Source organism: Sporosarcina sp. E16_3 (genome assembly GCF_017347125.1).
Classification (GTDB): domain Bacteria; phylum Bacillota; class Bacilli; order Bacillales_A; family Planococcaceae; genus Sporosarcina.
Genome location: NZ_JADPRX010000016.1, coordinates 1 through 57671 on the forward strand (window position 1 = coordinate 1; position 57671 = coordinate 57671).

58 protein-coding genes and 1 riboswitch (1 of these 59 running past the window's edge) are annotated in these 57671 nt (G+C 41.8%); of the genes, 19 read left to right on the plus strand and 39 right to left on the minus strand.

The features are described from left to right. Positions 1–419: 419 nt before the first annotated feature. Entirely contained in the window at positions 420–1322 is a 903-nt protein-coding gene (locus I2483_RS10775; RefSeq protein WP_207175803.1) for a DMT family transporter, read from the minus strand. 114 nt (positions 1323–1436) lie between these two features. Between I2483_RS10775 and I2483_RS10780 the strand changes: the two genes are divergently transcribed. Both I2483_RS10780 and I2483_RS10785 read left to right on the plus strand, forming a co-directional pair. Continuing rightward, positions 1437–2159: an MgtC/SapB family protein gene (locus tag I2483_RS10780; protein ID WP_207175805.1), complete on the plus strand. Its 723-nt coding sequence runs from the start codon at positions 1437–1439 to the stop codon at positions 2157–2159. Positions 2160–2171: 12 nt separating this feature from the next. Then, a complete protein-coding gene (locus tag I2483_RS10785) occupies positions 2172–3182 on the plus strand; it encodes a cation diffusion facilitator family transporter (RefSeq protein WP_207175806.1) in 1011 nt (336 codons plus the stop codon). A gap of 51 nt (positions 3183–3233) precedes the next feature. Here the strand turns inward: I2483_RS10785 and I2483_RS10790 are convergent, their stop codons facing one another. Beyond that, positions 3234–4397 carry an iron-containing alcohol dehydrogenase gene (locus I2483_RS10790; RefSeq protein ID WP_207175808.1) on the minus strand — a complete coding sequence of 388 codons (1164 nt, stop codon included), beginning with the start codon at positions 4395–4397 and terminating at the stop codon, positions 3234–3236. A 119-nt stretch (positions 4398–4516) separates the two neighbouring features. On the opposite strand from I2483_RS10790, the gene I2483_RS10795 reads away from it, so the two are divergent. Continuing rightward, a complete protein-coding gene (locus I2483_RS10795; protein WP_186672587.1) occupies positions 4517–4753 on the plus strand; it encodes a DUF378 domain-containing protein in 237 nt (78 codons plus the stop codon). Positions 4754–5078: 325 nt separating this feature from the next. On the opposite strand, the gene I2483_RS10800 is transcribed toward I2483_RS10795, so the two are convergent. From I2483_RS10800 to pruA, 3 genes are all read right to left on the minus strand, one after another. After that, positions 5079–6323 carry a Glu/Leu/Phe/Val family dehydrogenase gene (locus I2483_RS10800; RefSeq protein ID WP_186672589.1) on the minus strand — a complete coding sequence of 415 codons (1245 nt, stop codon included), beginning with the start codon at positions 6321–6323 and terminating at the stop codon, positions 5079–5081. A gap of 79 nt (positions 6324–6402) precedes the next feature. Then, positions 6403–7596 carry an ornithine--oxo-acid transaminase gene (locus I2483_RS10805; RefSeq protein ID WP_186672591.1) on the minus strand — a complete coding sequence of 398 codons (1194 nt, stop codon included), beginning with the start codon at positions 7594–7596 and terminating at the stop codon, positions 6403–6405. 100 nt (positions 7597–7696) lie between these two features. Then, positions 7697–9241 carry an L-glutamate gamma-semialdehyde dehydrogenase gene (gene pruA, locus I2483_RS10810; RefSeq protein ID WP_186672594.1) on the minus strand — a complete coding sequence of 515 codons (1545 nt, stop codon included), beginning with the start codon at positions 9239–9241 and terminating at the stop codon, positions 7697–7699. 133 nt (positions 9242–9374) lie between these two features. Between pruA and I2483_RS10815 the strand changes: the two genes are divergently transcribed. Next, positions 9375–10691: an AAA-type ATPase lid domain-containing protein gene (locus tag I2483_RS10815; RefSeq protein ID WP_481886334.1), complete on the plus strand. Its 1317-nt coding sequence runs from the start codon at positions 9375–9377 to the stop codon at positions 10689–10691. 33 nt (positions 10692–10724) lie between these two features. On the opposite strand, the gene yugI is transcribed toward I2483_RS10815, so the two are convergent. Beyond that, on the minus strand, positions 10725–11099 hold the full coding sequence (gene yugI / locus I2483_RS10820) for a S1 domain-containing post-transcriptional regulator GSP13 (RefSeq protein ID WP_186672599.1): 375 nt from the start codon (positions 11097–11099) through the stop codon (positions 10725–10727). A gap of 142 nt (positions 11100–11241) precedes the next feature. Beyond that, positions 11242–13401 (minus strand): RNA polymerase sigma factor, encoded by a 2160-nt coding sequence (locus tag I2483_RS10825; protein ID WP_207175814.1) that lies wholly within the window; start codon positions 13399–13401, stop codon positions 11242–11244. Between the two features lie 152 nt (positions 13402–13553). Between I2483_RS10825 and I2483_RS10830 the strand changes: the two genes are divergently transcribed. After that, entirely contained in the window at positions 13554–14888 is a 1335-nt protein-coding gene (locus tag I2483_RS10830; protein ID WP_207175816.1) for a sodium-dependent transporter, read from the plus strand. A 93-nt stretch (positions 14889–14981) separates the two neighbouring features. Here I2483_RS10830 and I2483_RS10835 read toward each other — a convergent pair whose 3' ends face one another. After that, positions 14982–15227 (minus strand): DUF1871 family protein, encoded by a 246-nt coding sequence (locus I2483_RS10835; RefSeq protein WP_218624935.1) that lies wholly within the window; start codon positions 15225–15227, stop codon positions 14982–14984. A gap of 90 nt (positions 15228–15317) precedes the next feature. Here I2483_RS10835 and I2483_RS10840 point away from each other — a divergent pair, with 90 nt between their 5' ends. Then, positions 15318–16493: a MalY/PatB family protein gene (locus I2483_RS10840; RefSeq protein WP_207175818.1), complete on the plus strand. Its 1176-nt coding sequence runs from the start codon at positions 15318–15320 to the stop codon at positions 16491–16493. Positions 16494–16518: 25 nt separating this feature from the next. Here the strand turns inward: I2483_RS10840 and I2483_RS10845 are convergent, their stop codons facing one another. Next, positions 16519–16737, minus strand: coding sequence for a hypothetical protein (locus tag I2483_RS10845; protein WP_346267721.1), 219 nt, complete (start codon positions 16735–16737; stop codon positions 16519–16521). 43 nt (positions 16738–16780) lie between these two features. After that, positions 16781–17530, minus strand: coding sequence for a peptidylprolyl isomerase (locus tag I2483_RS10850; RefSeq protein ID WP_275956076.1), 750 nt, complete (start codon positions 17528–17530; stop codon positions 16781–16783). A gap of 128 nt (positions 17531–17658) precedes the next feature. Here I2483_RS10850 and I2483_RS10855 point away from each other — a divergent pair, with 128 nt between their 5' ends. Beyond that, entirely contained in the window at positions 17659–18891 is a 1233-nt protein-coding gene (locus I2483_RS10855; RefSeq protein ID WP_207175820.1) for an MFS transporter, read from the plus strand. Positions 18892–19099: 208 nt separating this feature from the next. Continuing rightward, entirely contained in the window at positions 19100–20953 is a 1854-nt protein-coding gene (locus I2483_RS10860) for a transglycosylase domain-containing protein (RefSeq protein WP_207175822.1), read from the plus strand. Between the two features lie 16 nt (positions 20954–20969). Here the strand turns inward: I2483_RS10860 and I2483_RS10865 are convergent, their stop codons facing one another. After that, on the minus strand, positions 20970–21545 hold the full coding sequence (locus I2483_RS10865) for a YufK family protein (protein ID WP_207175824.1): 576 nt from the start codon (positions 21543–21545) through the stop codon (positions 20970–20972). Positions 21546–21680: 135 nt separating this feature from the next. Between I2483_RS10865 and I2483_RS10870 the strand changes: the two genes are divergently transcribed. The 7 genes from I2483_RS10870 to mnhG are packed head-to-tail and all read left to right on the plus strand — an operon-like array spanning position 21681 to position 27483. Continuing rightward, complete coding sequence (locus tag I2483_RS10870; protein ID WP_481886335.1) at positions 21681–24122, plus strand: Na+/H+ antiporter subunit A; 2442 nt, start codon at positions 21681–21683, stop codon at positions 24120–24122. Next, entirely contained in the window at positions 24109–24531 is a 423-nt protein-coding gene (locus I2483_RS10875) for a Na(+)/H(+) antiporter subunit B (protein WP_186672617.1), read from the plus strand. The genes I2483_RS10870 and I2483_RS10875 overlap by 14 nt, the downstream gene beginning before the upstream one ends. Continuing rightward, positions 24531–24872: a Na(+)/H(+) antiporter subunit C gene (locus I2483_RS10880; protein ID WP_207175828.1), complete on the plus strand. Its 342-nt coding sequence runs from the start codon at positions 24531–24533 to the stop codon at positions 24870–24872. Before I2483_RS10875 ends, I2483_RS10880 begins: the two co-directional genes overlap by 1 nt. Beyond that, the gene (locus I2483_RS10885) at positions 24865–26352 is read left to right on the plus strand and encodes a Na+/H+ antiporter subunit D (protein ID WP_207175830.1); all 1488 of its coding nucleotides are present in this window, start codon (positions 24865–24867) and stop codon (positions 26350–26352) included. Before I2483_RS10880 ends, I2483_RS10885 begins: the two co-directional genes overlap by 8 nt. Before the next feature lie 6 nt (positions 26353–26358). Then, a complete protein-coding gene (locus I2483_RS10890) occupies positions 26359–26838 on the plus strand; it encodes a Na+/H+ antiporter subunit E (protein WP_186672623.1) in 480 nt (159 codons plus the stop codon). Next, the gene (locus I2483_RS10895) at positions 26835–27116 is read left to right on the plus strand and encodes a Na(+)/H(+) antiporter subunit F1 (RefSeq protein ID WP_207175832.1); all 282 of its coding nucleotides are present in this window, start codon (positions 26835–26837) and stop codon (positions 27114–27116) included. The genes I2483_RS10890 and I2483_RS10895 overlap by 4 nt, the downstream gene beginning before the upstream one ends. Next, on the plus strand, positions 27100–27483 hold the full coding sequence (gene mnhG / locus I2483_RS10900; protein WP_207151963.1) for a monovalent cation/H(+) antiporter subunit G: 384 nt from the start codon (positions 27100–27102) through the stop codon (positions 27481–27483). The genes I2483_RS10895 and mnhG overlap by 17 nt, the downstream gene beginning before the upstream one ends. Positions 27484–27600: 117 nt before the next feature. Here mnhG and I2483_RS10905 read toward each other — a convergent pair whose 3' ends face one another. The 3 genes from I2483_RS10905 to I2483_RS10915 form a co-directional block, all read right to left on the minus strand. Next, positions 27601–27960 carry a hypothetical protein gene (locus I2483_RS10905; protein WP_207175834.1) on the minus strand — a complete coding sequence of 120 codons (360 nt, stop codon included), beginning with the start codon at positions 27958–27960 and terminating at the stop codon, positions 27601–27603. Between the two features lie 239 nt (positions 27961–28199). After that, a complete protein-coding gene (locus I2483_RS10910; RefSeq protein WP_207175836.1) occupies positions 28200–28487 on the minus strand; it encodes a hypothetical protein in 288 nt (95 codons plus the stop codon). 60 nt (positions 28488–28547) lie between these two features. Further along, positions 28548–30062, minus strand: a complete 1515-nt coding sequence (locus I2483_RS10915; RefSeq protein ID WP_207175838.1) for a leucyl aminopeptidase — start codon at positions 30060–30062, stop codon at positions 28548–28550. A 158-nt stretch (positions 30063–30220) separates the two neighbouring features. On the opposite strand from I2483_RS10915, the gene I2483_RS10920 reads away from it, so the two are divergent. Next, complete coding sequence (locus I2483_RS10920; RefSeq protein ID WP_207175840.1) at positions 30221–30697, plus strand: divergent PAP2 family protein; 477 nt, start codon at positions 30221–30223, stop codon at positions 30695–30697. Positions 30698–30746: 49 nt separating this feature from the next. Here I2483_RS10920 and I2483_RS10925 read toward each other — a convergent pair whose 3' ends face one another. The 4 genes from I2483_RS10925 to I2483_RS10940 all read right to left on the minus strand — a co-directional run bounded on the left by I2483_RS10925 (position 30747) and on the right by I2483_RS10940 (position 33572). Next, entirely contained in the window at positions 30747–31073 is a 327-nt protein-coding gene (locus tag I2483_RS10925; protein ID WP_255485839.1) for a YuiB family protein, read from the minus strand. A gap of 107 nt (positions 31074–31180) precedes the next feature. Then, a complete protein-coding gene (locus I2483_RS10930; RefSeq protein ID WP_207175842.1) occupies positions 31181–31678 on the minus strand; it encodes an NUDIX domain-containing protein in 498 nt (165 codons plus the stop codon). A 64-nt stretch (positions 31679–31742) separates the two neighbouring features. After that, positions 31743–32960 carry an FAD-dependent oxidoreductase gene (locus I2483_RS10935; protein WP_207175843.1) on the minus strand — a complete coding sequence of 406 codons (1218 nt, stop codon included), beginning with the start codon at positions 32958–32960 and terminating at the stop codon, positions 31743–31745. Positions 32961–33209: 249 nt separating this feature from the next. After that, positions 33210–33572 (minus strand): HesB/IscA family protein, encoded by a 363-nt coding sequence (locus I2483_RS10940; protein WP_186672641.1) that lies wholly within the window; start codon positions 33570–33572, stop codon positions 33210–33212. Between the two features lie 130 nt (positions 33573–33702). On the opposite strand from I2483_RS10940, the gene I2483_RS10945 reads away from it, so the two are divergent. Then, entirely contained in the window at positions 33703–34380 is a 678-nt protein-coding gene (locus I2483_RS10945; RefSeq protein WP_207175844.1) for a DUF2225 domain-containing protein, read from the plus strand. A gap of 37 nt (positions 34381–34417) precedes the next feature. On the opposite strand, the gene I2483_RS10950 is transcribed toward I2483_RS10945, so the two are convergent. Further along, positions 34418–34654 (minus strand): NifU family protein, encoded by a 237-nt coding sequence (locus tag I2483_RS10950; protein ID WP_186672644.1) that lies wholly within the window; start codon positions 34652–34654, stop codon positions 34418–34420. Positions 34655–34738: 84 nt separating this feature from the next. On the opposite strand from I2483_RS10950, the gene I2483_RS10955 reads away from it, so the two are divergent. Beyond that, positions 34739–35068 carry a YuzD family protein gene (locus I2483_RS10955; RefSeq protein WP_207175845.1) on the plus strand — a complete coding sequence of 110 codons (330 nt, stop codon included), beginning with the start codon at positions 34739–34741 and terminating at the stop codon, positions 35066–35068. Between the two features lie 170 nt (positions 35069–35238). Here the strand turns inward: I2483_RS10955 and I2483_RS10960 are convergent, their stop codons facing one another. After that, positions 35239–36306: an NAD(P)/FAD-dependent oxidoreductase gene (locus tag I2483_RS10960; RefSeq protein ID WP_186672649.1), complete on the minus strand. Its 1068-nt coding sequence runs from the start codon at positions 36304–36306 to the stop codon at positions 35239–35241. Positions 36307–37374: 1068 nt separating this feature from the next. Between I2483_RS10960 and I2483_RS10965 the strand changes: the two genes are divergently transcribed. Further along, positions 37375–37611: a YuzB family protein gene (locus I2483_RS10965; RefSeq protein WP_207175847.1), complete on the plus strand. Its 237-nt coding sequence runs from the start codon at positions 37375–37377 to the stop codon at positions 37609–37611. 39 nt (positions 37612–37650) lie between these two features. Here the strand turns inward: I2483_RS10965 and I2483_RS10970 are convergent, their stop codons facing one another. The 19 genes from I2483_RS10970 to sufC all read right to left on the minus strand — a co-directional run. Continuing rightward, a complete protein-coding gene (locus I2483_RS10970) occupies positions 37651–38415 on the minus strand; it encodes a TIGR01457 family HAD-type hydrolase (RefSeq protein WP_207175849.1) in 765 nt (254 codons plus the stop codon). Between the two features lie 5 nt (positions 38416–38420). Then, complete coding sequence (locus I2483_RS10975) at positions 38421–38867, minus strand: DUF86 domain-containing protein (RefSeq protein ID WP_186672657.1); 447 nt, start codon at positions 38865–38867, stop codon at positions 38421–38423. An 828-nt stretch (positions 38868–39695) separates the two neighbouring features. Next, positions 39696–40043, minus strand: coding sequence for a YutD family protein (locus I2483_RS10980; protein ID WP_207175850.1), 348 nt, complete (start codon positions 40041–40043; stop codon positions 39696–39698). Between the two features lie 18 nt (positions 40044–40061). After that, on the minus strand, positions 40062–41021 hold the full coding sequence (gene lipA, locus I2483_RS10985; RefSeq protein WP_207175852.1) for a lipoyl synthase: 960 nt from the start codon (positions 41019–41021) through the stop codon (positions 40062–40064). Positions 41022–41164: 143 nt separating this feature from the next. Continuing rightward, the gene (locus tag I2483_RS10990; protein ID WP_186672718.1) at positions 41165–41872 is read right to left on the minus strand and encodes an ABC transporter ATP-binding protein; all 708 of its coding nucleotides are present in this window, start codon (positions 41870–41872) and stop codon (positions 41165–41167) included. 2 nt (positions 41873–41874) lie between these two features. Then, complete coding sequence (locus tag I2483_RS10995) at positions 41875–42654, minus strand: ABC transporter ATP-binding protein (protein WP_207175854.1); 780 nt, start codon at positions 42652–42654, stop codon at positions 41875–41877. Next, entirely contained in the window at positions 42644–43594 is a 951-nt protein-coding gene (locus I2483_RS11000; protein WP_207175856.1) for a branched-chain amino acid ABC transporter permease, read from the minus strand. The genes I2483_RS10995 and I2483_RS11000 overlap by 11 nt, the downstream gene beginning before the upstream one ends. Before the next feature lie 13 nt (positions 43595–43607). Then, positions 43608–44483 carry a branched-chain amino acid ABC transporter permease gene (locus tag I2483_RS11005; protein ID WP_186672663.1) on the minus strand — a complete coding sequence of 292 codons (876 nt, stop codon included), beginning with the start codon at positions 44481–44483 and terminating at the stop codon, positions 43608–43610. An 86-nt stretch (positions 44484–44569) separates the two neighbouring features. Beyond that, entirely contained in the window at positions 44570–45763 is a 1194-nt protein-coding gene (locus tag I2483_RS11010) for an ABC transporter substrate-binding protein (protein WP_207175857.1), read from the minus strand. A 400-nt stretch (positions 45764–46163) separates the two neighbouring features. Beyond that, positions 46164–47735, minus strand: a complete 1572-nt coding sequence (locus I2483_RS11015; protein WP_207175858.1) for a Na+/H+ antiporter NhaC family protein — start codon at positions 47733–47735, stop codon at positions 46164–46166. 143 nt (positions 47736–47878) lie between these two features. After that, positions 47879–48060, minus strand: a riboswitch (Lysine riboswitch). A gap of 55 nt (positions 48061–48115) precedes the next feature. Next, positions 48116–48877 (minus strand): sporulation protein YunB, encoded by a 762-nt coding sequence (gene yunB / locus I2483_RS11020; RefSeq protein WP_207175860.1) that lies wholly within the window; start codon positions 48875–48877, stop codon positions 48116–48118. Between the two features lie 42 nt (positions 48878–48919). Beyond that, entirely contained in the window at positions 48920–50296 is a 1377-nt protein-coding gene (locus tag I2483_RS11025) for a bifunctional metallophosphatase/5'-nucleotidase (protein WP_207175862.1), read from the minus strand. Between the two features lie 3 nt (positions 50297–50299). After that, on the minus strand, positions 50300–51124 hold the full coding sequence (locus I2483_RS11030; RefSeq protein ID WP_207175864.1) for a sulfite exporter TauE/SafE family protein: 825 nt from the start codon (positions 51122–51124) through the stop codon (positions 50300–50302). Continuing rightward, a complete protein-coding gene (locus I2483_RS11035) occupies positions 51124–51987 on the minus strand; it encodes a DUF72 domain-containing protein (RefSeq protein ID WP_207175866.1) in 864 nt (287 codons plus the stop codon). Before I2483_RS11035 ends, I2483_RS11030 begins: the two co-directional genes overlap by 1 nt. 911 nt (positions 51988–52898) lie before the next feature. Continuing rightward, a complete protein-coding gene (gene sufB, locus I2483_RS11040; RefSeq protein WP_186672676.1) occupies positions 52899–54296 on the minus strand; it encodes a Fe-S cluster assembly protein SufB in 1398 nt (465 codons plus the stop codon). A 22-nt stretch (positions 54297–54318) separates the two neighbouring features. Beyond that, a complete protein-coding gene (gene sufU / locus I2483_RS11045) occupies positions 54319–54759 on the minus strand; it encodes a Fe-S cluster assembly sulfur transfer protein SufU (RefSeq protein WP_186672677.1) in 441 nt (146 codons plus the stop codon). Next, positions 54749–55978, minus strand: coding sequence for a cysteine desulfurase (locus I2483_RS11050; protein ID WP_186672678.1), 1230 nt, complete (start codon positions 55976–55978; stop codon positions 54749–54751). The genes sufU and I2483_RS11050 overlap by 11 nt, the downstream gene beginning before the upstream one ends. Further along, entirely contained in the window at positions 55978–57285 is a 1308-nt protein-coding gene (gene sufD, locus I2483_RS11055) for a Fe-S cluster assembly protein SufD (RefSeq protein WP_207175868.1), read from the minus strand. Before sufD ends, I2483_RS11050 begins: the two co-directional genes overlap by 1 nt. A gap of 19 nt (positions 57286–57304) precedes the next feature. Further along, positions 57305–57671 carry the end of a Fe-S cluster assembly ATPase SufC gene (gene sufC / locus I2483_RS11060; protein WP_186672680.1) on the minus strand. The gene runs 413 nt beyond the window's last position, so 367 of the gene's 780 nt are visible here — the last part of the coding sequence; its start codon lies off the right edge, out of view; the stop codon is at positions 57305–57307.

A 57671-nucleotide genomic window follows, 5' to 3' on the forward strand; every position in this document is an offset into this window, starting at 1 on the left:
AGCCAGGATCAAACTCTCCATAATAGAAGAAAATGAATAGCTCATTTCTTGCTGACTCGAATCCGAAGATTCTTGTGTGTGTTTCTTTTCAACCAACCGAAGTTAGTTTAGTTAGAAACGTTTTGCTCAAGTGCGTTAGCACTCTCGCTGTATTTCATTGATGTTTTGCTGTTCAGTTTTCAAGGTTCATTTGGTCGCTGTTGTTTCAGCAGCAACTCTTATATCATATCAAGTTACACTCTCCATGTCAACAACTAATTTCAATTTCTTTTTTGTCGTTTTAACAACGTTTGAAGTGCAACGTTATCTAATATAACACATCTCCCAGAACGAGTCAACATTTTATTTCAACTTCTTTTTGCTGTTGTTTCTCGCTCCCTGAGGACATGTATTAATATACTACAGAACGTTATAAGAAATCAAGCCTTTTTTGAAAAGAATTTTCTCCGCACCTTTTTAACATCAATTACAAAGAGCAAAATCCCCGCTATCACAACCATTCCACCGACTATCTGGGATATGGTTAAGGTTTCATTAAAGACATAGAACGCCAAGATTGCTGCTCCGACCGGCTCAAATAGTATACCGATGGATATGACATTCGTACTTACCCACTTAATAGCCCAGTTGAAAAGTGTATGCCCTAACAGATTCGGAATCAGTGCGAGCATTATAAACCAGAACCAATCAGACCCTGGATAAGGGCCAAATGACTCCCCTTTGATGAGAACATAAAAGAACAATGTGATTGTGCTTATCGAATAAACAACAAACGTGTATGTAATTAGTGAAAGACGTTTACGCACATCTTGTCCAAATAGAAGATAGGTTGTTATAAGTGCGCAAGCGATCAACGCAAGCATATCTCCATAAAAAGCAGTACCACTCAGCTTGAAGTCTCCCCAGCTAATGATTACACTCCCCGTTACAGCAATCAGAGCGGATAAAATTGTTTTAAACGATAACTTCTCTTTAAAGAAGAAGTATGTTCCTACAAAAGCAAATATGGGTTGTAAGGTAACAAGCACCGTTGAACTGGCAACCGATGTGTAATTTAACGACTCAAACCATAGAATGAAGTGAAAGGCTAAAAATACTCCCGCAATGGCTGAAAAGATCCAGTCTTTTTTACTGAGCGTCAATACTTCCTTCCTATACTTCATAAGGAAGAGCGGTAACATGATCAAAACAGAGAAGAGCATTCTATAAAACGCAATTACTCCAGCGTCCGCTGTGGCGAGTTTCACAAAAATCGCCGAAAGTGCAACAGATATTACTCCTATTATAATTGGTATATACGGATGAATTCGTGGCTTTTCCATTACTAACACATCTCTTTCAAATAGAATCAGGTTACATCATCACCTGAGCAGGCAATAGACAATTGTAAGTATAACATGGCTATTAAGAGAGAACATTACAAGGGGGAAACAATAATGACTTGGATTGCAAATGAAGCTATGTATCCCGAAGTATTAATTAAAATCACTCTCGCCTTAGTTTTAAGTTTAGTTATTGGTGTAGAGAGGGAAATAAAGAAGAAACCGATTGGATTAAAGACGAGTGCAGTTATTGCCACTTTCAGTTGTCTCCTAACTGTCGTCTCTATAGAAGCAGCTTATCTCGTTCCTGCACGTGATGACATTAACGTTACGATGGATCCGCTTCGCCTTGCCGCCCAAATTGTCAGTGGCATCGGTTTCCTCGGAGCAGGGGCCATACTACGACGTGATAATAATAACATTTCAGGATTAACAACAGCAGCGATGATTTGGGGAGCTGCAAGTATTGGGATCGCCGTTGGAGCCGGCTTTTATATTGAGGCAACGTTTGCTGTATTACTCGTAATGTTTGTTATTGAAGTCATCGCGCCCACGCTCGGTAAATTTGGTCCCAAAAGATTGCGGACAAAGGAAGTTTCTTTCATTGCTGTTTTGTCCAACAAATCAAAGATTGAGGATTTGCTTGCTTATCTAAAGGCAGAGAACATGGAAATCAAAAACTTGCGGATACGGCAAATTGATTCATTTAATCATCAAGTGCTTCATCAGCTCAACTTTCGCCTTTCGACGCTCCCCGATAAACCTTTGTCTAGTTTGTATATCGAGTTAACGACGCTACCCTATATAGTATCAGTTGAAATCGAAATATTTCAATAATGGAGGAAAATTGTGAGAGACATACTAAAACTTTTAAAAGAAGGCAACAAGCCCTCACTACTTGCAGCAATTGTAAACACAGTCATTGCTTGCTTAAAAGCCATCGCATTCTTCTTCACCGGAAATGTAGCTATGTTTGCAGAAATGATGCACTCATTTGGTGATGCAGCGAACCAGTTTTTTGTTTTCGTTGGTTCTGCTCTTTCGAAAAAAGCACCTACTCCTAAATATCCTAATGGATTCGGCCGTGTCGTTAACTTAGTTTGTCTGGGCGCTGTCATTATTGTTGGAATCATGTCTTATGAGGCTATCATAGGCGGGTGGCATCATATCCTGAATCCATCTGAGTCAGGCGGAATGAGAAATTTAATTATCAACCTCTCTGTTCTCGGTATAGGTATTATTCTTGAATGCATTGTACTTTATAAGGCGGGTAAAGAGATACTTCATGAAGCAGGTATTGATAAAGGCGGGATAGCCCCCATTACATTAGGTTTTCAAAACCTAAAACGCGCTAAACCGGCGACAAAACTCGTGTTCATGGAGGATTTCGTCGCAACTCTAGGCGGTCTCCTCGCATTTGTCGCAGTCCTGCTGGCTCATTTCCTTGGGTTACTTGTAGCGGAAGGCATTGCGTCCATTATGATTGGTATGATGATGTTCTATGTGGTTGGTAAAGTATTTCTCGAAAACGCACGTGGTGCTATCGGGGAAACCGATGAGGAAATGCTCAATCACATTTCCCATATCGTTGCAGCGGATTCCGACGTTATAGATATTCAACGGATTGAAGTTATTAAAGAAGGTGAATTCTTACACGTCGAGATTGTCGCAGAAGTCGATCCTTCTCATACACTCGCTTATTTAGATGACGTGCGGGACCGTCTCATGGACATTATTTTAAATCAAAAAGGAGTACAAGACGTTCTTATTTCTTTTGATGAAGATGACGGTGTATCGACATGGAAAAGGTCCAATTCCTTTGATGCCACTAAGCAATTCAATTCAAAGTTACCTGAATAACAAAAAACGTCACGCATGGAGATGACTCCCGCGTGACGTTTTTCAGTTCTCTTATAATGAAGCTTGTAAAATCGACAGTACGTCCTCTTTATTCAAATTACTGAAGTTCCCAAGTGGTCCGTTAACTGTTGCTTTTTCTGCCATCAATTCAAGTTTCGAATCGTCTATGTCATAATAGGCAAGCGTTTCGGGCGCTCCAATAGATGTCCAAAATGCTCTTAGAGACGCAATTCCTTCCACCGCAATCTCATCTGGCGTCTTACCTTCTGGTGCCACACCAAATACGTTGACAGCGAGCTTGGCAAATCGTGCAGGATTGACGTTAACATTATGATTCATCCAGTGTGGGAAAAGAATCGCAAGTCCTCCCGCGTGCGGGATATCATAAACTGCAGACACTGCATGTTCAATATCATGTGATGCCCAGTCCCCTTGATAGCCCATTTGAAGGAAGCCATTCAACCCTATAGTACCTGCGAATAAAATCGTCTCACGTAAATCATAATTCCCCAAGTCTTCGACGAGTTTTGGTGCACTATCCATTATCGCACGTAGCACCCCTTCACACATCTCATCTTGGACAGGCGTATTCTTTGCATTATTAAAGTATTGTTCAAAAATATGGGACATCATATCAACAATTCCATAAATCGTCTGGTCTTTAGGAACAGATAATGTATAGGTTGGGTCAAGAATAGAGAATTTCGGATAATTGAATGGACCGCCCCATCCATACTTCTCTGCCGTTTCTTCATTAGTAATAACAGATCCAGCATTCATTTCCGAACCTGTTGCTGCAAGCGTCAAAACTGTACCGAATGGAAGTGCATCTTTTGCAAATGCTTTCCTTGTTACTAGATCCCACGCGTCGCCGTCATATTTCGCAGCCGATGCAATGAGTTTTACACAGTCGATAACTGATCCTCCACCAACTGCTAAGATAACGTCGATGTCTTTTTCCTTACAGATCTCCGCACCTTTTCGCGCAGTTGATACACGAGGATTGGGCTCAACGCCTGAAAGTTCATGCACTTCCATATCATTCTCTTTTAAAATTGTCATTACTTCATCGTATAGGCCATTTCTCTTGATACTGCCGCCCCCATAAACAACAAGCACTTTTTTACCGTAACTCGTTAGCTCTTGTGATAATTTCTGAAGTTGACCTTTTCCAAAAATAAGCTTTACTGGATTGTGGAATACAAATTCATTCATTCTATATTGCCTCCCTTTATTCTTTTCATTATCCGAAACAATAAGCCATTTTGCAAAAATAAAGGTGCGCGTATGAAAATTAGCCTTCTGGGCATAGTAATTTAAGGAGGTGTTGCTAAATGGGTAAAGTTCATAAATTAGCTCTAGCACTCACAATTATCGGTGCTCTCAATTGGGGAGTGGCAGGAATATTCCGTTTCGATGTAGTGGCACAATTCGCCGGTGGCTCCGCGGAACCGCTCGCACGATTTATTTATCTAATTATAGGAGTTTCGGGTCTATTCAATCTTGGCTTGTTATTCGACCATATTCGAGACCGTGACCAGGTAATTGTTACTGTTCCTGAAAAAGTGTAAAAGGCATCTCCCGTTTAAACCGGGAGATGCCTTTTACTGTTTTAATTTATAAGGAAATATACGTTTCCACTTTAAATAGTGCCTAGGCTTCAGGTGCCAGACGCTCGGGTCATAAGTCAGCCCAGCTGCATGGCAAAGATCGCCACTTGGGCCTGCAGGATGCAGGTCATGCAGTCGTTGCGACACGAAGTCGCGAACTTAGACTGCCTTCCTTTATCCGTCTTATACCTGTCGCGGGCCTACAGGATGTAGGTCATGCAGCTGTTGCCACAGGAAGTGGCGTACTTAAGCTGCGTTCCTTATTAGGCATCTTCCGCTCGTCTTATTATGCCCAACCACGGAAACGTGATGCTTCCGCCGTTTTACGTACACCAATCATATATGCTGCTAGACGCATGTCGATATTACGAGTTTCTGCAGTTGTATAGACGTTCTCAAATGCATCAACCATTTTTTTCGTCATTTTTTCACGTACTTCTTCTTCAGTCCAGTAGTAGCCCATATTGTTTTGGACCCACTCGAAGTAAGAAACCGTTACGCCGCCTGCACTTGCAAGAACATCGGGAACAAGAAGAATTCCACGTTCTTTAAGGATTCTAGTTCCTTCAGTTGTTGTCGGCCCATTAGCTGCTTCAACAACAATTGTTGCTTTGATATTATGTGCATTTTTTTCAGTAATCTGATTAGAGATTGCTGCTGGCACAAGAATATCGCAATCGAGTTCAAGTAACTCTTGGTTCGAAATCGTGTTATCGAAAAGTGTTGTTACTGTTCCGAAGCTATCGCGACGGTCTAGTAAGTAATCGATATCAAGACCTTCTGGATCATGAAGTGCACCGTATGCATCGGAAATTCCGATTACTTTCGCACCAGCATCATGAAGGAACTTAGATAAGAAGCTACCCGCGTTTCCGAAACCTTGAATTACAATACGTGCACCTTTCATATCAATTCCACGACGTTTAGCCGCTTCTTCGATGATGATTGTTACACCTTCAGCAGTTGCACGGTCACGACCTTGCGATCCACCAAGAACAATTGGTTTACCCGTAATGAAACCAGGTGAGTTGAATTCATCAATACGGCTATATTCATCCATCATCCATGCCATGATTTGCGCATTTGTGAAGACGTCTGGAGCTGGGATGTCTTTGTTAGGTCCCATTACTTGGCTTAAAGCACGGACATAACCGCGGCTTAGTCGTTCAAGTTCGCCCATAGACATTTCACGTGGATCACAAACGATTGCACCTTTACCGCCGCCATAAGGAAGGTCGACGATTCCAGCTTTTAATGTCATCCACATTGAAAGTGCTTTTACTTCTTCTAACGTTACTTGCGGGTGATATCGTACGCCACCTTTTGTCGGTCCAACGGCATCGTTATGCTGTCCACGGTAACCCGTGAAGACTTTAACTTTGCCATCGTCCATTTTTATAGGAATACGTACTTCTATCATACGAAGTGGTTCTTTTAGAAGTTCATACATTCCTTCATCGTAGCCTAGTTTATCAAGTGCATCTTTAAAAAGACCTTGTGTAGACGTAAACAGATTCAGGTTTTCAGTCATTTAATGATTCGCCTCTTTGATTCATAATGTTTTCTATGCATACATTGTAACATATCGGACAACTAGATTGTTAAGTATTTTAATTCACGAAAACTTTTTTAATTTTCTCAATTGCCCAGTCCAACTCTTCTTTTGTGATAATAAGTGGTGGAGCAAAGCGAATCACTGTGTCATGTGTTTCTTTACATAGCAATCCAAGCTCTTTCAACTCTTCACAATATGGACGAGCAGCTTCCGTTAACTCAACACCGATGAACAATCCGCGTCCGCGTACTTCTTTAATCGACGGATGGTCAATTTTCTTTAACTCTTCCATAAAGTAATTTCCGAGTTCAAGAGATTTTTTCGCTAATTCTTCTTCTTCCAGCACTTCTAAAGACGCGATTGATACTGCACACGCCATTGGATTTCCGCCAAAAGTTGAACCATGTGATCCTGGATTGAATACACCAAGAACAGATTTATCAGCAAGTACACAAGATATTGGGAATACGCCGCCACCTAGTGCTTTACCTAAGATATACATATCCGGATCCATGTCTTCCCATTCACATGCAAACATTTTTCCAGTACGGCAAAGGCCAGCTTGAATTTCATCTGCAATGAATAGTACGTTATTCTTTTTACAAAGTTCACGTGCTGCTTTCATATAACCTGCCGGCGGAATGATAATACCCGCTTCACCTTGAATCGGTTCGATAAGGAATGCAGCCGTATTTGGTGTAATTGCTGCTTCAAGCGCTTTAATGTCGCCGTAAGGAATAAGATCAATACCCGGAAGCATTGGACCGAATCCGCGTTTGTATTCAGCATCTGATGATAAAGATACAGCTGTCATTGTACGACCATGGAAGTTTCCTTCACACGCAATGATTTCTGCTTGATTTTCAGCTACCCCTTTAACGTCATAAGCCCAGCGGCGTGCTGCTTTAATAGCTGTTTCAACAGCTTCAGCTCCTGTGTTCATAGGAAGTGCCATTTCTTTGCCAGACAGTTCACAAATCTTTTCGTACCATGGACCAAGTTGGTCATTGTGGAAAGCACGGGAAGTAAGTGTTACTTTATCAGCTTGGTCTTTCAATGCCTGAATAATTTTCGGATGACGATGCCCCTGGTTTACTGCTGAATATGCGGAAAGCATATCCATGAATTTATTGCCTTCTGGATCTTTTACCCAAACCCCTTGTGCCTCAGAAATAACGATTGGCAGTGGATGATAGTTGTTTGCCCCAAATTTCTCTGTTTGTACAATTACTTTTTCTGATACCGTCATACATTTCCCTCCCCTTTTATGTAGAGACAGACCCACCCTATAGATGGGTCTGGAAATCAATGTCTAACTCAAGCGCCAGACGCCCGGAGCTTTTCTTAAATTAAAAAGTTTCTGATGTTGTTTTACCTTGCATATGAAGTTGTAGGTAATCCGGTCCGCCAGCTTTTGAATCTGTACCTGACATGTTGAATCCACCAAATGGTTGGTAACCAACGATTGCGCCTGTGCAATTGCGGTTGAAATACAAGTTTCCAACATGGAAATCTTCACGTGCTTGTTCAATGTGGTCACGGTTAGTTGTAATAACCGCACCAGTTAGACCGTAGTCCGTGTTGTTTGCAAATTCGATTGCTTCAGTGAAGCTCTTCGCTTTCGACAAACCAACAACTGGGCCAAAGATTTCTTCTTGCATAACGCGTGCTTTTGGATCAAGATCCGCAATAACCGTTGGTGCAACGAAGAATCCTTTCGAACTGTCGCCTGTTCCTCCTGCGATTAAACGGCCTTCTGTTTTACCGATTTCGATGTAGCTCATAACTTTGTCGAATGACGCTTGATCGATTACCGGGCCAGTGAAGTTAGATAGTTCTGCTGGATCGCCGTATGTCAATTCTTTCGTCAATACGCCAACACGTGCTACAACTTCGTCGTAAACGTCTTCATGGATAATCGCACGTGAACATGCTGAACATTTCTGACCGCTGAATCCAAATGCAGATTTAACGATTGATTGTGCAGCAAGTTCTAGATCTGCCTCGTTATCAACAACGATTGTATCTTTACCGCCCATTTCAGCGATAACGCGTTTCAACCAAATTTGGCCTTCATTTACTTTAGCTGCACGTTCGAAAATGCGTGTTCCAATTTCGCGTGAACCAGTGAATGATACAAAACGTGTTCTTGGGTGATCAACTAGATAGTCGCCTACTTCAGCACCAGAACCTGGGATGTAGTTGACAACGCCTGCTGGCATTCCCGCTTCTTCAAGAACTTCGATGAATTTGTATGCAACAACTGGTGTTGTCGATGCTGGTTTAAGAAGTACTGTATTTCCTGTTACTAGAGCAGCAACTGTTGTTCCCGCCATGATTGCAAATGCAAAGTTCCAAGGAGAGATGATAACGCCTACTCCAAGAGGAATGTAGTCGAAGCGGTTGAATTCGCCCGGACGACTTTCAACAGGGATACCATTTTTAAGTTCAAGCATCTTGCGCGCATAGAACTCTAGGAAATCGATTGCTTCAGCTGTATCAGCATCTGCTTCATTCCAAGGCTTCCCTGCTTCTCTAGTCAGTAATGCTGAGAATTCGTGTTTACGACGACGAATAATTGCAGCAGCTTTGAATAGTACATCTGCACGGAATTCAGGTTTAACTTTTTTCCATGTGTTGAATGTTTCGTCAGCAACTGTCATCGCTTTTTCAGCAAGTTCTCTGCTCGCTTTAGATACAGCACCAATTACCTGTTCTTTGTTTGCAGGGTTTGTTGAAACAAGTTTTTCTTCAGTCATGATTCGTTCTCCACCGATGATAAGTGGATAATCTTGACCAAGGTAACCATCGACTAGTTTTAAAGCCTCAAGGAAAGCTTGTTTGTTCTCTTCTACTGTAAAATCTGTGAATGGTTCGTGTTTATATGGGATCATATTATTCCTCCTCTTTAATTGTGAAACGCAAATATTATTTGCACTTAGTAATTGATTACATATATAATAATGCAAAAGATTGTTGCAGATATCAAGCATTATTCATTAATTTTGCAAAAATATTATTTGGAAGGTGATTTTTTTGAAGAATATAGACGATTCACTCTTCCCTTTTTATGAGTTTGCAGCGCGTCATGCCGCGGTTGGTATACACGCCGTTGACAAAAATGGCCGAACTGTCATCTATAATGAAAAGATGAAAGAAATCGAAGGACTCGCACTTGAAGACGTCGCTGACCGCTCAATTTTGGAACTGTTCAATTTTGAACAAGAAGAAAGTACACTGTTAAAGGTTTTGCAAAGCGGCAAAGAACAGCTAAATGTAAAACAAACGTACTGGAACAGAAAAGGGACAGAAATTACGTCTATTAATGACACATACCCTATTTTCAACAACCAAACGCTTATCGGAGCAGTTGAATTAGCCCGTGACGTAACGGCTCTTGAGAAATTCGTTCTTCAGCCATTTCGAAAAAATAGTGATCCCGTTACATTCAATCAAATAATTGCTTCCTCCCCGCCAATGAAAGTGGTTATTGCGACTGCAAAAAAAGCAGCGAAAGCAAAATTACCGGTATTGTTAATCGGTGAAACTGGTACAGGTAAAGATCTTATCGCTGAAAGCATACATAATGAATTATCGCCTTCCAGCACTGTACTCTATACCCTGTTCTGCCATAGTTCAGACCCAATACTTATAGGTCGCTTAGATAAAGATTTAAATGTGGTGGAGCCACTAACATTATTCTGTGAAAGAATCGATTTATTATCCATTCCCTTACAGCAAAAACTGCTATCGATCCTTTTAAAATCACCTAACAGTAACAAGCAATTCATCGCGAGCATCGGGGATGACCCTGTGGAATTAATCGCTTCGGGCACATTATTAAAAGACTTATATTATTTCTTTGCATCATTCACAATTCGAATTCCGCCCCTGCGAAAACGGAAAAAGGATATTTTGCCATTCATTTCCGCTTATTTGGAACGGCGCAGCGAACGCTACGGTTCAGCACTTAAAGATATTACGCCCGAAGTTGAGAATCTTTTCCTTGGGTATGAATGGCCAGGAAATATGCGCGAACTCGAATTTCTTCTCGACGAAATTTCTTCCCTTGCGATGAATGAAACAGCCATTACGTATGATCTGCTCCCTCTTCATTTCAGGATGAAAAGCGCGGATATCACCGACGAACCTACGCAGGCTGCCGATTTTTTAGTTCAGCCAGGTAAAGAATTGTTGCCGCTTGACCAGTTTTTGCGTGAGGCGGAAGCTTATTACTTACAAAAAGCGATGCAACTCAATGATAAAAACGTCACGAAAACTGCAAATGCGCTCGGTATGAGCAGGCAGAATTTGCAGTATCGATTGCGGAAATTAAAAAAATGAGGACAAAGGCAGTTTTGCCTTTGTCCTCATTTTTTATTGTCCAGACTTCTCGATCCAGTCTTGAAGTTTGTCTTTCAATGAATTGAATCCTTCTGCATCACTTTCGTCGACACGCGCTTGCAGTGACTTACGTGGATGGTCTTCTTTTCGTGTTGCGACCGGTGCTTCTTGTAGAGCACGGATTGATAGACTAATCTTACCAGCAGCTTCGTCGACTTCTAGCACTTTCACTTGTACTTCTTGCCCTACAGTAAGAAAGTCATTTATGTCTTTAACAAATCCGTACGTTATTTCGGAAATGTGGACAAGTCCTTGTGTTTCACCATCAAGTGCAACAAATGCTCCATACGGCTGGATACCTGTCACTTTGCCCGAAAACTCTTCGCCTACTTCATATTTTCGCGCCATTTCAAACAACTCCCAATCTATTTTGGTATCGATTCTGCCCTTAAGGCCACTTAAAATTATACCATGTTTATAGTGTGTGAGCAAAAATTCGGCAATTTTACCCCGTGTATAAAATATAACTCTTTTACACAGTTCTACCCTTTTATTCAAAAAACATTGGATCTAAAATAATACGCTCGATTTCCCATACGAAATCTTCATTCAAAGCCATCTTCGTACTAACAGAAAGAGAATTTCCACGCTGAAATCCGATTGAATCCTCCCTTTCTTCGCTACCACCAAATTGCAGACTGTCGAGACTATAAATATCTACATCCAATTGACTCCATCCATTGACGTATTCTTCAAGTTTGACTACATTTTTTGTTTTACTATAAAGATGCCACATCGTCTCTGGATCTGCTTGATCATTCGCGTAAAAATACACACCAATAATAACCAGGGGACTTACTTCTTTTAATACAGCTAGATCATGATTCAAGGAGAATGATTGATATGTCTCTTGAACTTTGTTCTCAAAGTCAGAATTGGGAAACGTCACAACTTCCATACCCGCTTCAGGTTGCATAATCCCACTTATACCAAAGGTTTCAAGTTCTCCCGCTTTAGCAAGCTTCAGTGCTTGATCAACATCATATGTTTCTAAACGATTGAGGCTTTTTGACCCAGTCCAATCTGTTGCTTCCATTTCGGAGATGACAATTTGCATAATAAAAGCTGTTGGAGAACCTTCATCGGCGGAAGCGATCCTTTCCCATGCTGCTTGATACTCCTTTTTCACCTTGCCATTCGTTCCAAATATGCGATTAGGTTCCGTCCCTCCAACGATTACATAGAAGAGTTCGTTGTATATCCAACTAAGCATCTCAGTCTTTTCATTACCCAAAGTTGTCGCCAACAATGTTTTTTCCATTTCCATTAAAAAATTAACCGAATCCTCTAGGGAATGTACGAGTCCTGGATACGAGACGAAAGGTGCAGATTCCAACATTGTAAAAAAACCACCAAAGTCTTCATGGATTGAAGATCGGATATTAGCGTTGAAATCATTCTTACCGTAACTTGGAATTATTGATCCCCATTCTTTTATATAGGTCGGGTAGATGTTTTGTTTAATCATGCCGTCCAATGCGTTTTTCAGGTCTTTAGGATATGAATCTCTCTCCTTCATAAACTTTTCGACATCTCCTCCTTCATTATCGATTGCATCCCTGATAAGTTGTTCATGTTTGAAAAATATCATGTAATACGATTGTTGGAGGATGTCATACTGCTCCAAATAGCCCTTCATGAATTCCTCACTGTTCACCTTATCGTTTGTAAGTGGATTTTTAACTAATCGCTCAGCCATTTCAGATGGTAACTCTACTGTTTTTATTATTTCTTTGTACTCTTCACTAACCTTCTTTTTATTCAAAATTCCCGTTTTAGCAATAACACGTTCATATCTGGTTGTCATCGCCTCAAAATCTACACGCGCTTTGTTTCCATACAACATCATATTAAATTCTATCTCTTCCATTTCGGTCGATTCTGTCAGGCCCAATTCGATATGGCGGCTGTCGATTTCATTCTCAAACGATGACTTTAACCGCTCAAAGTATTTTTCGGCTGATGCTTTTTTGAACTCTTCTCCGGTAACAACAGGAACGATTATAAGCGACAGGAGGACAAGGATTCCCGCAACCCATGAAATCATGGTCTTTTTTGATATCGATTGTTTCAATTTTTCGGTCGCCTGTATCTCCTGTTGCGGCTTTGCAAAAACCTGCTCTTTTCTAAATGAAGATTTCAATCGTCTATATGACTTATTGAGGAATTCCAGCCTCTTTTCCAATTGCGCATCTTCCAGTTGACTGGATACTGCCGTAATAGCCTGCCGAACTTCTTCTAAAGAAGTATCCATAATCGCAGCAATCTCTAAATTATCTAGCATGTGGAAATGCGAAAGAATGAATGGTACTTTTTTTACCGTTTCAATTTTCACAATCCTATCATGTAGTTCCTGATCCTCTTCAAAAGGTAATAGTGTTTCATTCTGCGGATCAGTTTGTTGAACAAATGTAAGACTTTTTAAAGCGTTTTTATATAATATGCAAACAAGCGACTCTTCATCGCCGATGGAATCTAACTGATTATGTAACTTTCTAAACGTTTCCTCCGCTACATCCGCCACCTGCTTAGACGCACAGCCATACTGGATGGCGAAACGCTCAATGTCTCCGGAATAAATGTCCATCCATTTTTCAAAAGCAACCTTCTCTCCAGCTTTCACCTTTTGCATCCACTCAAATTCTGTCACAGGCAATCCTCTCCTCCATTGAAAGTGTCTAATTATTTCAATTATAACAAAGATAAATTGACGGCGTAATTTGATTCAAAATACCATGGTATTCGATTTTAGTTAGTGTACAATTAATAAATCTGTATCCTAATGAAATGAGTGAATATCTTATGAAACAACGTGATCAATGGTCGTCAAAAATCGGTTTTGTTCTTGCTGCCGCGGGCAGTGCGATTGGACTCGGTGCAATATGGAAATTCCCTTATATGGCTGGGATGAACGGCGGAAGTGTTTTCCTTCTACTCTTCATCATATGTACAATTGCAATTGGACTTCCGATTTTGCTCGCAGAGTTTGTCATCGGACGTATGGGACAAGCTGATGCAGTTACATCACTAAAACGACTTGCTCCAGGCAAAAAGTGGCCTTTGGTTGGCTGGATAGGGCTTGCAGCTTCATTCATTCTCCTGTCATTTTACAGCGTGGTTGGCGGTTGGATACTTTCCTATTTAACACGTGCTATTTTCTTCAAACTCGATGCCACGACAGATCACGGAGATCTTTTTAATACAATCATCGCCAATCCAGTAGAAGTTCTAGTGGCCCAAGCCGTGTTCATGGGGCTGACGATTTGGATTGTACAAGGTGGTATTAAGGCAGGAATTGAGCGGGCAAGTAGATGGATGATGCCAATGTTGTTCATTTTCTTCATTATCTTAGCCATTCGTTCATTAACATTGGATGGTGCAATGGAAGGCGTTCGATTCCTATTTGTACCTGATTGGTCCCACCTAACAGGTTCGACGTTTCTAGTCGCACTTGGGCAAGCTTTTTTCTCATTAAGCGTCGGAGTAACTGCAATGATGACATATGCGTCTTATTTACCGAAAGAAGAAAAATTAGGACCATCGGCAGTGAATGTGGTGCTTTTGAATATCACCATATCAATTTTAGCTGGTCTTGTTATATTTCCCGCGGTATTCGCTCTCGGTCACTCACCGGCTGAAGGACCAGGACTGATATTCGTCATTTTGCCGGCTATTTTCAGTCAGATCCCGTTCGGCAATTTGTTTATGATTATCTTCTTCATCTTGATGCTTTTTGCGACACTTACTTCATCGATTGCGATGCTTGAAATTGTCGTGTCGACGGGTATCCGAGAGAAACATAACCGCAGAAGACTTGCTGCATGGCTATTCGGAATACTAATCTTCGTCGTCGGTATTCCTAGCGCATTGTCATTCGGAATTCTTTCAGATGTGAAAATCTTCGGCGGAACAATCTTTGACTTTGCTGACACACTGACGAGCAAAATCGCAATGCCACTTGGTGCATTGCTCGTTTCGATATTTGCAGGCTATGTATTGACGAAATCGCAAACAGACGACGAGCTTCGCATGCATCCTGCGATGAGCAGCCTTTGGAAATTCCTCGTCCGATATATAGCACCTACTGCTATCATCGTCATTTTCATCGTATGGATTATCGAACTTATGAACGCATGATAAACACCCGTGAATCCAATTACTGGATTCTCGGGTGTTTTTACGCAATAAAAAAACTGTACCCGTATTATAATGGGTACAGCCACACAAAAATCAGACGATACATTTCGCCTCGTATTTAATCGCTAATAACTTATAAGAAATTTGCACACATTTCTCGATTGGTATCCATAATTTGTAAGAATGTTCATAAATCTCCCGAATTCGCTTTGCAAGGTCGGTTGGATGATCAAGACGATGTAAGTCCGCTACGACATCAACAATTTCGAGTGCATACGCTTTTGGTCCCGCTTCAAATGGATCCCATTGTTCAAGAAGCGCTACTGCCTTTTTATTCATCCCTTTAGTTTGCACGCTGAGTCACCTTATTTTTCTCAATAGTTTAGATTATGATAACATAGTAAAGAAAAAAGGAAAGAGGAGATTTCCATGAATAACTTTGAAACTGTAATTGAACGTCGTAAATCGCGTTCTGTAAAATGGGACCGAATGGAAATGATATATGGAATCGAAGATGCATCCGATATTTTACCAATGTGGATTGCAGATATGGACTTTGCTGCTCCAGAAGTAGTTGTCAACGCGATGAAAGAACGTCTGGATCATCCAGTATTCGGCTACTCCTATATTTGTGAAGGCTGTAAAGACGCAGTAAGTTTATGGCTTGCTGAACGTCATGCTTGGGAAACAAAGAACGAATGGATGTTATTCCACCATGGCGTAGTTCCCGCAATCGCTTCGGTCGTTGAAACGTTTACGAATCCGGGTGACGGCATTCTTGTCACTTCTCCCGTCTATCCTCCCTTTTTCCAAATTCCCGAACGTCAGGGACGAAATATGGTCGAATGTATTATGAAAGAACAAGACGGTGTGTACTCCATCGACTTTGAAGATTTTGAGAAATGCCTACAGCAAAATGTAAAGCTATTCATTTTATGCAATCCGCATAATCCTGGTGGAATTGTCTGGACAGCAAACGAATTGAAAGAAATGTTGCGACTTTGCACAAAATATAATGTCTTGATTTTATCAGATGAAATCCATGCCGATCTTGTCTTCTCAGGGCATAAGCATATTCCGCTTGCAACGCTTGCAGGTGAAGAAGCGGGACGTATTATTACATGTGTTGCACCTACAAAATCATTTAACCTCGCAGGAATCCAAGCAGCGTTAATGATTGCGACAGATGAAGGCGTAAGGGAGAAACTTACGTTGAATGCACTGTCACATGGTCAAATGGATTTGAGCTCTTTTGCGGCCGCAGCTTTGACTGCCGCCTATAAAGATGGAGGTCCTTGGCTAGCTGAATTACTTGAAATAGTTTCTAACAATATGGACTATGCAATTCGTGAACTAACAGCTGCAATTCCTGCATTGAAAATTGCTAAGCCGCATGGTACATACCTTCTTTGGATTGACTACCGTGGTACCGGATTTACCGAGTTGGAAATGATGGACAAACTGTTGACTAAAGGTAAACTTGCCCTTGATCCAGGCTCGAAATACGGTGAAGCGGGACGCGGCTTCCTTCGCATGAACGTGGCAACACCGCTGTCAGTTGTCCAAGACGGCGTTAAACGCTTTATCACTGCAATGAGTGAATGAAAATACAAAAAGAAAAACAGCATCCTCAATTTTGAGGATGCTGTTTTTCTTTTTGTTCACGGCGTTCACGTAAAATGCGTTCTTCAAGTTCTTTCGTTTCTAATTCCTGTTTCTTCGAATTACGTCGAATCCACATGAATGTAAGTACCAAAAGAATCGCAAAGAAAACCATTGAAATGCCCGCCGATATATATTCTGTTTTATCTTCAGGAAAGTAAAGGAACGGCATTAATAGTGCGTTCACTTACATCCACTTCCTCACATTGTAAATTTCTATAAGATCAAAATTACTTTTGAAGGATTTCGATTGATTCAATAGAAATTTCTTCAACAGGCTTGTCTTGACGGCCTTTTTTCACTTTTGCAATTTTGTCGATAACATCCATGCCTTCAATAACTTGGCCGAATACTGTATGTTTTTGGTCTAAGTGAGGAGTTCCGCCCATTTCGCCATATGCTTCAGCAATTTCTGCTGGATATCCGCCTTTTTTCAGTTGATCAACTGAAGCTGGAACTTCTGAAGCTTGAACGATGAAGAACTGGCTGCCATTTGTTCCTGGACCAGCGTTCGCCATTGAAAGAGCTCCTTTTAAGTTAAATAGATCCATAGTGAATTCGTCTTCAAATGTATCGCCATAAATACTTGTTCCGCCCATACCAGTTCCTGTTGGGTCGCCACCTTGAATCATGAAGTCTTCAATAACACGGTGGAAGATAATGCCGTCATAATAACCGTTTTCTGCATGTGTTAAGAAGTTTTCAACTGTTTTTGGTGCTTGTTCAGGGAAAAGCTTGATTTTGATTGGTCCCATAGTTGTGTTCATAATAACTAGTGCTTCGTTTGCTGCTACTTCTGTCGATAATTGTGGATACATTGTTGTTGCCTCCTCTGAGTTCTTCGTGCTATTTTCTTCCGCTGGCGCTTTGCCAGCAGACACTACTTCTTCTGATTTCTTGTTCTCAGACGCACTATTTCCGCAAGCGGCAAGTAAGACGAGACCAATGATTGTCAGAAGGGAGAAATACATTTTCCTCATTAACATTCACCCTGGACTAGTTTATCATATTGGACAATCTATTTCGACGAATAAGCATGATACTTCCTTCGTTTTCCGAATTGTTTTATACTGATTGTAAAGCACCACATGGAAAGAAGGTTTTCTAAATGGACGTGCATAAACGGAATTTCATCATCATTTGGATTTCCAACGTCCTCGTTGCGGGGACAATGACAATGATCATGCCCTTCTTATCCCTTTATATCGAAACATTTGGCGATCATTCCGAAGCTTATGTTCAAAAATGGTCAGGCCTGATTTTTGGCGCTTCATTTGTCACGGCTTTTATTATGTCACCGATTTGGGGACGAGTCGCCGATAAATACGGCTTCAAGCCCATCCTTCTCATAAATGGCTTCGGGATTGCAACATCCGTTTTCCTTATGGGATTCGTGGATTCCGTCGAGATGTTCTTCCTGCTCCGGCTGTTAAATGGTGTTGTCACAGGTTTCATTCCAACATCACTCGCGTTTATCTCTTCACAGACTGCGAAGAAGGAAGCCGGAAAAATGCTTGGGACTTTACAGATGGGCAGTGTGACGGGCACGTTATTCGGACCTGTATTTGGAGGGTTACTGGCTGATGCATTCGGTTTCAAATATACCTTTGTTATCACATCCATCTCTGTGATTGTCGCTGCACTTATCGTTCTCTTCGGCATCCAGGAACAAAAACGGGTAAAAAATCCGAGAGCTATCCAGTATTCCCGTAAAGCCATTATCAGCGGACTGCTCCATCACCGGCTCATGTTGAACGTTATGATTGTTACGGCACTTATCCAAGTCGGAAACTTCAGTATCCAGCCACTTCTGTCGCTCTACGTGTCCCATTTAACTGAAGCAAAAGACGTTGCTTTCCTAGCGGGGATTACATTCAGTGCAGCTGGGGTCGGCAATCTTTTATTCGCGCGCCGCTGGGGCAAACTCGGTGACGACATTGGCTACGAAAAGGTGTTGTCAATCCTACTACTCCTGTCATTTATCTTTATCATCCCACAAGCATTTGTGACGCAGCTGTGGCAACTTATTTTTTGGCGGCTGCTGTTCGGTATTGCGCTCGGTGGAATGATCCCCATAACGACTGCACTAGTTAGACGTGAAGCACCCATCGATATTCAAGGAGAAGTCATGGGTTATAATACCAGCTTCCGTTTTCTCGGGAATATTATAGGTCCAATGTTCGGCGGGATTGTCAGTGGCTACATCGGTATTTCGTCTGTCTTCATCGTTACTGGTGTTTTGTTCCTTGTCGGGTTCGCATTTCTCTATTACGCCAAACGAAAACCCGTACAGGACTTTGAGGACTTTCTCGCTGCTGAAGAGAAACGGACACATAGTTAAGAAAAGCATATGGCGCCGTTTAGCCCCGACAAGCGCTGGAAGGCTTGAAGATAAAGGCGTCCTTTGCCTTTTCATCAAGACTGAAGCGACTCGAGGGGCTGGCGCCTGAAGCCTAGACAGCGACCTAGGTTAGAATCAGCACACTTCGCTAGTTGGAGTGTGCTATATTTTTGTTACTGAAGGATTTCTTGAACGGAGTGCTAAAACATTGAAACAATTTGTTGGTTTCATCTTTATTCTATTATCCATCCCAATTCTCTTTGTTGTCCAAGAAGCCATTGCTATCGAATTGAAGAGCGCTGGATCCTTCAATGATCAAATGAATGACTCCATCGAACTGTCGTCCCCAGAAATCAATATTCCCATAACGTTGAAAGATGGCAATGGTCTCATTTTTGCAGAAGAGTATATAGAGTGGCGCAATCCTCTTCCACTTTCGTCCATCCCGTTATTCACACGCCAGCTGTTTCTAGAAAGTGAAGACACAGGTTTCTTCGAGCATAAAGGCTATGATATAGCCGCAATCGTGCGTGCATTTGCTGTCAATACAGCAACAGACGATGTCAGACAAGGTGCCTCTACCATTACACAGCAAGTTGTGCGGATGCGTTTTTTATCGACCGAAAAGACGTATGAACGTAAATTGACTGAACTTTTTTACGCAACTGAACTTGAAAAACAATCGACAAAAGATGAGATTTTGGAAATGTATATGAATGAAATGTATTTTGGCCATCAAGTGTACGGCATTGGAGCTGCGGCGACCTATTACTTCAGCAAACCCTTAGATGAGCTGAATGAGGCGGAGATGGCCTTCCTTGCGGCGATTCCAAACAATCCCTCTTTATATGACCCACTAAAACATTTCGATCGGACAAAAGGTCGACAGGAGCGCCTTTTGTCTGTACTTACAAAAAACAGGGTTCTGACTACCGAGGAAGCCGAAATACATAAAAACACAACAATCCAGTTAAACCTGAAGGAAAAAGCGAATGCTTTTCCTGCTTACACTACATATGCACTTGCCGAACTTACTGATCTCATAGCGCAGTCCGAAGGCTTATCTGAAAAAATGACAAATACGAAAGATAATGCGGAAAAAATAGCACTTGAAGCCATTATTCAACAGCGGATAGCTGAAGTGTTGTCCAAAGGATTGATTATCGAAACGGCACTTAACCCTGGAAAGCAACGGCGAGATGAACAAACAATCTCCTCCCTTTTAGAACCTACAGGTGTGCAAGCAGGTGCAGCCGTTATTGACAATGAAACCCGTGAAATCATCAGCCTATTCGCCGGTAAAAACTACAAAAAAGCTGATTTCCACCGCGCATTCCAGGCTGTTCGACAACCTGGTTCCGCTCTTAAACCACTTTTGGTCTATGCCCCACTGTTTGAAAGTGGATCCTATACAGAAAACATGCCCATTAACAGCGGTACTATTTGCATCGGTTCGTACTGCCCGACAAATATCGGCGGTTACGTTTATGGCAATGTCACAGTAAAAGAAGCATTTCGACACAGCCATAATACAGCAGCTGTTAGGTTGCTTCTGATGATTGGCGTTGAAGAAGCATTCCACTATATCGAGCCATTCGGATTCAAATCAGTTACGCAAGAGGATATGACCTATGCAGCTGCTCTCGGTGGGTTTTCAAAAGGGATGACGCCGATTGAACTTGCGGGGGCTTATTCAAGTTTCATCGATGGGAAATATACCCCTGCCCATGCAATTCGTGCTGTGAAGGATAGAGAGGGGACTATTTTATACGAATGGCCAGATGACAAAGTGGATGTTTGGTCAGCTACTACAGTATCCAAAATTCGCGGCATGATGTCAGATGTCGTATTGAACGGGACTGGCCGCGGTATCCCCTATACAACTTCGTATACAGGAGCAAAAACGGGCACCACAGATCATTATAAAGATTTATGGGTTGGCGGATTGAACGACAACTATACAACCGCTGTCTGGGTCGGCTATGATAGACCGCAATCTATAAAGCTTTTGAGTGATCAGAAACTTCATTTACGTATATTTTCCACACTCCTCCAGGACTAGCCCTTCATTCAAAAGGCTAGTCCGTTTTACTGCCAATGAAAGGCAAACTCGCAATGACGCCATTATAAAGCTTCAACAGAATATAGATGATGGTTGAAACCAGTACCGTCCAAACCATAATTTCAAAAACGAGGAGCCCAATCGTACTGAAGATTGTCATGAATTTACTTAATTTGAATACGACATAGACAAAGTAGATGAACGTTGTCAGTAAAAATATAGCTGTTAATAGTTTAATCGAATTGATGCCCCCTGCTGATGCAAGCGCGCCAAAAAAGTATATGACATTGCCTCCGCGTGCCTCGCTATACGATTTCCCCTCCACATCCTTCGAAAAGAATAACATCGCGGTTTCGTGAATCGTTTCCGCAATCAATTTTAACGCTGAAAAAACCATGAAAAATAACAATGCATAAATAACTAACAGAAAAATACGTAATTGTATATCCGTTAAAAATTCGCGCATACCAGCATATAAACCAATTCCTTTGAACAGTTCAACTGATACACCTACTGTGTAAACACCGAACGTTAAACTGAATAAGACAATTGTGACAAACGGCAAATAACCAAATATGTACGGATTTTTCAATTTCAGCACCTCAAAAGCAATTTATTTCTTCGATTCTATAATATAAGAAGAGAGACTGAATAAGCAACAAAGGCAGAAAGTGTTTCATGCAAAAGCGCTCTCTTTACGCTATACTTTAAAACAATGCAAAGAATAATGTTTCATTCATTAGGAAGGAGGATTTTTTTGAATTTCGTATTACTGATTTTCCTGCCAATTATGGCAGCACTATTCGTTCCCCTGCTATTCAGGAAACTGAAAGACATACATACTGGGTGGTTCGTTTTACTCGTCCCTGTCTCCCTCTTCATTTATTACATAGGATTCATTAAAACAACAATGGACGGCGGACATGCTCTATCAGAACTGCAATGGATTCCGTCTCTTGGTATTTCGTTCGTGTCGTACATTGATGGTCTCAGCCTACTGTTCACCTTACTTATAACAGGTATCGGTGCACTCGTTGTTCTCTACTCCATCTTTTATCTCGATAAACGTAAAGAAAAGTTGAATCACTTTTACGTCTATCTGTTGATTTTCATGAGTGCCATGTTAGGCGTTGTGCAATCGGATAACGTTATTTCCCTTTATTTATTCTGGGAGCTAACATCCATTTCGTCATTCCTGCTTATTGGCTATTGGAGTACACGTGATGGTTCACGATTTGGTGCATTGAAATCGATGATGATCACTGTATTTGGTGGACTAATGATGCTTGGAGGATTCGTTCTGCTAGGAATTATGGGAGATACGTTTTCCATCCGCGAACTTATCGCTAGCGCCCCCACTTTTGTAGGGCATGAATTCTTTACACTAGCACTCGTTCTCGTGTTGCTAGGTGCATTTACGAAATCAGCACAATTCCCGTTCCATATTTGGCTTCCGGATGCAATGGAAGCGCCTACACCGGTCAGTGCCTATCTGCACTCTGCAACGATGGTAAAGGCTGGGCTGTACCTTGTCGCACGATTCACCCCTATTTTCGCAGTTTCGGAAGTTTGGATTTGGCTCGTAGCCGGTATCGGACTACTGACGCTGTTCTGGGGATCTTTCTTTGCAGTGAAACAGACCGACTTGAAAGCGATTCTTGCTTTCTCGACAATCAGTCAGCTTGGACTTATCATGTCCCTACTCGGGGCGGGTGCGCTTGCCTATCACTCGGATGATCCGATTTTCAAATTCGCAACGTTCGCAGCAATCTTCCATTTGATCAACCACGCGACCTTTAAAGGTAGTTTGTTCATGATTGCAGGTATTGTTGACCACGAAACCGGTACGCGGGATATCCGAAAACTCGGTGGCTTGATGAGTATCATGCCAGTTAGTTTCACGGTTGCTTTCATCGGATCCATGTCAATGGCAGGTCTTCCGCCATTCAATGGCTTCCTAAGTAAGGAAATGTTCCTTCAATCCATGTTGGCCATTCGACATTTTGAACTGTTCAACTTTGCAACATGGGGAATTATCTTCCCTGTTATCGCTTGGATTGCCAGCGTCTTTACACTCGTCTATAGCTTTTACTTTGTATTCAAGACGTTCGCAGGACAACAAAAGAGTGAACCTCTTCCTATTAAGCCGCATGAGGCGCCTGTCGGGATGCTTGTATCTCCCGTCATTCTTGCTACACTCGTTGTTGGTATCTTCTTCATTCCGAACTTGATTGGAAAATGGTTGGTAAAACCAGCCGTGATGGCTGTTCAGCCTGATCTATACAATCATCCTTCTAAAGTTGATGTTGACGTTGCAGCTTGGCACGGCTTTGCTGCTCCTGAATTATGGATGACAGTTTCGCTTGTTGGTGTTGGTCTCGTTCTATTTTTGACATTGGCAAGATGGCAAAAAATGTACGATATCCAACCAGAGTACTTGTCGTTAAATGCATTGTATGATTCCGCCATGATGTTTGGTGAGGGTGGAATGAACAAACTTTCCCGCTTCTATATGACTGGTTTAATCCGCACGTATCTGATTTATATGTTTGCGTTTATTGCTTCAATTACAGCTGCGACGTTATTCATCAAAGAAGCTTTCGTTGTTGATATGGATAGTTTTTCTCCCATCAACTTGTATGGCGTTCTGACTGCTATTGTTTTGGTCGTCGCAGTTTGTATGGTTCTTCTTGCGAAAACAAGGCTGTCGGCAATTATTGCTCTAGGTGCCGTTGGCTATTCGGTTGCTTTATTCTTTGTCATTTTCAAAGCACCCGATTTGGCACTTACCCAGCTCGTTATTGAAACGATATCGGTTGCCTTATTCTTATTAGCCTTTAAACATCTACCGTCACTTAATAATCACGGTCAAACAAAACGCAACAAGATTGGCAATTTTATTATTGCTGCCGGTGTTGGAATCACGGTAACTTTGATTGCTTTATCAGCCCATTCACAAAAACTGATTCCATCTATTTCGCAGTATTACAAAGACACAGTTGCAACAGAAGCCGGGGGCGGTAACATCGTCAACGTCATCCTTGTAGACTACCGTGGATTTGATACATTATTTGAAATCGCCGTTCTGTCAATTGCAGGAATCGCTGTCATTGCCATGATTCGTCTGAAGTTGTCAAGAAAGGAGGAGAGTACGGATGAAAACAAATGATGTCATTTTACAAACGACAACAAAATTCGTATTCTTTATCATTTTCCTTTTTTCAATCCATATTTTCTTTGCGGGACACTATACACCAGGGGGCGGATTCGTTGGAGGATTGCTAACAGCGGGGGCAATTGTGCTGCTGTTGTTAGCCTTTGATTTAAAAACCGTCCAAAAAGCATTGCCTTTTAATTTTACAATTGTGACTGCTATCGGCTTACTGCTGTCGTTCGGAACAGCTGCAGGTTCAATCTTTTTCAACGTTCCTTTCTTTACACACGCTTTCGATTATTTTACTTTGCCTTTGTTCGGAAAAACGTCCTTACATACAGCGATGATTTTCGATGCCGGTGTCTATCTTGTTGTTGTAGGTGCCGCCGTTACAATGATTCAAACGATTGGGGGAGATGAATAATGGAATTTCTAATGGCTATCGTCATCGGAATCCTTTTCATGGCCGCTGTTTACCTGATACTCTCTAGAAGCATCCTTAAAATCATACTTGGAACTGGCCTGTTGAGTCACGGTGCCCATCTGCTACTCCTGACAATGGGCGGCCTTGGTGGCACTTCCCCGCCTGTCTTGGCAGAAGGCGTAACCGATTACGCAGATCCATTGCCGCAAGCGCTTATATTGACGGCAATTGTCATCAGTTTCGGTGTGACAGCGTTCATCCTTGTTCTTGCTTACAGGTCGTATGCTGAACATAAGACAGACAATATGAATCTCATGAGAGGAAATGACGAACATGATTAATTTACTTCTATTCCCAATCATCTTGCCATTCCTTTTCGCCATTATTCTTCTGTTCTTCAAGGAGAATATCAAGGTACAGCGATCGTTGACTTGTATCGGGCTGTTAATCAGCCTGGTTGCCGCACTTTTCCTTGTTGCAAAAGTGAAAGCTGATGGCGTTCAGGCAATTACACTCGGAAGCTGGCCGGCACCGTTCGGAATTTCAATGGTTTCCGATATGCTGTCTGCATTACTTGTAACGACAACAATCTTGATCACTCTCTTTGTTGTGCTATACAGTTTCACAGCTATTGGTGAAGAGCGAGAGCGCTACTTCTATTATCCCGCTATCCTGTTCATGATTACAGGCATCAATGGCGCATTTACAACAGGTGATATTTTCAATATGTTCGTATTCTTTGAAGTTCTGCTCATCGCCTCTTACCTGTTAATCGTTCTAGGCGGCGAGAAAAAGCAGCTTCGCGAATCAATCAAGTACATACTCGTCAATGTCATTTCATCTGCATTATTCGTTATTACAGTTGCTTACCTCTACTCTGTTGTTGGTACATTAAATATGGCCGATATTTCAGTGAAGATTGCAGAGATTGGACAACCTGGTATCATAACGGTCATTGCAGTGCTCTTTTTAATCGTGTTTGGCGTAAAAGGATCCTTGTTCCCTCTTTACTTTTGGCTACCAGGATCTTATGCAGCACCTCCAATACCGGTGCTTGCACTATTCGGTGCATTGCTAACTAAAGTCGGCATTTATGCAATCATCCGAACGTATACGCTGTTTTTTGTTCATGATGTTGGATTTACACATGGCTTATTATCCGCACTGGCATTACTCACAATCGTTGCCGGCTGCATTGGTGCCCTTGCCTATTTCGATGTAAAACATATTATTATTTACAATATCGTCATTGCAGTGGGTGTTATCTTATTCGGAGCTGCACAAATGAACGAGGCTGGTTTAACAGGTGCCGTATTCTATTTGATCCACGACATGCTCATTAAAGGGGCTTTGTTCCTTCTGATTGGCATCATCGTTTACGTAACCGGTACCTCTAACTTACGTAAGATGGGTGGGCTAATGAAAACCCATGCGCCACTTGGCTGGATGTATCTAATCGCAGCATTTGGACTAGCGGGCATTCCGCCATTAAGCGGATTCGTCGGCAAGCTTCTTATTGTAAAAGGTGCGTTCGAGGCGGGTCACGTCTTGGGGAGTATTATCATCCTTGCATCGAGCCTTGTGGTCCTGTTGTCTGTCATCCGGATTTTCATCTATGCATTCTGGGGAGACCCCACAACTGTGGAGTTGCCGACAACAAACCGTCGGACTTACCGCAAGATGATGATGCCTGCTGTTGCATTAGTCATTCTGTCCGTGCTGTACGGTGTTGGGTCTGAATGGCTCATTCCCTATATGACGGACGCGACAGACGTATTACTACAACCATCCATCTATATTGATGCGGTGTTAAAGGAGTAGATGACAATGGCATTTCAACTATTATTGAACTTTTTCATCGCTCTTGTTTGGATGTTCATGAGCACCTCATTCACCGCTTCAACATTCGTAATCGGGCTCTTGATTGGTCTACTTTTGATCATTATAACGAGACGTTTTTTCACAGAAAGGCTGTATATTTGGCGGCTTTGGGCAGCTTTCAAATTGGCACTGCTCTTCTTCAAGGAGCTAACTCTGTCTAATATTTCAGTGCTGAAACTCATTTTACGTCCGAAGATGAATATTCAACCCATGATTTTCGCTTTGCCGACTGATCTTGAGCATGATTGGGAGATTACATTATTATCAAGCCTAATTACGTTGACACCTGGAACAATTGTATTGTACGTTTCCGATGATCAACGGACGCTTTATATCCATGCCATTGACGTCGATGATGTCGATGACGCAATTGATTCAATCAAAAATTCATTTGAAAAAGCCATTAAGGAGGTAAGCCGACCATGATGACATTTATATGGGTTTGCCTAATCCTTGTACTACTGTCGATTGCCGGTCTGCTGTACCGTGTATTCCGAGGTCCATCTATTCCGGATCGGCTCGTCGCACTTGACTCGATTGGCGTCATGCTGATTTCAGCAATCGCTCTGTTATCAGTCATCTTCGATACCGGATATTTCATGGAAGTCATCTTGCTGATTGCGATTATGTCATTCATTGGAACCGTATCATTCTCTAAATTCATTGAGAAAGGAGAGATAATCGAGCGTGATCGTACTAGCTAACATCCTCATTGTCTTTACAATCGTCGTTGGCATCGTTTTCACTATCGTGACTGTCATTGGTATCATTCGTTTACCGGACGTCTATACGAGGGCGCATGCAGCTTCTAAGAGTGCAACGTTGGGAGTACTTAGTATTCTGGTTGGCGTATTTCTTCACTTCTGGTTGAAGGAAGGACATTTTAGTATTCAACTTCTACTCGCAATTGCATTCCTGTTCATTACCTCTCCGATTGGCGGACATCTTATGAGCCGTGCCGCTTATATCTCTGGTGTAAAACCGACAGAACTAACTGTTGGTGATGATCTTGCAGAAGTTATTAAACAAGCTAAATTAAAGAATCCGCCGACTCATCAGAAGGAAGACTAAGAAAAGCGGAAGGCGCCTGGAGCTAGACACTATTCCAAGTCAAAAAAACTTATGCTTTCTTATCTTTTAAAAAATACCTGCCAGCCGAAAACTCGGTTGACAGGTATTTTTCTCTTTTTAGTATGGCCCGTTATACCCGAATTGTTGATATGAAGACGGCGGGAACTGCTGAAATTGTTGATTTTGCGGAAACTGCTGGAATTGCTGGAATTGCTGATTCTGTGGGAACTGTTGGAACAGTTGAACCTGTTGGATTGGATAGCCGCCGTATCCACCACCGTATCCACCGCCATATCCGCCACCATATCCGCCACCATATCCGTACCCTGGGAATAATGCACTGCCTAATAAACTACCGGTAAGTCCTCCGAGAAAAGGTCCGCCAAATCCTCCGAATCCTCCAAAACCGAAGCCGCCGCGACCAAAGCCGCCTCGACCAAAACCTCCACCACCATGAAAACCTCTGGACATAATCATTCCCCTCTCCCACTCATTCTATTCAAATAAAGCTAATAGGAAAGAGGCAATCGCCTATTGTACTTCTATATCGTCATCGGCAAGCCGTTCAACAAGCGTCGCTAGTGTTCTCGACTTGCATAATCGCCCTGGGTAGTATTATGACCGCCATGAATGACTTTATAACCGTCATACCCATTTTCTTGACACCAAAAAATACCTATCAGCCGATAACTCAGTTGACAGGTATTTTCATCTTTTTAGTATGGCCCGTAATAGCCGTATGGTTGATATGGATAGGGTGGATATGGATACGGTGAGTATGGATAGACTGGGTATCCCCCGTATCCGCCGCCATATCCGTATCCCGGGTACAATGCACTACCTAATAAACTACCAGCAAATCCGCCAATAAAAGGTCCGCCAAAATCACCAAAACCCCCACCTCGACCGAAGCCGCCGCGACCAATTCCACCACGGCCAAAACCTCCACCTCGACCAAAGCCGCCGCCGCCGCCGCCGCCACCACCGTGAAAACCTCTAGTCATAGTCATTCCCCTTTCCTACTTATCCTATTCGAATAAGACTAAAGGGAAAAAGGCTATCGCCTATTCAGCTTCTATATCAGTGTCGGCTAACCGCTCAACAAGCGTCGCCAGCGTTCGTACCATGACACCCGTTGCACCTTTCGGCCCTAAATCATGTGCGGAAATCGCATCAGATGTCCCTGCAATATCAAGGTGTATCCAAGGTGTGTCACCAACAAATTCCCCTACAAATCCGCCGCCAAAAATCATATGTCCATCTCTGCCTGGTGAATTATTCAAATCTGCTACTTCACTTTTACGAAGTCTTTTCTTATCATTTTCCGTCAACGGAAGTCTCCAGACGAATTCATCCGTTTCCATGGATGCCTGCATGAACTCTTCAAAGAATTCTTCATCATTCGTAAGCGCCCCTGTCTTGTCCATACCAAGCGCAACGATGACTCCGCCTGTCAGTGTCGCTACGTCAATCAGACAGTCTGCACCGGCCTGCTTAGCGTATGTAACCGCATCTGCCAGAACAAGACGTCCTTCTGCATCTGTATTGAGCACTTCAATCGTCTTGCCACTTAGTGATGTAATTACATCATCTGGTTTGAAAGCATCTCCAGAAACCATATTGTCAGTTGATGCGATAACAGCAATGACGTTTTTCGCGGGGCGTAGCTCTCCTATAATTGTCATAGCTCCAAGAACTGCAGCCGCACCACCCATATCACCTTTCATACCTACCATTCCGTCTTTCGTTTTCAAAGAATAGCCGCCTGTATCATAGGTAATTCCTTTGCCGACAAGGCCGATAACATCTTCCCATTTTTCAGTTGCAGCATATTTCATGACGATTAACTTAGGCTCTTCCACTGAACCTTTGTTGACCGCAAGAATTGCACCCATACCGAGCTCTTCCATTTCTTTCTTACCAAGTACCTCAATTTCGAAATCATATTTTTCAGCGACTTCACGTGCATAGTCAGCCATTTTAGTTGCTGTTAATAGATTAGGCGGCATATTAACAAGATTACGTGCCTCATTAACCGCATATGCATGTACTTTTCCTACTTCGAAGGCCGCTTTCAGTTCGTCTTCATCGAATGAAGATAAGAATGACAGCGTTTCAAACGCAACATCGCGTTCGTTTGAATCCGTACGGTATCCTTCAAACGTGTACATGCCAAGCCCAATACCCTCCGTCGCCGCAAAAACAACATCTTCACACGTCAACTTGTCGTTCGTGAATGGTGCCGACCAAATGGCAGCAGAAGCTACTTTCATGCTTGCAAGCTCTTTTCCGACCGCTGCAAATACCTGACGCAACCGATCCACCGTCAATTTCTTATGCAAGCCAAGTCCGATAAAGAGTACACGCTTGTAGCCACCGATTTCTACGGATGGCATTTTAACAATACTTTTGAATTCAGTTTTAACATCTCCGGATTTAACCCATTCTGGTAAACGGGTACTGAAAGAACTGACAAAGTCGTCCCAACCTGTTATATTTTCCGGATGTTCGGGCACACCAATTACAAGTACATCGGCTTCTACATTATCAAAAATTGGTTTCATAATTATTGTTTTCATTTGACAACCTCCAATTTTCTCTACATTCTTTAGTATAGCCTAACTTTTCAGCCGTTCGTAGCAATTCATTCGGAATCCGTACTACCCTGTTTTTTGTAACACATTATTATGTTATACTGAATATATAATTTTTGCACTTTATAGAGGAGTCGAACCTAATGGCCTTATTACAAAATACCCCGCTCCTTGCGGCATTATTCGGGATTGTCTTTGCTCAATTCGTTAAAATTCCGATTCATTATCTTCTGGAAGGTAAACTTGACTGGAAACTAATGACTTCGACAGGCGGGATGCCCAGCTCCCATTCGGCTGCAGTTACATCATTGACTACTGCAATCGCCTTCGAAGAGGGACTTGACTCACCTATGTTTGCGGTTTCCGCCATCTTTGCCGTCATCGTTATGTTCGATGCAACTGGAATCCGTTACCAAGCAGGACAACAAGCACTGATTATCAATCAAATGCGAGTGGACTTCCAGACGTTCGTCCAAGAAGCAAAAGGCTGGCAGCAGAAAGATGGACAGCAAAAGATTCTAGAATTAAAAACGTTACTAGGTCATAAACCAAATGAAGTGTTTGCAGGTGCTGTAACCGGGATTCTAATCTCAGTTATTATCTATTCCTTCATTGTTTAAAAACAAAAAAGGGTGTGTTCAAGCATAATCGCTTGAGCACACCCATTTTTTAAAACATTTGGTAACCTTGTTTTCTTAATAGCTTAATAACGAAACCTGAAATAATCGCTCCGACAAGCCCGCTTGCCAAGATTAGGACATCTGCTGTATGGAGTGCAATAATCTTATCACCCAGAAGCTGGAACGCGTATTTCGGTTTCGTGACGTATTCATATACACGTACTTCATCAATAATTAGTATGACGACAATCGGATAAATGATAGCCATCAACCATGTCATGCGAAGAAGCATATTTAATAGGAATCCTATTCCAAAAAACATAACTATGAAAATCATTATAGATAAAACGACGTGCGTTATTGAAATCGTTCCCAATGTGACTACCTCCGTTTTCCATTCATTATTTTACAGGAACGGCTGAACGCTTTCAACATTACACGACTTGTTCAATAATTTGTCGATTTTAATCTTTTCGATAAAGGTCACTTTTTGAAAAAAAGTTTATAAGAAGTATAACCGAATTGATCGCCCGGGTTGATATTTCCGATTTTATCAAACCCTGATGAAATCACCTTTTCAGCAATTTCATGAATCATTACTGAGACGTCCTGATCTGCTTTTAATTCGACTGGGCTCTTCCACGCCACTTCTGTAATCTCTTTTAATTCCGGGATTAATAACTGCCCTTCAGGTGTAGGCGTCAACATAAATATGGCCATGTTGTCGCTCACTTCCCCATTCAATACACCTGTACGGAACCCAATCATGCCCTCAAGCTGGCAAACGACTCCTGTTTCTTCCTTAACTTCACGAATTGCTGCGCAATCTGCCGTTTCATCGCCATCAACAAATCCCGCCGGTATGGACCATAAACCTTTTAAACCACCGTAGTTTTTCCTAACAACAAGCCACTGTCCTTGGCCATTCACAACAAGTCCAGCCGCGCCAAGCCATACATTCCCTCGCATTTTTCGTGACATTTAGGATCCCCTTTCAAAAAAAAAGCACCCACCGTCAATGACAGGCGAATGCTTTATATATGTTTTATTTAAGTAAGTTAAATTTACCTTTTTTCAGCGTCAGTCCTAGACCACCGATCATGAAGAGCGCACGGTTATCAATCATTTTCTTCATGAATGAAGCTTTAGTACCCGTCACTTTTTTACCGAATACAACACCAATTGCATCGCTGTCACCAAGTGAACAAACGCTACCTTTTAAATCAGGTGTGAAGTCAGAAGTTGGTTCACCTTTCATAAGTGCGATGATGTTATTCGCACACATGTCACCTTGTTGCATAGCAATTTGTGCAGTAGGTGGGAATGGACGGTTCACTGCTTCGTTGATCATTAGTGCGCAGTCTCCAACGATGAATACATCGGAATAACCTGGTGCACGAAGATCCTTGTCTACTTTGACACGAGCACGCATATTTTCGATACCCGTTTCTTCGATTAGACGGTTACCACGGACACCTGCAGCCCAAACGACTGTGCCAGCTTTGACGAATTCAAATACATCTTCGCCTTTTTTAATGTTAACGCCTTCAGGAGTTGCTTCTACAACTGGCGTACCAATCGAGAATTCGATTCCTTTAGAGTTCAAATGTCTTACTGCATAATCGACAAGTTCAGGGTCAAATCCTGGAAGAACCATCGGAGCTGCTTCTACGCAAAGTACGCGTACTTTTTCTTGTGGAACGTCGAACTCTTTACAAAGTTCAGGTACACGGTTACCAAGCTCACCAAGGAACTCGATGCCTGTGAAGCCCGCTCCTCCAACGACGATTGTCAGACGGCTATCGTCTTTAACTTCTTCAGTTGACCAAGTCGCAAATTGATATTCGATATGTTCGCGGATTTGGCGTGCTGCTTTAACGTTGGCCATAGAAAGTGCATATTTATCAAGACCTGGAATACCAAATGTTTCGCCTTCAAAACCAAGTGAGATAACAAGGTAATCGTATGTATGTGTACCGACATTTGTCGTTACGACTTTCCCAGTAACGTCGATTGCTTGAACTTCAGCTTGGACGAATTTTACTTTATTACTGTTAATAACATCTTTGATATCATAACGCACTGACTCAGGAGACATTGTTCCTGCAGCAGCTTCATGAAGCCATGTCGATTCATAGTGATACTCATTTTTGTTTATAAGAACGATATCTGCATCGTCTGCTCCAAGAGATTTTTGCAAGTTAACGACTGTTGTTAAACCGCCATAACCCGCGCCTAATACTAAAATTGTCGGTCTTTTCACGAAGATCGAAACCACCTTTGATTTTTTTATGTGCCCGGCCCACGTGAAATCGGTACACCGACGATTTACACAGTCCCGGCCTTTGTCATTTTTTCGACAAACTTCTATCTCTTATAGTAGCCCTTTTGATACGGCTTTTCAATAGTATATTTAAAATAGCAAATATTTGAAAATACTGATTAATAAAACACCATATTAATACAACGAAAAAACCCTCCTAAGTATGATTTAGGAGAGTCAAAAAAAGAGTCAGCAGTCTGCTGGTGTCCCTTCTTTTTTAGCTGTTCTGAATGATGTCCCGCAACCGCAAGAGGCAATTGCATTCGGGTTATTTATGGTAAATCCGCCCCCCATTAGGGACTCTTTATAATCGACTTGTGTGCCTTCAAGAACACCGGCATCTTCACTAGAAACGAGAATTTGTAAACCATGCTGTTCAAGCAGAAGATCATCCGGTGACTTTTCAGTTTCAAAACCCATTCCGTATGTCAAACCACTACATCCTCCGCCGTTCACAGCGACACGCAGGAATGATCCTTCTTCCTCATTATGACGCATCATTTCTTTCACATGAATTGCCGCTGCTTTTGTAACTTCAACAACTTGTGTCATCCGTGTTCACCTTCCCTTTGTTTTCTTGCTTCTATCATAGCAATTAAATCGAGCATAACGCAATCATATTAACTCCGGTGTTGAAGGATATACGCTATAATGAATTAACTAGTACGAAAGGAATGTTTATATGGAAATCAGCCCGTTTTATGATAAAATAGTTGCATGCCTTTATTGTAAGTATAATTTCACTACTACAAGAGTTCGCTCACGATTCGTTCGGGTTTCATCCCACGAAAATGACTTCAAACCTGTCTATTCAGATCCTGAAGTAAATCCAATTTTTTATAACGTTGCCGTCTGTCCACATTGCGGCTTCTCTTTTACCGATGATTTCTCCCCTTACTTTGCTCCGGGTACAGAAGAAGACATAGCCGAACGGATAACATCTAAGTGGAATGGCCGATCATTCGGTTCAGAACGCGATGTCGATGAAGCGATTGAAACGTATAAGCTTGCCTATTTAAGCGCTATGTTCAAAAAGGAAAAAGTTCTTACACTGGCAGGACTAACTTTGCGGATTGCTTGGTTATATCGTGATAAAGGCGCGGAGGTAGAAGAACAACGTTTTCTAACAATCGCACGAAATTTCTATAACGCTTCGTATTTAGACGGTGATTTTGCTGGGACACAAATGTCAGAAACGAAGGTTTTGTATTTGATTGCGGAACTTTCGTGGAAAATCGGAGATAAAGATGAAGCAATAAAAAGCTTTTCACGTGTTCTAGAAGGCCAGCGCACGTCCATTGAACCGAAGATTATCGAAATGGCAAAAGAACGGTGGCAGGAGATCCGAGCTATCAAATAGAAAAGCGGACCAAACTTCGGCCCGCTCAGCTGTTAAATTAGAAGACTTGCTCTACCTCAACGACGCCTGGAACTTCTTCCAAAAGTGCGCGTTCAATCCCTGCTTTTAGTGTAATTGTCGAACTTGGGCATGTACCGCAAGCACCAAGTAGGCGGAGTTTAACGATGCCGTCCTCGATATCAACAAGTTCACAGTCTCCTCCATCACGTAGGAGGAATGGACGTAATTTATTTAATACTTCTTGTACTGGTTCAGTTAACGCTGTATCTGTCATTGTTTTTTAACTCTCCTTTCCTTATACTTATTATAAACTGGAAAGAAGAAAAAATCCAACAATCAATCGGAGGGGACAATTACTATGAGTACAACTACTACAAACATTGAAATTTTTGGCGCGGATATCATCTGTGCAAGCTGTGTTAATTCACCTTCATCCAAAGATACATACGAATGGCTTCAAGCTGCTATCGACAGAAAGTACCCAAATCAGCCTTACAGTATTACTTACATTGATATCGAATCGGCTGTTTCTGACGACAAACACAAAAAAATCGTCCAGCAAATACAAGACGATGAGTTCTTCTATCCGTTGGTCATGATCAATGACGAAATGATTGGAGAAGGTTATATCCAATTAAAACCGGTGTTTGCTGCACTTGAAAAGAACGGCTATATAGCTGAATCTTGAAGTGATAAAGAGTTAACTTAAATGAGAAGAAAAAATCCCTTTCGCGACTATGCGAATAAGGGATTTTTTAAGCTTAGAAAACTATAAAGTCTCACGCTGCGGAAAAGTTGCAACATAGAAATTTCACATCCAGACTTCAGCGGCTAAGGGCGACAGGCGCTTTCGCTTTGTCAGCCATTATGCCATTTATACATCCAAAGCACACCAGATTTCAACAATCGTGCAATACGGCCTGTTACAGTGCGGTCAGCAAGATATGCAAATCCTTGCTTCTTACCAAGGGAACCGAGGAACCCTTTCAGCTTGATTTCCGGCATAGTTTCCGGAAGCGGTTCGTTGTTCCAAACGTTACGCAATATACGTACAATCTGTTCCGCCTGTTCTTCTGCAACTTGTGCACTCGGAGCATAAGGAAGTGCTGCACAGTCTCCTACGACGTAGACATCGTTAAATTCAGGCAACTGGTGATACATGTTCAGTACAACTCGACCTGATCCGTCTTTTTCCGTGTCAATGTTTTCCACAGATGCTACTGGACGAATCCCGGCTGTCCAGACAACTGCATCAACCGGTATAGTTTCTTCATGGTTATATAGAATTGTTGGTTCGACTTTCGTGATATTAGAATTTGGAACCACGTCTACATTATGTTCGTCGAACCATCCTTTAACATAATTACTAAGTCTTTCAGGGAAATCTCTCAAAATACGTGGACCGCGATCGAACAGCTTAATGTTCAAATCTGGTCTACTTTCTCGAAGCTCGCTGGCAAGTTCTATTCCGCTTAAGCCAGCTCCGACAATACCAATTGTCGCTCCACTACCAAAACCAAGAAGTTTTTCGTACGTAACCCTAGACTTACCAATCGTTTGAATGCTGTATGTGTATTCTGCAGCACCCGGTACATTGTGATAGTTGTCTTCGCAACCAAGCCCTATTACCAGTTCGTCATACATGATTTGCACGCCATCATCAAGATAAACACACTTCTCATCCGGCCTGATTTCAATGATTTCTCCACTTACAACTTTCAACCTATCATGTTCTGGAAGCGGAACACGCACAACTGAATCTGATACAGTTCCAGATGCCAGCGCATAAAATTCCGTTTTCAAACTATGGAACGGAGTCCGATCGACAAGCGTTATTTCGATATCATTCGGCAATTCTTTCGTCAATAAACGCAGTAAAATACGCATATTTCCATATCCGGCACCTAATAAGACAAGTTTTCTCATAATTTTTTCTCCTTCGTAATCCATTAATCCGTTGTTTTCCCAATTACGATTATATCAGTTTGTGACATGCTTCACAATGATTCGCGGGAAAGTGAAATTTTAATCAATGGGTGGAATTTCTTTAGTGTATGAATTGAAATAGAAACACCTTCGAATCTGCTTTAGCACTAGGACATACCTACGCTCATTTTGTGCATGTATTCATATGTTCAACCACATCTGTTGATTTACCATTTATTCGCATAAAATACTGGTGAGAAGGGCTTGTAAAACCCCATTTTTCACTAGACCATTTCCGGCCCGCTTTTGGCTAACTATTTCTGACAGATTTACTGAGGGGTCCTAGTGTGGCTAGAAGTGACTCCGTCACTTCTAGCCGCACTTTTTTCAGTAATCCTGTTGCGAATAGTTGCCTGTCGCGTTCCTACAATGTTCAAGTGCAAAATACAGTTATGTTTGAAAGAATCGAATAGATGACTTTCTATAGGGATTGTAAGTGCCCGAAGATGCAATTTCGGGCACTCTTGGACATTGTATAATGTGCTTCTTGCTAACTTTTAACAAAGAGTAAGCTTCTAATTATGTGATGTCTACTTGAAAGTGACACTTTTTTAATAAAAAAAGAAAAAACTATATAGAAAGTTCCAGCCGCCAAAATTGCATCTTTGGCGGCTTTTACCCAATTAAGAAGCCCGCTATTCTTTCGTCCCAAAAAGTTTCAGCACCTCGTGTATCTGTGTTTTTGAAGAGCGACGGATGAAGGACCATCATACGATTACCGAAAAGAATGTGTAGGGATGCGACAAAGTCGCATCCCTACACGCCCAGACATATCGGTAATCGTATAGAAGTCATTCAATCCAAAGCGATTCCAAAACAACTATACACGTAGCGCCCAATAGGTGATCATGTTATTCACTGGTTACTTTTGGTTAATCAACAGACGTGATGTTCAACATATTTAATTAGTTGTAACCTAGGTGGATTTAGCCTACTTGCGCTGTAATGCGGGATTGTTGACGTGCGAAGAAAAAAAGAGTAGGATTCCAAATAGGTGAGGTGATCATCATGAATCCAATTGTCGAATTTTGCATAAGTAATATCGCAAACTATTCACAGGAAACTTTTGAAAAGTTGGAAAAAGATCCAAATCTTGACGTTCTTGAGTATGGTTGCCTGAGTTACTGTACAAAATGTTCAGATTCGCTCTACGCCATCGTCAATGGTGATATCGTCGAGGCTGATACAAATGACGAACTGACTGAGCGCATCTATCAATATATAGAAGACAATCCGCTCTTTTGAGCATTATGGCTAACCGCCCTTTTCAGGCGGCTAGCCTTTTTATATTATCCAATCAAGCAGTGTACGATACGAATAAGTCGGTTGCTGCGATTTCAAAAGTACTTCTTCTGGTGAAGTAACTCCCCCTGCAACATGTATCGTATCAATGCCAAAACGAATTCCCGCTTGTATATCCGTATCGTAGTTATCACCAATCAGGATCATCTCTTCTTTTCGATAGCCGTTTTCTACTTGAATGAATTCAAGCATATGGGGCTCAGGTTTCCCGACGAATACTGGCAATACTCCTGTTGCATTCTCCATTAATTTCACAAATGATCCATTCCCCGGAACGAGTCCCCTCTCCGTCGGAAATGCTTTGTCACTGTTCGTTGCTATGAAATGCGCGCCTGCACGTAATGCTAGACAAGCATCCGCCAATTTTGCATACGTTATACTTCGGTCAATGCCCATGATAACAACATCGGGATTCGTTGCTGTGATTGCTATCCCTTCAGATGCTAACGCTTCTTCCAACCCTTTTTCACCAATCATCATAACAGATGCGCCATAATAGTTTTCTTTGCAGTACTTTGCGGCGGCAATTGCAGAGGTCATGATGCGGTCAGAATCTGCTTTTATTCCGAATGAAGCTAGTTTCTCCCGTAGCTGCGCGGGAGTCATCGAAGAATTATTCGTGATGAAATAAGGATCAATTCCATTTTGTTGCGTATTTTCAATGAAAGAGACCGCTTCTGAAATCGGATCAATCCCACGGTAAACCGTTCCATCTAGATCAAGACAAATTGCTTTGTATTTATCCATAGTCATTAATCTTCCGGTAAGAAGGCAGAAACAGGGCCTAGTTCATTTTCAAGATAATGACGCACTTTGTTTGGGAACTCGAGAAGTTCGTCCATTGAAGCGTTCAATACTTCGATTATCGTCCCAACATCCACTTTCGTAAATTCGCGGACAATCATCTTTCTAAGTTCGATTACCTGTTTTAATGGACCTGCCATTTCCGAAGTGATAACACGTTCGTCTTCCATAATGTCAATAATATCTTCATAACTCCCTGGATCACGCATGATAAAACCATCAATCATCGAATTTCCGACGTCGATAACTGATTCGATGAGTACATTCGTTATCCGTTCAAGTGCAAGTGAGTGAATGATATCTTGCTGCCATCCATTTTCATTTCTGTACAACTCAAGTAAAACTTCCATATGATTTAGCGATTCGCTTATTTGGTTTCGGTCAACAAAATACATGGACTTTCCCTCCTGATTGTCATCTTTCTTCAACTTATGATACCATATTTCCGATTTTAAATATGGTGAGATAAAGAATCGCATCGAATTCGCTACTTGTATAGTTGCGCTTTTGAAACGCTTTGGATTGAATAGCTTCTACACGATTACCGGGATGTCTGGATGTGTAGGGATGCGACTTTGTCGCATCCCTACACACTTTTTCCGTTAATCGTATGGTCGTCCTTCATCCGTCGCTTTTCAAAAACACAGATACACGAAGTGCTAAAGCTTTTTGGGACGAAAGAATAGCTGACTTCCTATTTGGAGAAAAGCCGCCAAAGATGCAATTTTGGCGGCTGATGCTTTCTCTATGGTTTTTTCTTCTCTAATTTAAAGAGGTATCACTTTCTATAAGGCATCACACGATTAGATGCATACTCTTTGTTAAAAGTAAGCAAGAAGCACATTGTACAAAGTACCAGAGTGCCCGAAATTGCATCTTCGGGCACTTACACTTTCTATAGGATGTCATCTACTCTTTTCTTCCGAAACAACTGCATATTTCATTTGAACATTGTAGGTACGCGACAGGCAACTATTCGCAACAGTATTACTGGAAAGAGTGTGCCTAGAAGTGACGGAGTCACTTCTAGGCACACTAGGATTCCCCTCAGTAAATCTGTCATGAATAGTTTGCCGAAAGCGAACCGGAAATGATTCAGTGAAAATGAAGGATGGCAAGCCCTTCTCACCAGTATTTCATCCAAATATTATAGAACCTTTTTTCAATATATAGAGACAAAAAAAAGACTCGCGCGCAGATTCAAGATCCACGGGCAAGCCCAGTTATTCAGATATTTCGGGAGTCTCAGGAGTTTCGGGTGTTTCAGAGGTTTCAGCAGCTTCAACTTCCAGTTTAACCCGCCCCGATTTTTTCAAAACAAAATAAGCACAGCCAAAATTACAGTATTCGTATAGATAATCCTGTAATGTGCTGATTTTAGTTTCATACGTTGCTTTCTGGTTTGTGTCATCAAAAAAACCTTTTAAACGGAGTTGTCCGTATCCCCAGTCCCCAAGTATGTAATCGTATTTGAGGAGAACATCGCTGTATCTTGCAAGCAAAGCCTCTTCATTAAATCCCTCACGGTAGTCTGTTAGTATATCAAACTGCCAGTTTTCTAAAATTATCATTCAACTTTCACCGCCAATTTAGCTTTGCAGTGTTGTTTCCAGTTGTTCATCACCTTGACGCTGCCTTTCTTTTGCAGCCGCGTTCACCTGTTCATCAGCATGGTAACTCGAGCGTACGAGCGGACCTGCCTGACAGTGTGAGAACCCTTTGGACATTGCAATTTTTCTCAACTCGCCAAATTCTTGTGGCGAATAATACTTTTGTACTTTTAAATGTTTTTTACTAGGCTGTAAATACTGGCCTATTGTCATTATATCAACTTTATGCGCAATAAGGTCATCCATTGTCTCGAGAATTTCTTCATGCGTTTCACCAAGGCCAAGCATCAAAGAAGATTTTGTAGGGATATCAGGTTGCATTTCTTTCGCACGTAGCAAAAGTTCAAGTGAACGGTCATATGTTGCACGCGCACGAACCCTTGGTGTCAGTCGACGTACCGTTTCGATATTGTGATTCAAGATATCCGGTTTAGCATCCATAAGCCGCTCTAGATTCTCATAAACGCCACCCATATCTGATGGTAGAACCTCCACTGTCGTGAATGGATTTTTTCTGCGAATAGCACGGATTGTTTCCGCAAATACCGCAGATCCTCCGTCTTTCTGATCATCACGCGCTACTGCTGTAACCACTGTATGCTTTAAATTCATAAGGGCAACAGAATCCGCAACGCGTTCTGGTTCTGCAAGATCTAGTTCTGTCGGTAAGCCTGTTTTAACAGCACAAAAACGGCATGCACGTGTACAAACTGCACCAAGAATCATAAATGTAGCCGTTCGACGCTCTCCCCAACATTCATGAATATTAGGACAACGCGCTTCTTCACATACGGTATTTAAATTATTCTCTCGCATAATTTTTTTAAGACCAGTATAGTTATCATTCGTATTTAGCTTAATTTTCAACCAATCGGGTTTTCTAACATGTTCAGTTCTGTTTCCCTGTTCCGGTTTGCATGACACGATGACCGACTCCATTCCTGCTAACTTTTAAAGTGTTTCCACTACTGTTGCCAATGTATCATATATTCAGACTTCAAACAACCACCTCTTGGCGCTAATTCGATTACTGTCACAAAAAAGAGACAGTGCCGGTTTTACCAAGCACTATCTCTTTTCAATTAATGGCCACCCAGGTAAGCATTTTTGATTTCTTCACTGGCTTGCAATTCTTTAGCAGTCCCAGAAAGAATGACACGACCTGTTTCAATAACGTACGCCCGGTCAGCAATTGATAAGGCCATATTGGCATTTTGCTCTACGAGAAGAATCGTCGTTCCTTCTTGATTAATATCCTTGACGACTTGAAAAATCGTCTTAACCATTAATGGTGCTAGTCCCATTGAAGGCTCATCTAACAACAACAGTTTCGGCCTTGCCAGGATAGCCCTGCCCATTGCTAACATCTGCTGCTCACCGCCAGACAGTGTTCCAGCAGTTTGTTTGCGACGCTCATGCAAGCGTGGAAAAATCTCATAGACTTTTTGAAAATCTTGTTGAATACCTGCTTTATCTTTTCTTAAAAAAGCACCTAATTCAATATTCTCTTCAACGCTCATCTCCGCAAACACTCGTCTTCCTTCAGGTACATGCGAGATTCCTGATTTCACAATTGCTTGAGCTTGTTTACCCGCTATTGAATCATTCAAATACTTTATAGTGCCTTCTTTAGGTTTTAATAAACCTGACAATGTTTTCAACAACGTACTCTTCCCAGCACCATTCGCGCCAATCAATGTCACAATTTCACCTTGATCTACATGTAGTGAAACACCTTTAAGCGCATGGATACTGCCATAATAGACGTTTAGGTTGTCAACTTTTAACATACTCATTCGTCAACTTCCTCCCCTAAATAAGCCTCGATTACTTTCGGATTATTACGGATTTCTTCAGGAGTTCCTTCAGCAAGAAGTACACCATGATCCAACACGTAAATACGTTCACAAATCCCCATTACCAAATTCATATCATGCTCAATTAATAAAATGGTTAGATTGAATTTCTTACGGACAAATGCGATTAACTCCATAAGCTCTTTCGTTTCCTGCGGGTTCATCCCAGCAGCGGGTTCATCAAGCAGTAACAACTCTGGACCTGCGGCTAATGCGCGTGCAATTTCAAGCCTCCGCTGCTTCCCATATGCCAGGTTTTTCGCATCTTCATCTCTATATTTATCCAATTCGAAAATCTTGAGGAATTCCATTGCTTTTTCTTCCATTTCCTTTTCCCCGGAAAAATGGGATGGAAGGCGTAGCATAGAACTTAGAACTGAATGCTTAGCTAACGAGTGATAAGCAACTTTAACGTTATCCAAAACGGATAGTTCATTAAACAGACGTATATTTTGGAATGTCCGGCTCATTCCCCTACGCGTTACCTGATAAGGAGCCATTCCATTAATGCGTTCCCCTTTGAACAAAATGTCGCCTTCCGTAGGCTTATAAACACCAGTCAATAAGTTGAAACTCGTTGTCTTACCCGCTCCATTTGGACCAATAAGCCCAATCAGTTCACCTTGATTAATTTCCATATTGAAATTCGAAACTGCCTTCAGCCCGCCGAACTGTATACCTACATCTTTCACTCTCAGTAACGGTTCACTTGTCATGCTGGCTGCCTCCTTTCGAACCTCTCCACAATTTGAAGTAATCCGTTATTTCCATTGTGCCCATTAAACCTTTTGGACGATAAAGCATAACAATGATAAGTACAAGACTATAGATGATCATGCGTGTTTCAGGATAACTTTGCAAGAATGTGGAAACAATAGTTAATAAAATTGTTGCAACAATTGCTCCTGACAAACTTCCTAAACCACCCAATACAACATAGATCAAGATATCGATGGATTTTAAGAATCCAAAGTTTGAAGGCTGAATGATATAAAAGTTATGTGCATACAAAGCTCCTGCGACGCCCGCAAAGAAAGCACCAATTGCAAACGCTAAGACTTTGTAATAAGTTGTATTAATACCCATGGCATCTGACGCAATCTCATTCTCTCGAACTGAGATACACGCGCGCCCATGTCTTGAATTTGTAAAATTGACGATGACGACTATCGTAACGAAAAGGCAGATAAACGCAGAGGTCCATGTAGTTAAATGCGTCACTTGCATCCCGGCCGCTCCACCAACATATTCAATATTCAAGAACACAATACGAATGATTTCTGCAAATCCAAGTGTAGCAATTGCTAGATAATCACCGCGCAGTCGTAAACTTGGAATCCCAATGACTAATCCTGCAACCGTAGCCATCACTCCTGCCGCTAATATCGCAATCGGAAATGGCAGTTGTAATTTCATTGTAACGATAGCCGAAATATAGGCACCCACCGCTAAGAATCCTGCATGACCAAGTGAAAACTGTCCTGTAACACCAATTACTAAGTGTAAACTGACGGCCAACATAATATTAATTGCCATAAAGATTAATGTATTAGAATGGAAATCATTCAATATACCTACACTGATAAGTACTTGAATAACTGTATAAACGATTAGAGATGAAGCAACAAATGACCAAAACTGTTTTGACTTTTTCATGACTTTTTTTCACCTACACTTTCTCACGTGTATTTTTACCAAAGAGTCCAGACGGTTTGAAGATGAGTATCAAAATCAAAATGACGAATGCCGCAGCATCCCTCCATAGAGAGAAACCAAGCGCACTGACAAAAGTTTCAACTACTCCAAGCACAAGTCCTCCAGCCATTGCTCCCGGAATAATTCCTATTCCACCAAGAACAGCGGCAACGAATGCTTTCAAACCAGGAATAATACCCATTAGTGGGTCAATCTTTGTATAATAAATACCGAAAATAACGCCCGCTGCACCAGCTAGGGCTGATCCAATCGCAAACGTAGCCGAGATTGTGTTGTCGACATTAATCCCCATCAGCTTAGCTGCTTCAGCATCATAGGAAACAGCTCGCATCGCTTTTCCGATTTTTGTTTTATGTACGACAAATTGAAGAATAATCATCAATGTCACAGAAACAGATAGAATTAAGATTGATTGACTGCTGATTTGAGCACCGAAAAAATCAAATGATTTATTGCGAAGTACTTCTGGATACGCATTGGGTTGTGCCCCACGCATATAAATGACACCATTTTGAATTAGTAGTGATACACCAATTGCAGTGATCAAAGCCGCGATTCTTGTCGCATTACGTAATCTTTTGTAGGCTATCCGTTCGATAAGAACACCAATAACTGCACAGGAAGCCATCGATAATAGTAAAGCGGGGAAGAATCCAAGACCCCAACCTGCAATGGAATAATACCCAATAAACGCACCAATCATAAAAATTTCACCGTGTGCGAAGTTTATGAGTTTTATGATTCCATAAACCATTGTATAACCTAATGCAATTAGCGCATAAATGCTGCCGAGTGAAATACCGTTTATTAGCTGTTGTAACCATTCCATTAACTTTTCACTCCTTTTCCAGCTTTAAAGTTAGGATTAAAAAAGGAATGAAGGGAGGACATCCTCCCCCATTCCTACAGTTTTGATTAAGGATTAACTTTTGTATTGAAGACTTGTTTACCGTCTTTGTATTCAAGAATAGTAGCTGATTTGACTGGGTGATGGTTTTCATCAACCGAATACAATCCAGTTACAAGCTCAAGGTCTTTTGTTTCAGCAAGAGCATCTTTAATCTTCACAGAGTCTGGACCACCTGCACGTTTAATAGCATCAGCTAAAAGATAAACTGTGTCATAACCAAGTGCGTTAAATGCATCAGGTGATTTACTGTATTTGTCATTGAACTTTTTGTTGAAGTCTTGAATGATGCCGTCTGGATCTTCAGATGAATAGTGATTTGTTGTAAACGTGTTATTCAATGCTTCTGCACCAGCAAGTTCAAGCAAGATTGGAGAATCCCAACCATCTGCTCCCATAAGTGGAACAGTGATACCCATTTCACGAGCCTGTTTAACAATCAATCCTACTTCTTCATAATATCCAGGGATGAAAATGAATTCAGGATTTGCTGCTTTAATGCGTGTAAGAGTTGAACGGAAATCAGAATCTTTACCTACGTAAGATTCTTCAGCAACAACTTTACCGCCTGCTGCTTCAAAGTCTTTTTTAAATGATGATGCAAGACCTTTTGAATAATCGCTTGCGTTATCTGAGAAAATTGCTACGTTTTTAACGCCAAGGTCGTTCGCTGCAAAGTTTGCTGCAACCGTTCCTTGGAATGGGTCTATGAATGACGTACGGAATACGAATTCATTAACGTCCCCGTTATCTTTAACTGTTACGTTCGGGCTTGTCCCAGATGGGCTAATCAGTGGCGTTTTGTTGCTATTCGCAATTTCAGCCTGTGCAACAGTAGCACCACTTGTAGCTGCTCCGATGATTGCAATTACTTTATCCTGAGTGATCAATTTAAGCGCTGCACTTGTTGCTTCGGCAGGCTCAGACTTATTATCAACTTTTACAAGTTCGAGATTCTTACCGTCAACTCCACCTGCTGCGTTAATTTCTTCAACTGCAAGTTCAATTCCCGATAGTTCTGAAGTACCATAAGAGGCAACAGCACCTGATAATTCAAGGTTGACTCCGATTTTAATCGTATCGCCACCCTTAGTTCCACCTGTGCTTCCTTCTTCAGCTTTGTTCCCCGCACCACAGCCTGCCAACAATCCGACTGCTAAAGCCGAAGCAGCAAATACACTTACAAACTTTTTCAATTTCATATAAAATCCCCCTTTTGATTGATACTTCCGACAATTTAAATCGTACGAGTAATGACAAACGATTTAGCTTTCCGGAAGATATCATTTTGTTTCCTCTTACATGCCTATTGTAAAACAATCTTCCTATTCGGTCTATAGCGATTTTTCTAATTTCTTCTTTCGCAGTTCAATTCCTTCAAATAAGTCTTTCGATTGACAGGAAAATCGGTTATTCGCAATCATCCTTTCCTAATTCTTTTAATTAACCATTGAGTGGAAGTTCGCCATTTTCTGATTATATTAGTCTTAACACCTAGTATATATACCTATCTGACTATTGTCAAAACTTTTTTTGTCGAAATACTATTTCAGACATAATAAAGAAGCGGCAAAAAAACTCGCCGCTTCCAATCATTTACTATTATAAAGACTGCTGTCCTACGTTTTTTCTAGCTTTCATCGTCCACATAGAAAACAATACTACAAGAATAACAATGACACCAACTAGACCAATCCATATGGACCCCGTAATACCCAGTATGATATAGCCCAATGTAGCTACTACAGCACAAATCAGCGCATACGGAAACTGTGTCGAAACATGATCAATATGGTTACATCCTGCACCTGTAGATGATAGAATCGTCGTGTCAGAAATCGGTGAAGAGTGATCACCGAAAACCGCTCCTGCAAGAACTGCTGCAAGCGCAGGTAGTAACATTTCTGGTGCCGCGTCAATCATTATGGTTCCTGCAATCGGCATAAGAATACCAAACGATCCCCATGAGCTTCCTGTTGAGAAGGCCATAATACCAGCAAGGATAAACATGATGACTGGCAGGAATGAAACCGGTATATTTGATTTCAGTACAAGCTCTGATAAATATAGACCTGTTTCCAGTTTTCCAATCAAGAAAGATAATGACCACGCAAAAATAAGAATCAGTACAGGTGGCATCATTGCTTTCAATCCATTTGTAAAGGCACTGCCAATAAGAGAATAGCTTGCCGTTTCATTATTTTTCATCTGTTGCATATATAATACTACCGCTATCAGCGTGGCGAAAATCCCACCAGATAGTAATGCAAGAGAGACATTCGTATTTTCAAAAATCGACAAAACGTTCATTGATCCGCCCGCTTTATAACCTGTCCAAACCATCACTGCAAATGTCACTGCAACTAGTGTAACGATTGGTGCGACCAAATCCCGAACGCGACCATGTGCATGTACAGGGAATTCCTCTTTCAGCTGACCTGGAATAACTTTATCAGGATCAAACAATTGACCTGTTTCTGTCGCACGCTGTTCATGTTTTTTCATTTCGAATAGATCGAAATTCGTCCATGCAAGGAAAAATACCATTGCAAGTGTTGCGATAACGTAAAAATTCATAGGCGCCATCATGACAAAGGCAGATAGTGGCGAATAGCTAATTGCTGCAGCGCCGCCAAATATTAGTGCAAGTTGCCCGATTAAAAAAGCGCCCCAACTGGAGATAGGAGAAATGACACAAATCGGTGCTGACGTGGAGTCAATTAAATAAGCCAATTTCGCTCTGGAAACGCGATGCTGATCTGTAATCGGCCGAGCAATTTGCCCCACTGCCAATGCATTAAAATAATCATCCACGAAAATAGCAATACCGAGAAACACCGTGAGTAATTTTGCACCGCGTTTTGTTTTGATATGACGCACTGCCCATTCTGCAAATGCCCGGCTTCCCCCAGACAAACTAACAAATGCAGTGATAACTCCTAATAGAAGAATGAAAAGGATAATATAAATATTTCCTGTATTAAGTCCACCATCCCAAAATGTAGCCTTGACCGATTCCCATAAGTTCTTCAGCGATTCGACAGGTCCGAATGACGCCGTGAGTAATGCGCCTGAGACTATTCCTGTTCCGAGCGACAACAGCACTCGCTTAGTTGCAAACACCATAATAATTGCGATTAGTGGTGGTAAAATTGATACCCATGTTCCTATCATCTACTATTCCTCCATTTAGTCGGGTTGAGGCCCTGTATAGGGGGAATAAAAATACGGCTACTAACTACACTCAGCAGAGTGCATCAGGAGCCGGCTTTATCTACGTTTCGTTTGTTGGATAACTAATACTGCTTATCTAACTCACGACTTGTAGCTCATCATACATGTTCAAAGATGTATGACAGTGTTATCCCTATTCGGAATAACCCCAGTTTGATAGATCCTGACAATCCTACCAAACTTCGGCAAAGCTTCCTTTTACACACGGTCATCGGTGTCAATCTCGCGTGTGTGACTAATAAGCAATGCAGCCTCTACCCAATCGATATTTCAATCCTTTACTAGCCTATCAGTTATCCACAGCATTTTCAAGTCCCTTGTCATTCCTCTTTCACGGGAGGGGCAGGAACTTCAACTGATGGCGGATTCCCACTACCAGTCGTATAGATTTGTGGCACAGTTGATTGGATAAGACCCATAGCTACTGGTATTCTTTGTGTCACTACACTTTGCTTTGTTGCAAGCGGGACAATGATTTGGACATTTACTGTCAATAGTATATTCACTTCAACAAGAGCATTGTTAATACCAAATTCACTTATTTTTGTATCTATTGTCGACTGAACTTGACCTATGACATGGAAACGAATCGGTATTTTCGGCCCCAAGTTCCCTAGTAATGGAATATTTGCCGCTTGAGCAAGAGGGACAAAAAAGACAACTCCCTCGCCACTTTCCATCGCTTGCGGGTCAAATTCGATCTCTTCTGTTGGTAATATTGCTAGATTTCCCGATTCAGCCTGTTGAAGGTGGGCCTCGACAAGACCATGTATCTCTGCTGATGCTCTGTTGATTATTTCTGTGTTGAATTTAATCATTCCCTTAGAATCATTCGGGACATTCACGATAATATCATTGACGTCAAGGACATTGACAGTCCGTGAATTGATGGCTTTGTTGATAACATGAGATGCGATTCTTTGTGTTTGTACCTCTGCATAGTCAACATAAATCGGAGTAAGCCTCGCATTGATAAAATATATAAAAAGGGCAATCGCGATAATAAACGCAGGAATAAGAAGGGGTAACAGTTTACGTTTCTTTTTCCTAGACTTTCTAGTGACCTGGCCATTAAATCTCAAAACGACTCCCTCCTGCTATACATTATGCAAGGAGGAAGTCGTTCATTCTTTGAATAGTATAGTTCCGTACCAACCAACAATATCCCTGATTAACTCGGGCATAAAGTACTCAATTTCTGCATGTTTAAGCGATGGGAAGAAAAAACCGAACGTGAACATATCCAGTGTTGCAAGTGTGTATTTTTCACCTGCTACAACTTCCCTATTCCCCGCAAAAAGCTGACCATATCTATTTTTATACAGTCTTTCGTGAATCATTGCACCCATTATAGTTCCTCGGAAACCAAGCCCTTTGATTTCAATTTGCGGCCACTCTTTCGTTAACGACAGCTCATAAACATCTTTTAATTCTGATCCATCCAGTGTAATAAGACATAAATTGATTGGATGAGGTAGAAGTGAGTGTAAATCCTCTTTTGTCACCCAACCTTTATCTAGGCTACCTAAAAAGATCCCTGCGTTAAACATGGCACAATCCGCTTGCGAGTACGCAATGAGGGCCCTGCCAAAGAAAGAGGACAGCGGACTACCATCAAATAGATTTTGGGATAAATGAGAAGGATTATAAAAAACTTGTTCCTCCATCGCTTGTTTTCCCATTTTGATTAGCTTATTTACTTTTTCAATATCCTCTTCATTGCTATTAACTGAATCTGCCCTGACAAGTTGTGCAGTCTTTTGTAAAACTTCTTTTGTATCCGCGTTAAATTTCACGGTTACATGCCCCACATATTCGCCATATTTACCTGTTGCAGCCAAAAGGGTGTTACCTATCAATTTGCCTTCATGAAAAAGATGATGCGTATGCGCACCGAAAATGATATCGATTTCGGGGCATTCTACAGCAAGCAATTCATCTTCATGAATCCCCATATGTGATAGACAAACAATCATATCCGTTTCATCTGCAATGCTTTCAGCAACAAGTTTTAAATTTTCACGGGGCGGTGTTATTTGCCAACCTAACTTCGAATAGAAGGCTTTGTATTCTGCCGTAGCCCCTATAATACCAATTCTCGTACCTAGCTCTGTGACATAGATTGTATAAGGCAATAACCATTTTGGTCGGCTACCATCTTCTTCGAATAAATTACTCAAGATAACATCAAACTTGGCATCCTCATAGAGAGCAGACAATGCCTCTTTTGACATTGTAATTCCTTCGTTGTTACCAATCGTAACAGCGTCATAGCCCGCTTCATTCAACAAACGGATATTCCCTTGCCCTTTTGTCCCTTCCGTAAAAGGATGGGAACGATCAACATGATCACCCATGTCGAAGTGGTAGCAAGCATCTCCTTCTATTGAATGCTTACGTTTTTCGTCACAAAGAAATCGACTGATTTGCGGCCAACTTTCAAAATGACTATGAATATCATTCGTATGATAGAAATGAATTGTTTCAGTCCCGTGATTCATATGTCACCCCATAAGTCCGTCAATAATTGATCGGATTCCAAGTAATAGTAAGATAACTCGCAGTGCAACAACAAGCGTCTCGGATTTCATCTTTTGATTTAGGTGAGCACCTATCTTAGCACCAATATAGGCGGCTGGAATGACTGGAATCGTATAAAGCCACGGCACATTGCCAAGAGAGATATGCGTGATTGAGTTGACAAGAGCCGATAAGAATACCATGAACATGGATGTACCGACCGCAACATGCGGTGGAAATAAGAAAAGAAGGATCATCGCTGGTACGATTATCGAACCTCCGCCAATGCCGAAAAGACCCGATGCAAACCCAACGCCAAATGTCAGCAATAATGCGAACCAAACAGGGTAACCATAAATAAAAGTCTGATCTGTATTATCTGTGAAAGTTCTCTTTTTACCATGATTGACAAACCAGTTGACCGGTTTCAAATACTTACGAACCAGAAGAAGTGTCGATAATAGAATAAGTAAAATACCAAAATAGAGATTGAATGATGGCAGGTCGAGCCCTTTATTCACAAATGCACCAAAAAGAGTCCCGGGAGCACTTCCTAAGAAAAAGATCAACCCACTTCTAAAATCAATTGTTTTTGTCTTCATATAAGAGAGTGTTGACGCTAACCCCGTAAAAATCATCATGACAACAGAAAGCCCAACGACTGTTTGCGGTGTAATTCCATCGATTAAACCAAGATTGATGCCAACGAAAAGTGTCGCTGGTACCAGAATGATACCGCCACCTAATCCGACAAGCGCCCCGACAATTCCTGCTGCTAGACCGATAACGGCCAATAAGATAAATTCCATTACCATTCTCCTTCAAAAAAGTCGAGCTGCTTCGGCGTCAGACTTTCATAGTTGATGTTAAGCATTTTTTGAAAACGTTTTGCATTTTGTGCTGCATGTCCGCCGGAGTTATTGTTAAAAATGATGTAGACTTCATCAGTCTCATTTTTAAGTTTTTGGACCACTGACTGAATCTCTTTCAGCTCAGTATCATTGTAGTTATACAGATATCTAACTTTACGCCATGCTTCACCATCACCCGTTGTGTTGCGCCACCCCGCTATATTACGACCGTGCAATCTAAGCAGCACCTTATCTGGACGAGTTGAATTGGCTACCAGTGGAATACTTCCTTGTCCTGCTTGTGGTTCATCGCACACCGAGTGGATGGCGTTTAGTTCTTTCAAAAAAGACAAGGTCCCTGGTTGAAATTTGGGTGTATACCATGACTGATGCCTAAATTCAATTGCAATATCGAATCCATCCAAATTAGCGCAGACGAAGCGAATTTGCGCAACATGCTCTTTTGTACAATCAAACCATGGAGGGAATTGGACAAGAATCATCGCAAGTTTGCCTGCTTCTTGAAGTGGTGTAATCGATAGCCGGAAAAGATTGTACATTTCATCCACAGATGCATATGGGAGTTCCCCCCGATGATGCCCGGTCATACCTTGGTATGCCTTGACGACAAATTTGAAGTTATCGGGCGTTTCTTCAATCCACTTGCGAATGTTGCGCTCCGACTGAATGGCATAAAAAGTAGCATCTAGTTCAACGATTGGAAAGTATGCACTATAATCAATTAGTTTTTCTTTCTTTGAAGAGGAGGAGTCGTAGACATCCGGATGGTCGCCCCAACCAGTTAATCCAATTTGGATCATCCTTCCGCCACCTTTCAATTGAATCGATACTATCTATATTAACATATCTGGACAACAGATTTGGTACAGTTAGTCTTCAATTAGTGGAAGTCTTACTGCCCGTTAATGCGGGATAAACTCTACAACCTCAAACTATTCTTTTTATTTAGTCGGCACTTAACAAATAGAATGTTCCCCAACATCACTTTGCCGCTTGGCGATGGCCTCACACAATAAGCCCGTCAGAAGATCACTGGATCATTTTCGGTTCGCTTTCGGCGTAATAATCTCGACAGATTTACCAAAAGGCATGTGTGGCTAGAAATGACTTTGTCATTCCTAGCACACCCTTTTTGGTCATCCTGTTGCGTTTTGTTGCCTGCCGCGTACCTACAATGTTCAAGTGAAAAATACAGTTGTTTGGAACAGATGAATAGATTACTTTCCATAGAGAGTGTAAGTGCCCGAAGATACAATTTCGGGCACTCTAGTACTTTGTACAATGTGTTCCTTACTTACTTTTAGCAAAGAGTATGCAGCTAATTATGTGATGCCTACTAGATAGTGACGCTTCTTTACTAGTAAAAAAGGAAAAACCATAAAGAAAGATTCAGCCGCCAAAATTGCATCTTTGGCGGCTTTTATCCAGGTAAGGAGCATGCTATTTCTTCGTCCCAAAAATATTCAGCACTTCGTGTACTAATGCATTTGGAGCGCGACGGATGAAGAGCAACCATACGATTATCGAAAAAAGTGTGTAGGGATGCGACAAAGCCGCATCCCTACACATCCAAACATCTCGGTAATCGTATAGAAGTCATTCAAATCCAAAGCGACCTAAAGCAACTATACACGTAACGACTAGGGTGTGGCCGACTATATATGTAAAGACGAAAAAACCGGCACTGGTGGCCGGTTTTCCGATATAGCTATTACCCGATTGAACCTTCCATCTCGAACTTGATAAGACGGTTCATTTCTACAGCATATTCCATCGGTAATTCTTTTGTGAATGGTTCGATGAAGCCCATAACGATCATTTCAGTTGCTTCAAGCTCAGGAACTCCACGGCTCATCAAGTAGAAAAGCTGCTCCTCTGATACTTTAGAAACTTTCGCTTCGTGTTCAAGTGAAATGTTATCATTTAGAATTTCATTATATGGAATCGTGTCAGATGTCGACAATTCATCCATAATAAGCGTGTCACACTCAATGTTTGCACGTGCGCCATCCGCTTTACGTCCGAAGTGAACGATTCCGCGATACGTTACTTTACCACCATGTTGTGAAATTGATTTCGACACGATTGTAGATGACGTATTTGGTGCAAGGTGATGCATTTTCGCTCCAGCATCCTGATGCTGACCTTTTCCTGCTAATGCAATAGAAAGTGTCATACCACGAGCGCCTTCGCCTTTAAGAATGATTGCAGGGTATTTCATCGTCAATTTAGAGCCGATGTTCCCGTCAATCCATTCCATTGTTGCGTTTGCGTCACAAACTGCACGCTTCGTAACAAGGTTGTAAACGTTATTTGCCCAGTTCTGGATTGTTGTATAACGGCAATACGCATCTTTTTTAACAATGATTTCAACGACAGCACTGTGTAGTGAGTTCGTTGTATAAACAGGTGCAGTACATCCTTCAACGTAATGGACGCTTGCTCCTTCATCAACAATAATCATAGTACGCTCGAACTGACCCATGTTTTCCGAGTTGATACGGAAATAGGCCTGAAGCGGAGTCTCTACTTTAATGCCCGGTGGTACATAGATGAACGAACCGCCCGACCATACAGCCGAGTTCAATGCAGCAAACTTGTTATCCGAGTTCGGAATGATTGTTCCCCAATATTTTCTGAAAAGTTCTTCGTCTTCCCTAAGTGCTGAATCCGTGTCTTTAAACACAATTCCAAGGTCCACAAGTTCCTGTTTCATATTATGGTAAACAACTTCAGATTCGTATTGTGCAGAAACACCTGCAAGGTATTTTTGTTCAGCTTCAGGAATACCAAGTTTATCAAACGTACGCTTGATTTCTTCCGGTACTTCATCCCATGAGCGTTCCGCTCCTTCAGAAGGTTTAACATAGTAAGTAATCTCGTCAAATTTAAGGGAGTTTAGATCTCCACCCCATTGTGGCATTGGCATTTTGTAGAACATTTCCAATGATTTTAGGCGGTAGTCTAGCATCCATTGAGGTTCGTTCTTCATACCTGAGATTTCTTCAACGATTTCCTTCGTCAAACCACGTTCCGAACGGAAAATGGAAACGTCTTTATCAGCAAACCCATATTTGTAATCGCCGATATCCGGCATTATTTTAGCCATTACTATTCCTCCGTCCTTTTAGTTACTGTTCGGAGTCATTTCCGACTCCCTTTTCCATCGCCTTCCATGCCAATGTTGCACATTTGATGCGGGCAGGAAATTTCGATACTCCCGCAAGTGCTTCAATATCACCTAGGTCGATGGAGTCGTCAACATCTTTCCCGAGCATCATGTCTGAAAAAACAGAGGCAGCTTTTAATGCTTCATCCACTTTTTTCCCTTTAACAATCTGCGTCATCATCGACGCGGATGCCATTGAAATTGAACAGCCGTCGCCTTCGAATTTTGCATTTTGAACAATGCCATCATCTATTTGTAGTGTCAGATGGATCACATCTCCACATGTCGGATTATTCATATCGACAGTTATGCTACTTTCTTCGATGACGCCTTTGTTTCTAGGATTTTTATAATGGTCCATGATGACCGAGCGATATAGCTGATCTAATTTATTAGTAGACATCTGCAAAATACTCCTTTGCGATACGGAGTCCGTCCACTAAGCGGTCAACGTCAGCTTCTGTATTATAAATATAGAAGCTGGCACGTGCCGTGGATGATACATCGAGCCATTTCATAAGCGGCTGAGCACAGTGGTGACCTGCTCTGACGGCAATACCATGCATATCGAGCACGGTTGCAACGTCGTGTGGATGGACATCGTTCAGATTAAAAGTAACAAGCCCGGCACGTTTTTCAGGATCGAGTGGACCGTAAATGGATAGTCCGTCTATTTCCGACATCCGTTCCATTGCATATCCAGCAAGTTCGTGTTCATGCCGTTCAATGTTATCTAGTCCGATCTCCTCAAGAAAATCGATTGCAGCACCCAGACCAATCGCACCTGCGATTATTGGTGTACCGCCTTCAAACTTCCAAGGAAGCTCTTTCCATGTCGATTCGTACAAACCAACGAAATCAATCATTTCGCCACCGAACTCAATTGGCTCCATGTTGTTGAGTAACTCTTTTTTCCCGTAAAGGACGCCAATGCCGGTCGGACCGCACATCTTGTGTCCTGAAAAAGCGAAAAAGTCACAATCTAGTTTCTGTACATCGATTTTTAGATGTGGCGCAGCTTGCGCACCATCTACAACCATGACAGCTCCATGTGCATGTGCAATTTCAGCAATTTCTTTAATCGGGTTCATCGTACCAAGTACGTTCGATACGTACATGATTGACACGATTTTAGTCCGGTCTGTAATAACTTCTCGGACCTTTTCAAGTGATAGTGTGCCGTCTTCCTCAAGGTCAACGTACTTCAACACTGCCCCTTTTTCTTTTGCCAGCTGCTGCCATGGAATAATGTTTGAATGGTGTTCCATGTACGTGATGACGATTTCATCACCTTCACCGACATTCGCCCGTCCATAACTTTGCGCAACTGTATTTAAAGCCGTTGTCGTACCGCGCATGAATATGATTTCTTCCGTCGACTTCGCATTGATGAAGTTGCGCACTTTTTCGCGCGCCCCTTCATATCCTTCTGTCGCACGATTTCCAAGCGTATGCACGCCGCGGTGGACATTCGAGTTATCAAGGCCGTAATAGTTGCTGATGGCTTCTATTACTTGCCGCGGCTTTTGTGAAGTCGCGGCACTATCTAGATAAACAAGCGGATGGCCGTTTATTTCTTGGTCCAATATAGGGAAATGTTTGCGGATGTCTGTACTGAGCATTAGCGCACTTTCCTTTCGATAACCTCCGTCAATTGTTTCTTAACGCCTTCAATCGGCAATTTGCTGACAACTGGCGCAAGGAAACCATGGATGACAAGACGTTCTGCTTCCTGCTGTTTAATTCCACGGCTCATCAAATAGAACAATTGCATTGGATCAACACGACCAACCGATGCCGCATGGCCTGCTGTTACATCGTCTTCATCGATAAGTAGAATTGGGTTTGCGTCTCCGCGTGCCCTTTCACTCAACATAAGGACGCGTGACTCTTGGACAGCGTTCGCTCTTGTTGCACCTTTTGCGATTCTTCCGATACCGTTAAAGATACATGTAGATTCTTCTTTCACAACACCGTGTTTCAAGATGAATCCTTCTGTATCCATACCCCAGTGCACGATTTCAGTTGTGAAGTTTTGGCGCTGTTTACCGCGTCCAACAACAACTGTCTTCATGTCACAATGAGATCCGTTACCAACAAGATGTGTAATATTTTCAGAAATCGTATCTCCGTCATTCATCAGTCCAAGTGCCCAATCAATACGGCTATCGCGTCCTGTAACTCCACGACGATTCACATAGGTTGTAAATCCTTTCGCAAGTACATCAACCGCACCGTAAGTAATTTGTGCATTATCACCTGTGAATACTTCAGAAACGATATTAGCTAATCCTTTTGCTTCTTCTACAGTCGATAAATAGTTCTCGACATACGTTACTGAACTATTCGCTTCTGCCACAATAAGAACGTGGTTAAAGAGTGAAGCTTGTTCATCATCATGTAAAAACAACACTTGAATTGGCTCTTCGACAACAACATTTTTCGGAACATATACGAAAACGCCGCCATTTATAAGTGCTGCATGAAGTGCAGTCAGTTTATGCTCGTCTACCTTCACACCGTCTGTCATGAAATACTTCTTCATAAGATCACTATGTTCACGTGATGCTGTGAAAATATCTGTCATGATGACGCCTTTCGCTTTCAACTCTTCAGATAAAAACAAGTAAGCGGGTGTGTTATTGTGTTGTACATAAATGCTGTTCTGTTGTTCTTTATCAACAAGTGCACGCGCTTCTTCAGAAAGCTCGTCCAATGAAGCATACACAGTACTCTCTACCGTATGGGTAGGGAATTCAGTAAAGTTCCATTTGTCAATTTTCGTTTTATCTGGTTTTGGCATTGGAAGCTGTTCCGCTCTCACTAATGCGTCTGCACGGAAATCCGCCATCCAATCTGCTTCATTCATCTTAGCGGAATAGGAACGGACGTCCTGTTCGGTTAATGCCATCTTTGTTTCAACCGTCATTTTGAATCGTCCTCCTTTCTTAAACTTCCAGCCCGACAGTTTCGTCTTCGATGCCAAGTTCTTCTTTAATCCAGTCATATCCTTGTTCTTCAAGTTTATGTGCTAGTTCAGCTCCACCGGATTTAACAACTTTACCTTGCATCATAACGTGAACTTTGTCTGGCGTAATGTAGTCAAGAAGACGTTGGTAATGAGTGATGATTAGGCAACCAAACTCTTCTCCGCGCATTTCGTTGATGCCTTTTGAAACAACTTTCAATGCATCGATATCAAGACCAGAGTCAATTTCATCAAGCACTGCAAATTTAGGCTTCAACATTGTAAGCTGAAGAATCTCGTTACGTTTCTTTTCTCCACCTGAGAAACCTTCGTTCAAGTAACGTGTA

Excerpts from the sequence above, each read along its gene's own strand:
- I2483_RS10880 (WP_207175828.1), top strand. The coding sequence starts at position 24,531 with ATGGAATTTCTAATGGCTATCGTCATCGGAATCCTTTTCATGGCCGCT.
- yugI (WP_186672599.1), bottom strand. The coding sequence starts at position 11,099 with ATGGCGCGAAAATATGAAGTAGGCGAAGAGTTTTCGGGCAAAGTGACA.
- I2483_RS10955 (WP_207175845.1), top strand. The coding sequence starts at position 34,739 with ATGAGTACAACTACTACAAACATTGAAATTTTTGGCGCGGATATCATC.
- I2483_RS10890 (WP_186672623.1), top strand. The coding sequence starts at position 26,359 with ATGGCATTTCAACTATTATTGAACTTTTTCATCGCTCTTGTTTGGATG.
- I2483_RS10940 (WP_186672641.1), bottom strand. The coding sequence starts at position 33,572 with ATGACACAAGTTGTTGAAGTTACAAAAGCAGCGGCAATTCATGTGAAA.
- I2483_RS11000 (WP_207175856.1), bottom strand. The coding sequence starts at position 43,594 with ATGAAAAAGTCAAAACAGTTTTGGTCATTTGTTGCTTCATCTCTAATC.
- I2483_RS10775 (WP_207175803.1), bottom strand. The coding sequence starts at position 1,322 with ATGGAAAAGCCACGAATTCATCCGTATATACCAATTATAATAGGAGTA.
- I2483_RS10795 (WP_186672587.1), top strand. The coding sequence starts at position 4,517 with ATGGGTAAAGTTCATAAATTAGCTCTAGCACTCACAATTATCGGTGCT.
- I2483_RS10910 (WP_207175836.1), bottom strand. The coding sequence starts at position 28,487 with ATGACTAGAGGTTTTCACGGTGGTGGCGGCGGCGGCGGCGGCGGCTTT.
- I2483_RS10870 (WP_481886335.1), top strand. The coding sequence starts at position 21,681 with ATGTTTCATTCATTAGGAAGGAGGATTTTTTTGAATTTCGTATTACTG.
- I2483_RS10895 (WP_207175832.1), top strand. The coding sequence starts at position 26,835 with ATGATGACATTTATATGGGTTTGCCTAATCCTTGTACTACTGTCGATT.
- I2483_RS10980 (WP_207175850.1), bottom strand. The coding sequence starts at position 40,043 with ATGATAATTTTAGAAAACTGGCAGTTTGATATACTAACAGACTACCGT.
- I2483_RS10945 (WP_207175844.1), top strand. The coding sequence starts at position 33,703 with ATGGAAATCAGCCCGTTTTATGATAAAATAGTTGCATGCCTTTATTGT.
- I2483_RS11025 (WP_207175862.1), bottom strand. The coding sequence starts at position 50,296 with ATGAATCACGGGACTGAAACAATTCATTTCTATCATACGAATGATATT.
- I2483_RS11015 (WP_207175858.1), bottom strand. The coding sequence starts at position 47,735 with ATGATAGGAACATGGGTATCAATTTTACCACCACTAATCGCAATTATT.
- I2483_RS10800 (WP_186672589.1), bottom strand. The coding sequence starts at position 6,323 with ATGACTGAAAACCTGAATCTGTTTACGTCTACACAAGGTCTTTTTAAA.
- pruA (WP_186672594.1), bottom strand. The coding sequence starts at position 9,241 with ATGATCCCATATAAACACGAACCATTCACAGATTTTACAGTAGAAGAG.
- sufD (WP_207175868.1), bottom strand. The coding sequence starts at position 57,285 with ATGACGGTTGAAACAAAGATGGCATTAACCGAACAGGACGTCCGTTCC.
- I2483_RS10875 (WP_186672617.1), top strand. The coding sequence starts at position 24,109 with ATGAAAACAAATGATGTCATTTTACAAACGACAACAAAATTCGTATTC.
- sufB (WP_186672676.1), bottom strand. The coding sequence starts at position 54,296 with ATGGCTAAAATAATGCCGGATATCGGCGATTACAAATATGGGTTTGCT.
- I2483_RS10995 (WP_207175854.1), bottom strand. The coding sequence starts at position 42,654 with ATGACAAGTGAACCGTTACTGAGAGTGAAAGATGTAGGTATACAGTTC.
- I2483_RS10915 (WP_207175838.1), bottom strand. The coding sequence starts at position 30,062 with ATGAAAACAATAATTATGAAACCAATTTTTGATAATGTAGAAGCCGAT.
- I2483_RS10920 (WP_207175840.1), top strand. The coding sequence starts at position 30,221 with ATGGCCTTATTACAAAATACCCCGCTCCTTGCGGCATTATTCGGGATT.
- I2483_RS11035 (WP_207175866.1), bottom strand. The coding sequence starts at position 51,987 with ATGATCCAAATTGGATTAACTGGTTGGGGCGACCATCCGGATGTCTAC.
- I2483_RS10965 (WP_207175847.1), top strand. The coding sequence starts at position 37,375 with ATGAATCCAATTGTCGAATTTTGCATAAGTAATATCGCAAACTATTCA.
- I2483_RS11005 (WP_186672663.1), bottom strand. The coding sequence starts at position 44,483 with ATGGAATGGTTACAACAGCTAATAAACGGTATTTCACTCGGCAGCATT.
- I2483_RS10975 (WP_186672657.1), bottom strand. The coding sequence starts at position 38,867 with ATGTATTTTGTTGACCGAAACCAAATAAGCGAATCGCTAAATCATATG.
- I2483_RS10835 (WP_218624935.1), bottom strand. The coding sequence starts at position 15,227 with ATGAATAAAAAGGCAGTAGCGCTTCTTGAACAATGGGATCCATTTGAA.
- I2483_RS10950 (WP_186672644.1), bottom strand. The coding sequence starts at position 34,654 with ATGACAGATACAGCGTTAACTGAACCAGTACAAGAAGTATTAAATAAA.
- I2483_RS10840 (WP_207175818.1), top strand. The coding sequence starts at position 15,318 with ATGAATAACTTTGAAACTGTAATTGAACGTCGTAAATCGCGTTCTGTA.
- I2483_RS10930 (WP_207175842.1), bottom strand. The coding sequence starts at position 31,678 with ATGTCACGAAAAATGCGAGGGAATGTATGGCTTGGCGCGGCTGGACTT.
- I2483_RS10805 (WP_186672591.1), bottom strand. The coding sequence starts at position 7,596 with ATGACGGTATCAGAAAAAGTAATTGTACAAACAGAGAAATTTGGGGCA.
- I2483_RS10790 (WP_207175808.1), bottom strand. The coding sequence starts at position 4,397 with ATGAATGAATTTGTATTCCACAATCCAGTAAAGCTTATTTTTGGAAAA.
- I2483_RS10780 (WP_207175805.1), top strand. The coding sequence starts at position 1,437 with ATGACTTGGATTGCAAATGAAGCTATGTATCCCGAAGTATTAATTAAA.
- I2483_RS10970 (WP_207175849.1), bottom strand. The coding sequence starts at position 38,415 with ATGGATAAATACAAAGCAATTTGTCTTGATCTAGATGGAACGGTTTAC.
- I2483_RS11050 (WP_186672678.1), bottom strand. The coding sequence starts at position 55,978 with ATGCTCAGTACAGACATCCGCAAACATTTCCCTATATTGGACCAAGAA.
- I2483_RS11010 (WP_207175857.1), bottom strand. The coding sequence starts at position 45,763 with ATGAAATTGAAAAAGTTTGTAAGTGTATTTGCTGCTTCGGCTTTAGCA.
- I2483_RS10830 (WP_207175816.1), top strand. The coding sequence starts at position 13,554 with ATGAAACAACGTGATCAATGGTCGTCAAAAATCGGTTTTGTTCTTGCT.
- lipA (WP_207175852.1), bottom strand. The coding sequence starts at position 41,021 with ATGGAGTCGGTCATCGTGTCATGCAAACCGGAACAGGGAAACAGAACT.
- I2483_RS10885 (WP_207175830.1), top strand. The coding sequence starts at position 24,865 with ATGATTAATTTACTTCTATTCCCAATCATCTTGCCATTCCTTTTCGCC.
- I2483_RS10905 (WP_207175834.1), bottom strand. The coding sequence starts at position 27,960 with ATGATTATGTCCAGAGGTTTTCATGGTGGTGGAGGTTTTGGTCGAGGC.
- sufU (WP_186672677.1), bottom strand. The coding sequence starts at position 54,759 with ATGTCTACTAATAAATTAGATCAGCTATATCGCTCGGTCATCATGGAC.
- I2483_RS10960 (WP_186672649.1), bottom strand. The coding sequence starts at position 36,306 with ATGAGAAAACTTGTCTTATTAGGTGCCGGATATGGAAATATGCGTATT.
- I2483_RS10855 (WP_207175820.1), top strand. The coding sequence starts at position 17,659 with ATGGACGTGCATAAACGGAATTTCATCATCATTTGGATTTCCAACGTC.
- I2483_RS11030 (WP_207175864.1), bottom strand. The coding sequence starts at position 51,124 with ATGGAATTTATCTTATTGGCCGTTATCGGTCTAGCAGCAGGAATTGTC.
- I2483_RS10990 (WP_186672718.1), bottom strand. The coding sequence starts at position 41,872 with ATGTTAAAAGTTGACAACCTAAACGTCTATTATGGCAGTATCCATGCG.
- I2483_RS10850 (WP_275956076.1), bottom strand. The coding sequence starts at position 17,530 with ATGAGGAAAATGTATTTCTCCCTTCTGACAATCATTGGTCTCGTCTTA.